Source organism: Pseudomonas sp. UBA2684 (genome assembly GCA_002354655.1).
Classification (GTDB): Bacteria; Pseudomonadota; Gammaproteobacteria; order Pseudomonadales; family Pseudomonadaceae; genus Aquipseudomonas.
On the sequence record DELY01000050.1, the window covers coordinates 340,037 to 394,398 of the forward strand.

Sequence of the window (54,362 nt, forward strand, 5' to 3'; positions counted from 1 at the left end):
CCGGCGCGCCGGCAGTGGCTCGCCAGCCAATGGCGCCAGCAGCTTGCGGACAACGCCGCGATTCGCCTGTATCACGCCGGCGCCTTCGAGCCTCGCGAGCACGCCTGTGTCGATGAGCCACTGTTGCGGTTCTGCACGGCGCAGTGGCAGCCTTTGGCGCGGGCGATGGCCGAGGTCATGGCGCGTAGCGAGGGGTTTTTTGCGACCGATTTTTTCCTCTACTGGCGCGCCCGCGAGCTGGCGGCGGCCGCTCGGTTACAGCTGGATCTGAGCGATAGCGCGCCCTACAGCGCGCGGCAGGTGCGCATTCCGGCCGAGCAGACCGGTGAGTGAGTCACCTTCGCCGTTGGAGGCTGCGCTGCTGGGTTGCCTCTCCTCGCCCATAGTGCGCGATGACTTGGCGCAGCGCCTCGGTCATTAACCGTTCAGCGTGCTCGCGCAGATGCTTATCGGCCCGGGCGCCGATGCGTAAATGCGATATCGCCACGCGGCAACGGGTGTGCGCCGCTCAGTCGCGGAAGAACTCCCCCGGCGTGGCGCCAAACTGCTGGCGAAAGGCGGCGATAAAGGCCGAGGTCGATTCGTAGCCGCAGGCCAGCGCCACGTCGGTGACGCGCTGGCCGCGCTCCAGCGGGCTCAGGGCGCCGAGCAGGCGCAGGCGTTGGCGCCAGGCGCGGAAGGTCAGGCCGGTGTCGCGCAGGAAGCGGCGGCTTAGGGTTTTCTCCGAGGCGCCCAGCTGGGTACTCCAGTCGCCGAGGCTGCGTTTGTCTTCGGGGTGCGCCTGCAACTGGCGGCACAGCTGCTGCAAGCGCGGGTCGCTGGGCAACGGCAGGGACAGGCGGACTTCCGGCGCGGCGCGCAACTGGTCGAGCAACACCTGCGCCAGGCGCCCGTCGGCGCCCGCCTCGTCGTATTCCACCGGTCCGGCGCAGAAGCGCTCGATCAGCTCGCGGGTCAGCCGGTCGATCTCCAGCACTCGGCAATGCGCCGGCGCCCAGGCGGTGGCGGCCCGCTCCAGGTACAGGCTGCGCATTTCCGTGTGCGGCGAGCTGATCACCTCGTGTTCCAGGCCCGCCGGCACCCAGATCGCCCGTTGCGGCGGGGCGACGAAACTGCCGGCGGCGGTGTGCACATGCAGCACGCCCTGGGTGGCGTAGGACAACTGCACCCAGGGATGGCTGTGGCGCGGCGTGCCGACTTGCTGCGTCAGGGATTCGGTGCGCGCATACAGCGCGCGCGGCAACTGACGCAGCGCGGGGATCGTGCGTTCGGGCAGCGAAGTTTGTCCGTTTGGCGACATTATCTGGCTTGGTCACGTTAGTCGGTAATAAGTGACCACGGTAGAGTGGCGGCATCCTCAATGGCAATAGCCTTGCCCCTGCTTCGGACGACACTGCCATGGCCCGCTCCCGCCTGCTGCCCGACAACTTCACCCTGACCCTGATCGGCGTGGTCGCCCTCGCCACCCTGCTGCCGGCCAGTGGCCAGGCCGCCGTGGCCGTTGGCTGGATCACCAACCTGGGTATCGCCCTGCTGTTTTTCCTGCACGGCGCCAAGCTCTCGCGCGCAGCGATCATCGCCGGTGCCAGCCACTGGCGCCTGCACCTGCTGGTGTTCGCCTGCACCTTTATCCTCTTTCCCCTGCTCGGCCTGGCGCTCAAGCCGCTGCTGGCACCGCTGATCGGCGTCGAGCTGTACCTGGGCATGCTCTACCTCTGCGCGCTGCCGGCCACGGTGCAATCGGCCATCGCCTTCACCTCACTGGCGCGGGGCAATATCCCGGCGGCGATCTGCAGCGCGGCGGCCTCCAGCCTGTTTGGCATCTTCCTCACGCCATTGCTGGTGACCCTGCTGCTGGGCGTGCAGGGCGATAGCGGCTCGACCCTGGACGCCATCGGCAAGATCACCCTGCAACTGCTGGTGCCGTTTATCGCCGGGCAGATTGCGCGGCGCTGGATCGGCGCCTGGGTCGGGCGCAACAAGGACTGGCTGAAGTTCGTCGACCAGGGCTCGATCCTGCTGGTGGTCTACAGCGCGTTCGGCGCGGCGGTGGTCGACGGCCTCTGGCAGCAGGTGTCGCTGCCGGTGTTGGGCGGCCTGCTGCTGGCCTGCTGCGTGCTGCTGGCGCTGGCTTTGCTGCTCACCTACTTGCTCGGTAAATGGCTGGGCTTCAGCCAGGAAGACCGCATCACCATTCTCTTCTGCGGCTCGAAGAAGAGCCTGGCCACTGGCGTGCCGATGGCTCAGGTGCTGTTCGCCGGCGGCCCCATCGGCTTGCTGATCCTGCCGCTGATGCTGTTCCATCAGATTCAACTGATGGTCTGCGCGGTGCTCGCCCAGCGCTACGCCCAGCGTCCAGAAGAGGCCGCGGTCGCGGCGCCGCTCGGCGAGCCATAGGCGCGACGACAGGTACTTGGTGGCGGAGTAGGATAACTGTATATTTATACAGTATTTAGCGGGAGCCAAGCCATGTCCGTTTCCCTGCCGCCGCGTGGTCGCGGCACCGCCAGCAACCCGTTCAACCGCTATGCGCCGACCCAGATCATCGCCAGCGACGACGGTTGGTTCCAGGAAGTACCGCCAAGCCGCGCCACCGAAGTGCGTGCGGAAACCGCGAAATCCATCATCACCCGCAACCAGTCGCCGGACCTGCCGTTCGACCGCTCGATCAACCCCTACCGGGGCTGCGAGCATGGTTGCATCTACTGCTACGCACGGCCTAGCCACGCCTATTGGGATCTGTCGCCGGGTATTGATTTCGAGACCCGGCTGATCGCCAAGACCAACGCCGCAGCGCTGCTCGAACAACAGTTATCCATGCGCGGTTATGTCTGCGCACCCATCGCCCTGGGGAGCAACACCGACCCCTATCAACCGATCGAGCGTGAACAGCGGCTGACCCGACAGATCCTCGAGGTGCTGTTGCGTTACCGCCATCCGCTGACCATCGTGACCAAGGGTTCGCTGATCCTGCGCGACCTCGATTTGCTCAGCGAGTTGGCGCGCCAGCGGCTGGTGGCGGTGATGATCAGCCTGACCACCCTCGATGATGAGCTCAAGCGCATCCTCGAACCCCGCGCCGCAGCGCCGGCCGCACGTCTGCGTGCCATTCGCGTGCTGCGTGGCCAGGGCATTCCGGTCGGGGTGTTGTGTGCGCCGATGATCCCGATGATCAACGACATGGAACTCGAACGCCTGCTCGAGCAGGCCAAGCGTGCTGGCGCGCAGAGTGCCGGCTATATGTTCGTGCGCCTGCCCCGCGAGGTGGCGCCACTGTTCGAGGAGTGGTTGCACGCGCACTACCCGCAACGCGCCGAGCATGTGCTCAGCCTGATCCGCCAGAGCCGGGGTGGTGAGCTGTATGACAGCCGCTTCGGTCATCGTTTCACTGGCCAAGGGGTTTTTGCCGGGCTGCTGGCGCAGCGGTTCGCCGTGGCGATAAAACGCCTCGGGTTGAACCGTCGTGCGGGCTTCGACCTAGATGGCTCGAAATTTTGTCCGCCCGGCGGTCAACTCGCCCTGCTTTGACATGCCCGGCCACGAAATGCCAGAACCGCAGGTTGTCGCTTCTTTCGCCTGAGGCGACACTGAGTGTGTGACTCGCCACCCGCAGAAGCTGTCGCTTAACAGCGCCATTTCAGGTCTACAGAGGTCAAGGGTATGCCTTACAAACATCAGGTCATTCCACTCAAGGCCCACGAGGGCAGTGAAACCGCCGAACAGGCGCTGAAGCGTATCGTCGACGGCTTCAAGCACTTCCGTAACGAGGTCTTTCCGCAGCAGGAAGAGCTGTTCAAGAAGCTCGCCACCGCGCAGAACCCCCGCGCCATGTTCATCACTTGCGCCGATTCGCGCGTGGTGCCCGAGTTGATCACCCAGAGCTCCCCGGGCGATCTGTTCGTCAACCGCAACGTCGGTAACGTGGTCCCGCCCTACGGGCAGATGATGGGCGGCGTGTCGACCGCCATCGAGTACGCGGTCATGGCGCTGGATGTGCAGCACATCGTCATCTGCGGCCATTCCGATTGCGGCGCGATGAAGGCGGTACTCAATCCGCAGTCGCTGGAAACCATGCCGACGGTCAAGGCTTGGCTGCGCCATGCCGAAGTAGCGCGCACCGTGGTCGCGGAAAACTGCACCTGCAGCACCGACCAGGAAACCCTCGAGGTGCTCACCGAGGAGAACGTCGTCGCCCAGCTCGACCACCTGCGCACCCACCCCTCAGTGGCCTCGCGCCTGGCCAGCGGCCAGCTGTTCATCCATGGTTGGGTCTATGACATCGAAACCAGCCAGATCAAGGCTTATGACGCCGAGCTTGGCAGCTTCCTGCCACTCGATGGCGAGAAGGTGCCAATGGCCACGCCGCGCGCTCGTTACCCACAGGGCTGAAGCGCCCGCGGCGCGGCCTCAACTGGCTACGCGCGCCTGATCCAGCTCCAGCTCGACGCCTAATTGACGCGACAGGCAGGGCCAACGCTGCCAGGCGGCTTCGGTCTGTGGGTCGCTCAGGCGTTCGCGGTAGGCGCGCACCGAGTCCTGGCTGAAGCTGGCCTCGTCGAGCATGCCGTCCACCGCATGGTGCACGGCTTCATCCAACTGGTTGGCAAAGGGTTCGCCGATCAGTTGGTGGGCGATCAGATTGGCCACCGTGGTGTCCAGCGGGATCAACGGCTGCCCCAGGTGAGCGATGTAACGGTCGTTGACCTCCTCGACCAGGCGATGCGCCAGGTAAGCCTCGTCGAGCAGGCCGTCGAGGCCTTCGTGCCCGGCCATCAGCGCCGGTGGTTGCAGAAAAAACTGTTCGGCAACCTTCAGCACCGGCTTGATTTGCGCCTCGATGCCGGCTTCACGCGCGACCTGATTGGCCGCTTCCAAGACCTCCGGCACCTGTTCGATATAGGCCGCGACAAAGCGCGTGAGGACACCCAGGGTGTCGGTGTTCGGCAAGCGGATCGACGGGTGCAGGCGGCCGAGCTGGGCTTGCAGTTGACGGCCGAGATGACCGCTATTGGCTTCGTGTTGGTGGGCGCGCTGGATCAGCTCGCGCAAGGCGGGGGTGTTCATGACTGCTCCTGATGTGAGGACATGGGCGTGAACCATAGCTGGCAGAACGCGACTGCTAAGACGCGATTGTCATAATTTTTTAATGCTTATGCGAGCGCGCTATATGGCGGCGTTGCCAATTTTTCCCGTCCGCCGCGAGCGTGGCGTTTAGGACAAGCCTTGCGCGGCTTCGGTCATTTGCGTTTTGGCGTTGCCAGGTGGAAGTCGCCGTCTATACTCGATTTCGAAAGGCAGTACCTGATGGAACCGGACGGGCTTCGGCACGGAGAGGTTTCGAAGTAGTCGCCAGCAGTTATGGCAGTCGATCCCTTTGCCGCAGGCAACGCCGGCGGGATAACAAGAACGATAAGGGGAACCCGCAATGACGCGACATCCACGAGTTTGGATGGGCATCCTGCTGTGGTTGGTATTCAGCACGGCGCACGCCAGCTGGACCATCAACATGGCGCCCGGTGCTACCGAGGTCAGCCGCTCAGTGTTTGACTTACACATGACCATCTTCTGGATCTGTGTCGTGATCGGCGTGGTGGTGTTTGGCGCCATGTTCTGGTCGATGCTGGTCCACCGTCGCTCCACCGGGCAGCAGCCCGCGCACTTTCACGAAAGCACCACGGTGGAGATTCTCTGGACCGTGGTGCCATTGGTGATTCTGGTGCTGATGGCCATTCCGGCCACCAAGACCCTGATCGAGATCTACGACAGTTCGGAATCCGAGCTGGATATTCAGGTCACCGGCTACCAATGGAAATGGCACTACAAATACCTGGGCCAGGACGTTGAGTTCTTCAGCAACCTGACCACGCCGAAAGCGCAGATCAATAACCAGGCCGCAAAAGGCGAGCACTACCTGCTGGAGGTCGACGAGCCGCTGGTGGTGCCGGTCGGCACCAAGGTGCGCTTCCTGATTACCGCCGCCGACGTGATCCACTCCTGGTGGGTGCCGGCGCTGGCAGTGAAGAAGGACGCCATCCCCGGCTTTATCAACGAATCCTGGACGCGTATCGACGAGCCGGGGATTTTTCGTGGCCAGTGCACCGAGTTGTGCGGCAAGGACCACGGCTTCATGCCGGTAGTGGTCGAAGCCAAGTCGAAGGAAGACTTTGCCGTGTGGCTGGCCGAACGTAAGGCCGCCGCCGCTGCCGAGAAGGAGTTGACCAGTAAGGAGTGGACCATGGACGAGCTGATGGTCCGCGGCGAGAAGGCTTACAACACGGCCTGCGCGGCCTGTCACCAGGCCAACGGCGAAGGCCTGCCGCCGATGTTTCCGGCTCTGAAAGGCTCGGCCATCGCCACGGGGGCGGCCGAAGGTCACATCGACATTGTGGTCAACGGCAAGCCGGGCACCTCCATGGCCGCCTTCGGCAAGCAACTCTCGGAAGTCGATATCGCCGCGATCATCACCTACGAACGCAATGCCTGGGGCAATGCGGTAGGCGACATGGTCACGCCGAAAGACATCCTCGCGTTCAAAAAGGCTCAGGAGTAAGGACATGAGTGCAGTGATTGACCACGGTCATACTGACCACCACCATGGCCCGGCCAAAGGCCTGATGCGCTGGGTGTTGACCACCAACCACAAAGACATCGGCACCATGTACCTGTGGTTCAGCTTCGCCATGTTCCTGCTGGGCGGCAGCATGGCCATGGTGATTCGCGCCGAACTGTTCCAGCCCGGTCTGCAGATTGTGCAGCCGGAATTCTTCAACCAGATGACCACCATGCATGGTCTGATCATGGTCTTCGGCGCGGTGATGCCGGCCTTCGTCGGCCTGGCCAACTGGATGATCCCGCTGATGGTCGGGGCGCCGGACATGGCCCTGCCGCGGATGAACAACTTCAGCTTCTGGCTGCTGCCCGCTGCGTTCGGCATGTTGATCAGCACGCTGTTTATGGAAGGCGGCGGGCCGAACTTCGGTTGGACCTTCTATGCACCGCTGTCGACCACCTACGCGCCGGAAAGCGTGACGTTCTTCATCTTCGCCGTGCACCTGATGGGCATCAGTTCGATCATGGGGGCGATCAACGTGGTCGCCACCATCCTCAACCTGCGCGCCCCCGGCATGACCCTGATGAAGATGCCGTTGTTCGTCTGGACCTGGCTGATCACCGCCTTCCTGCTGATCGCGGTGATGCCGGTACTGGCCGGTTGCGTGACCATGATGCTGATGGACATTCATTTCGGCACCAGCTTCTTCAGTGCGGCCGGCGGCGGTGATCCGGTGCTGTTCCAGCACGTGTTCTGGTTCTTCGGTCACCCCGAGGTGTACATCATGATCCTGCCGGCGTTCGGTGCGGTCAGTGCGATCATCCCGGCCTTCGCCCGTAAGCCGCTGTTTGGCTACACCTCGATGGTCTACGCCACGGCCTCGATCGCTTTCCTGTCGTTCATCGTCTGGGCGCACCACATGTTTACCGTGGGCATTCCGCTGACCGGCCAGCTGTTCTTCATGTACGCCACCATGCTGATCGCCGTGCCGACCGGGGTGAAGGTGTTCAACTGGGCCAGCACCATGTGGCAGGGCTCGATGACCTTCGAGACGCCGATGCTGTTCTCGGTGGCTTTCGTCATCCTGTTCACCATCGGCGGCTTCTCCGGGTTGATGCTGGCCATCGCCCCGGCGGACTTCCAGTACCACGACACCTACTTCGTGGTGGCGCACTTCCACTACGTGCTGGTGCCGGGTGCGATCTTCGGCATCTTCGCCTCGGCCTACTACTGGCTGCCGAAGTGGACCGGGCACATGTATGACGAGACCCTCGGCAAGCTGCATTTCTGGATGAGCTTCGTCGGCATGAACTTGGCGTTCTTCCCGATGCACTTCGTCGGCCTGGCCGGTATGCCGCGACGGATTCCCGACTACAACATGATGTTCGCCAACTTCAACATGGTCTCCAGCGTCGGCGCCTTTATGTTCGGTGCGACCCAGTTGCTGTTCCTGTTTATCGTCATCAAGTGCATCCGTGGCGGCAAGCCGGCAGCGGCCAAGCCATGGGACGGTGCCGAAGGGTTGGAGTGGACCGTGCCGTCGCCGGCGCCTTACCACACCTTCAGCACGCCGCCGGAAGTGAAATAAGGAACCGACCGATGAGCGAAGCCCTGTCCACCCGTCGTCTGGTCACCCGCCTGTTACTGGTGGTGGTCGGCATGTTTGGCTTTGGTTTCGCCCTGGTGCCGATCTACGACGTGATGTGTCAGGCCTTTGGTATCAACGGCAAAACGGCCGGCGCTTATGAGGCCGGGCTGCAAACGAGCGATGAATCGCGTCAGGTGCGCGTGCAGTTTCTGGCGACCAATGCGGCCGACATGGTCTGGGAGTTTCGCGCCGAGGCCGATGAGCTGGTAGTGCATCCTGGGGCCAGTACGCAAATGCTGTTTGTGGCCTACAACCCCACGGACAAACCGATGACCGCCCAGGCAATCCCCAGTGTGGCACCGTCCAAGGCTGCGGCGTTTTTCCACAAGACCGAGTGCTTCTGCTTTACCCAGCAGGTGCTGCAACCGGGCGAACGCATCGAGATGCCGGTGCGCTTCATCGTCGACCGCGCCCTGCCGGCGGACGTGAAGCACCTGACCCTGGCTTACACCCTGTTCGATATCACTGCGAGTAAACCGCCGGTTGCCCAGGCGGGCCAATAAGGAGAACAAAGATGGCGTCTCACGAGCAGTATTACGTTCCCGCACAGAGCAAGTGGCCGATCATTGCCACCCTCGGCATGTTGCTATCGGTTTATGGCGTCGGCACCTGGTTCAACGATATCAAGGCGGATCGGCCCGATTCCAATGGCCCGCTGATCTTCTTCGTTGGCGGCCTGTTCCTCGCCTACATGCTGTTCGGCTGGTTCGGCAATGTGATCAAGGAAAGCCGCTCCGGCATGTACAGCCCGCAGATGGATCGCTCATTCCGCTGGGGCATGAGCTGGTTCATCTTCTCCGAGGTGATGTTCTTCGCCGCGTTTTTCGGTGTGCTGTTCTACGTGCGCACCTGGGCCGGGCCATGGCTTGGCGGCGAAGGTGACAAGGGTGTGAGCAACATGTTGTGGCCGGGTTTCGAGTACACCTGGCCGCTGCTCAATAGCCCGGACCCAAAACTCTACCCGGCGCCCAGCGGGATCATCAGCGCCTGGGGTTTGCCGCTGATCAACACCATCCTGCTGGTGAGCTCTAGCTTCACCCTGACCTTCGCCCACCATGCGCTGCGCAAGAACCACCGCAAGCCACTGAAGATCTGGCTAGCCCTGACGGTGTTGCTGGGTATCGCGTTTCTGGTTTTGCAGGTCGAAGAATATATCCACGCTTACACCGAGCTGGGGCTGACCCTGGGTTCCGGTATCTACGGCGCGACCTTCTTTATGCTCACCGGTTTCCACGGTGCCCACGTAACCCTGGGGGCGATAATGCTCACGGTGATGCTGGTCCGCGTCCTGCGCGGACACTTCGATGCCGATCAGCACTTCGGTTTCGAAGCGGCGGCCTGGTACTGGCACTTTGTCGATGTGGTGTGGATCGGTTTGTTCGTCTTCGTTTACGTGCTCTGAACCGGCGTTACCAGGTGACGTGAGGCACCAGTTGGCCCGAATAGAAACCCCAGGCGATTAGCCCGACAGTCAGGGCCGTGAGGGTGACACGAACGGTAAGTGCATTGACCACCCGCGAGGTGCGGCCCTCGTCCTTGACCAGGAAGAACAGGCCGCTGAACAAGCTGACCAGGGTGGCCAGTAGTAAGAGGACGATCGCGGCCTTGAGCATGCGTGACTCCGGGGGTAGGGGAATGTGGTGCATATGCAGTATAGCCAGCTTCGTAGGGGCTTTTGGGGGGCACCAATGAGCACCTTTCGCCCTGGCGTGTTGCCCAGCTTAGTGGTGCTGGCCTTGTTTCCGCTGCTGATCGGCCTGGGTTGCTGGCAGCTGGCGCGCGCCGAGGAAAAGCGCGAGTTGCTCGCCGCTCATGAGGCCCAGCGCCTGGCGGCTCCGATTAGCCTGAGCGACTTGGAGCGTCATGCCGACCCGGCTTATGTGCGTGTGCGCTTGCATGGCTATTTCGATGCCGCCCACAGCGTCTTGCTGGATAACCGCATCCGCGCTGGCCAGGCGGGTGTGGAAGTGCTGCAACCGTTCTACGACCAGGCCAGTGGCCTCTGGCTGTTGCTCAATCGCGGTTGGCTGCCTTGGCCGGATCGCCGCATCCCCATCACGTTCACCACCCCCGATACGCCGCTCGGCCTCACGGCGTCGGTGTATGTGCCGCTGGGCGAGGCCTTTCAATTGCAGCAGGTCGCTGCGACAAGCGCTTGGCCGCGGCTGATTACCGAGGTCAAGCCGGACGCGCTGTGGCAGCAGTTGGGGCGTGGCGGTTTGAGCTATGAGGTGCGCCTGGAGCCTGGTCCTGCGTCCTTTCAGAGCGACTGGCCAGTGGTCGCCATGAGCCCTGACAAACACCTCGGCTACGCCGTGCAATGGTTTGCCCTGGCGGCGGCGTTGCTCGGTTTGTTTATTTATTTAGGTCTATCTAACGCGCGGGAGACTCGCCATGAACCCAGCCATCGCCCTGCCTGAAGCATCGCCCAGCCGTCGGCGGCGTGGGCGCTTGCAGTTGATCCTGATCCTGGCCGTGGTTATCGGCCCGATGTTGCTGGCCAGCGCCATGTACCAGTGGCGTTTCTGGGTGCCGGAAACCCGCAGCTACCACGGCGAGCTGCTCGGCAATGGACAAACCCGTGCCGACCTGGGCGTCAGTGGCGCCGAGGAAGTTCGCTGGCAGTTGCTGGTCACCACCCCGGGGGCCTGCGATGCGGACTGCCAACAACTGGTGTTTCTTGCCCGGCAAATCCATATCGGCCTCAACCGCGATGTGGCGCGCGCCGGGCATGCCCTGGCCAGTGCGCAACCGTTGGCGGCTGACTACGACGCTCAGTTGCGCCGCGAGTATCCGCAACTGGGGCGCTATGCGCTGGAGCCTCAGGCCTATGGCAAGACCGCGGGCCAGGTCGAGGGTGCGCAACTGTGGATCGTCGACCCGCACGGCAATCTGGTGCTGCGTTACGACAGCTCCAGCAAAGGCAAGGCGATTCTCAATGACCTACGCTACTTGCTGAAGATTTCGCAGATTGGCTGACCCCACTGTTGTACGCATGGGGCCGCCATCCTGTGACGTAACAAGGAGATCCACGATGGTCAAACCTGGTTACCGCTTCGCCTTGTTCGCCACCCTGTTGGCCGTGGTGGTGGTCTTGCTCGGTGCTTACACGCGCTTGACCCACGCCGGCCTGGGCTGCCCGGATTGGCCGGGTTGCTACGGCTTTATCGGCGTGCCGATGAGCGAGCACAAACAGGCTCTGGCCGAGACACGTTTTCCCGAGGCGCCAGTGGAGGTGGCCAAGGGCTGGTATGAAATGGTTCACCGCTACTTTGCCGGCGCCCTCGGCCTGGTGATTCTCGGCCTGGCGGTGCAGGCGCTGCGGCGCCGTGGCGAGGCGCAGCAGCCGCTAAAACTGCCGCTGTTTTTGCTCGGCCTGGTGACCCTGCAAGCGGCGTTCGGCATGTGGACGGTGACCCTCAAACTCTGGCCGCAGGTGGTCACCGCGCATCTGCTCGGTGGTTTTGCCACGCTCAGCCTGTTGTTTCTGTTGACCCTGCGCTTGTCCGCACGCTTTCCACCCCTCGCCATACCGCGTCGCCTACGTGCCCTGGCGGCTGGCGCGCTGTTGTTGGTGATCGGGCAGATCGCCCTCGGTGGCTGGGTCAGCAGCAACTACGCGGCCGTGGCCTGCGTCGACCTGCCGACCTGCCACGGCGAGTGGTGGCCGGCGATGGATTTTGCCAACGGCTTCCATCTGACCCAGCACATCGGCCCCAACTACCTCGGCGGCCAACTCGACAGCGATGCACGCACCGCCATCCACATGACCCATCGTCTCGGCGCTCTGGCGGTCACCCTGGCGCTGCTGCTATTGGCCTGGCAACTGCGCCGCAGCGGTTTAGCGCGCCTGGCCACGTTGCTGCTGATGGCCTTGGGCGTACAAATCGGCCTGGGTATCAGCAACGTGGTGTTTCACCTGCCGCTGCCGGTGGCCGTGGCGCACAACGCCGGTGGCGCGCTGCTGCTGCTGGTCGTGGTACTGATCAACTACCGCTTGCGCTCACCTGGGCACGTGGCGTTGGCCGCGAGCGCCGGCGTGGCAAGTGCATCGCGGCCCATACCGCTCTCACAAGACTCGGGCAGCTTCGAACTGCCCCGCGCATAACCACAAGGAGAGACCCCATGGCGACTCTACTGCGGACCCATCAGGAGCACGCCACCTGGCGCGACTACCTGGAGCTGACCAAGCCACGGGTGGTGGTGCTGATGCTGATCACCTCGCTGGTCGGCATGTTCCTCGCCACCCGCGCCGGCGTGGCCTGGCAGGTACTGATCTTCGGCAACCTGGGCATCGGCCTGTGCGCCGGGGCGGCGGCGGCGGTCAACCATGTGGTCGACCGGCGCATCGATTCGATCATGGCGCGCACCCACAAACGCCCGGTCACTGCTGGGCGCCTGTCACCGACCGCGGCGTTGGGCTTCGCGCTGCTGCTGGCGGTGGCCGGCATGGCGCTGTTGTTGACCTTCACCAACGAGCTGGCCGCCTGGCTGACCCTGGCCTCCTTGCTCGGTTATGCGGTGCTCTACACCGGCTTTCTCAAGCGCGCCACGCCGCAGAATATCGTCATCGGTGGCCTCGCCGGGGCGGCGCCGCCGCTGCTCGGCTGGGTCGCGGTCACCGGGCATATCAGCGCCGAACCGCTGCTGCTGGTGCTGATCATCTTCGCCTGGACGCCACCGCACTTCTGGGCCCTGGCCATCCACCGCAAGGAGGAATACGCCAAGGCCGACATCCCGATGCTGCCGGTGACCCACGGCGAGCACTACACCAAGGTGCATATCCTGCTGTACACCTGCGTGATGTTCGCCGTGACCCTCCTGCCTTACGCGATCCACATGAGCGGCCTGCTCTACTTGGTCTGTGCCATTGGCCTCGGCGCGCGCTTTCTGCACTGGGCCTGGGTGTTGTACCGTGACAGCCAGCCACACGCGGCGATCAATACCTTCAAGTACAGTATCTGGTACTTGTTCCTGCTGTTTATCGCCCTGTTGGTCGACCACTACCTGCTGCTCAACCTGTAAATCGTTGGTGTCATGACCCGTACCCAGATCACCGTTTTCGTCCTCGTTGCCATCGTCGCCCTGGTGCTGGGCCTTACCGTCAACAAGGTGCTGACCAGCAAGGGCCAGGGCGATCCGACCCAGTTGCTCGACGCTGGCATCGTGCTGCTGCCGCAAAGCCGTGCGCTGCCGGAGCTGAGTCTGGTCGACCAGGACGGCCAGGCGGTCGCCGTCGACCAACTCAAGGACAAATGGAGCCTGCTGTTCTTCGGTTACACCTTCTGCCCGGACATCTGTCCGGCGACCCTTGCCCAACTGCGCCAGCTGCGTGGCCAGTTGCCGGAGGAGACCTGGAGCAACCTGCGCGTGGTGCTGGTCAGCGTCGATCCGCACCGCGACACCCCGGAGCAACTGAAGAAGTACCTGAACTACTTCGATGCCGGCTTCCTCGGCTTGACCGGTGAAGAGGCCACCCTGCAGAAGTTTGCCAATGCCGTGAGCATCCCCTACATCCCGGCCGACACCAGCCAGGAAAACTACACCGTCGACCACAGCGGCAACCTGGTGATCATCGGCCCGGACGGCACCCAGCGCGGCTTTATCCGCGCGCCGCTGAACAACGAGAAGCTCGCCGCGCAGTTGCCGGGGTTGATCAACACGGCAAATTGATGTGCTGGGTTGTCAGCCATCCTAGGGTCTTATTGGATGGCGCGGCCCGCGCAGGGGACAACCCAGCCGTTAGCTATTTGGCGAACAGCTGGCCAATATCCTTGAACGCCTTGAACTCCAGGGCATTGCCGCAAGGGTCGAGCAGGAACAGGGTGGCCTGCTCGCCGACCTGACCCTGAAAGCGGATATACGGTTCGATGACGAACCGTGTGCCCTTGGCCTGCAGCCGCGCCGCCAGCTTTTCCCAGTCTTCCCAGCCCAGCACCACGCCGAAATGCGGCACCGGCACGTCATGCCCGTCTACCGGGTTGCTGTGCGCCTCGACCTGCGAGGATGTTTTCGGGCTGTAGTGAATCACCAGTTGGTGACCGAAGAAGTCGAAGTCTACCCAGTGCTCGCTGCTGCGGCCTTCGGCGCAGCCGAACACCTCCCCGTAAAAGTGCCGGGACTCAGCAAGGTCATAGACCGGAATAGCCAGATGAAAGGGCGCGAGTGCCATGGTGAATTCCTTGGTGGTGATGTCCGGTTGATTCTAGTAACAACGATACTGATTAAAAGCGAATATCCTTGCTCATAAGCACAAGCAAAATTAATCAATAGAGGCGTCCATGCTGCGTGAGCTGAAGACCTTGGTGATGATTGCCCGGCATGGCACCTTTGCGGCGGCGGGGCAGCATATTGGCCTGACCCAGTCGGCGGTCAGCGCGCAGATGCGCGTGCTGGAGCACGGCCTCGGCGTGCGCCTGTTTGACCGCAGCGGTCGCGCCGCGGTGCTGAATGCCGCCGGGCGGCATGCCCTGCCCCTGGCGGAGCAGATGCTCGCGCTGTACGCACAGATGGCCCTGCCAACCTCGGCTGCCGAGTGGCAGGGCGAGCTGAAGATTGGTGCCATCGCCACGTTGCAGACCGGCCTGCTGCCGGAGACGCTGCCGCGTTTTCGCGCCGCGGCACCGCGGGTCGAGCTGAAGCTGGTGCCCGGCGTGTCCTTGAATTTGCTGAGCCAGGTGGATGCCGGCGAGTTGGACCTGGCGCTGTTGATCAAACCGCCGTTCGAGCTGCCCAAAGAGCTGCTGCAGATTGCTCTGGCGCGTGAACCTTTCGTGCTGATCGCGCCGCTGGATGTCGAGGGCGACGAGCCGCTGCGCCTGCTCGCCGAACAGCCGTTCGTGCGCTATGACCGCAGCTCGTTCGGTGGGCGGCGGGTCAGCCAGTTTCTCCGCGAGCAGCGCCTGGCGGTGCGTGAGGCGCTGGAGTTGGACGAACTGGAAGCCATCGTGCGCATGGTCGAGTGCGGCCTCGGCGTGTCGTTGATCCCGCGCGCCGGGTTGTGGCTGCAACGGCCGACGCACGTGCGGATCATCGAACTCGGCGAGCTGACCTTTTGCCGTGAACTGGTCGCGGTGCTGCGCCGCGCCCAGCGCCAGCCGGCGCTGGAGTGCCTGCTCGACTGCCTGCGCGAGACGGCCCGCGATGCGTGTCGATAGGCCGCCCCAGCGGCTGACGACGCTCTCGTCGCCAGCCAGCCGGCGTGCAGAAAAAAGACTATGTCCCCGTTATGTGTTGAAACGTGCAGCCGGCTACGCGATGCCTGGAGCGCGGTAATGCGTAGGGTGGGTTAGGCGCATGACCACGGACTAGCGGCTGCTGCATAGTCAGTTGCGCCGTAACCCACCAAAGGGGATAGGCCGATTAGCGCTGGGTGGGTTACGTGGCGCAGCCATTGCGCAGTTGCTTTGCCAGCCCGCCTCAGCGCCACTAACCCACCCTACCGAATCTGCGTACACACAGTTAACGGGTACATAGCCAGAAAAAAGCCCGCGCGCGGCGGGCTTTCTCGGCGGAACGGGTGTGGCTTAGAACGCCGGCACCACGGCACCCTGGTATTTCTCCAGGATGAAGGCTTTGACTTCAGCGCTGTTCAGCGCCTTGGCCAGTTTCTGCATGGCCACGCTGTCCTGATTGTCCGCGCGGGCGACCAGGATGTTGACGTAGGGCGAGTCGCTGCCTTCGATGATCAGGGCGTCCTTGGTCGGGTTGAGCTTGGCTTCCAGCGCGTAGTTGGTGTTGATCAGCGCCAGGTCGACCTGGGTCAGCACGCGCGGCAGGGTCGCCGCTTCCAGCTCACGCACCTTGATCGACTTGGGGTTCTCGGCGATGTCTTTCGGCGTGGCGAGGATGTTGCTCGCATCTTTCAGCTTGATCAGCCCAGCCTTTTCCAGCAGCAGCAGGGCGCGGCCGCCGTTGGTGGCGTCGTTGGGGATCACCACGTTGGCGCCTTGCGGCAGTTCGGCCAGGCTTTTGACGGTGCTGGAGTAAGCGCCGAAGGGTTCGACGTGCACGCCGGCCACGCTGACCAGCGTGGTGCCGCGGCTCTTGTTGAACTCATCCAGGTACGGCTGGTGCTGGAAGAAGTTGGCGTCCAGGCGCTTCTCGGCCACCTGCACGTTGGGCTGCACGTAGTCGGTGAAGACTTTGACGTTCAGTTCGACGCCGTCTTTGGCCAGGGCCGGTTTGACGAATTCGAGGATTTCCGCATGCGGCACCGCGGTGGCGGCGACGGTCAGGGGTTGCGCCTGGGCAGAAAAGGCGGCAACGGCGGCGATGGCAGCGAGCAGTTTTTTCATCGTTGAAACTCCTTGTGGGATGGCGCAGGGTCCGGCGGGTAGCCGGTCGCCTGCTGGTTACTTTCTGGAGAAATGCACCACCAGCTTGTCGCCGACGGTTTGCAGAATTTGTACGAGCACCAACAGCAGCACCACGGTGACCACCATCACGTCGGGTTGATAACGCTGGTAACCGTAGCGCACCGCCAGGTCGCCGAGGCCGCCGCCGCCGATCAGGCCGCTCATGGCGGTGTAGGAGACCAGGGTGATGGCGGTGACGGTGACCGCCGCGACGATGCCCGGCAGCGCTTCCGGCAGCAGCGCGTTGACCACGATCTGTCGGGTGGTCGCGCCCATCGCCTGGGTTGCCTCGATGATGCCGCGGTCCACTTCACGCAGCGCGGTTTCCACCAGGCGGGCGAAGAACGGCGTGGCCCCAACCACCAGCGGCGGGATGGCGCCGGCCACCCCCAGCGAGGTGCCGGTGACGATGACGGTGAAGGGAATCATCACAATCAACAGGATCACGAACGGCACCGAGCGCAGGATGTTCACCAGCAGCGAGATGACGCCGTACAGCGCCTTCTGTTCGAACATCTGCCGTGGTCCGGTGAGGAACAGCAGCACGCCGAGCGGCAGGCCGAGCACGATGGTGAACAGCAGCGAACCGCCGAGCATGCTCAGGGTGTCCAGGCTGGCGTAGCCGATCTCGGTCCAGTCGACGTTGGGCAATAAACGGGTCAGTAGGGCGTCCATCAGCGCAGCACCTCCAGGTGCACGTCGGCGGCTTTGAGGCGCGCCAGCGCGGCATCCAGGTCGCCGCCGGTCAGGGCCAGGGTCAACTGGCCGTAGGGGGTGTCCTTGATACGGTCGATGCGTCCGGCGAGGATGCTGTAATCCACTCCGGTCTCGCGTGCCACGGTGCCGAGCAGCGGCGCATAGGTGGCCTCGCCCTGGAAGGTCAGGCGCAGGATGCGGCCCTGAACATGGGCGAAGTCGTCGTGTTGTTCGTGCTCGTCGACGTGCTCGGCTTCCTGGACGAAGCGCTTGGTGGTCGGGTGCTGCGGGTGCAGGAATACCTCGGCCACCGAGCCCAGTTCGACAATCGCACCGGCGTCCATCACCGCAACGCGGTCACAGACCCGGCGGATCACGTCCATTTCATGGGTGATCAGCACGATGGTCAGGTTCAGCTCGCGGTTGATCTCGGCCAGCAGCTGCAAGACCGAGGCGGTGGTCTGCGGGTCGAGGGCGCTGGTGGCTTCGTCGCAGAGCAGGATCTTCGGTTCGGTGGACAGGGCGCGGGCGATACCGACGCGCTGCTTCTGCCCGCCGGACAGTTGCGCCGGGTATTTGCTGGCATGCTCGCTGAGGCCGACCCGCGCCAGCAGCGCGGCGACGCGCTCATCGATCTGGCGGCGCGACAATTCGCCAGCCAGTTTCAGCGGCAGGGCGACGTTGTCGGCGACGGTCTTCGAGGACAGCAGGTTGAAGTGCTGAAAAATCATCCCGACCTGCTGGCGGAAACGCCGCAGGCCATCGGCGTCGAGGGCGGTGGCGTCCACGCCGTCGACCTGGATGCGTCCACCCGAGGGCTCTTCCAGACGGTTGATCAGGCGCAGCAGGGTGCTCTTGCCGGCACCGGAATGCCCGATGATGCCAAACACCTCGCCACGGGCGATGTACAGGTCGGTCGCTTGCAAGGCCGGAATGGCTTGGCCACTGACGCGGTACGCCTTGTGGACCTGATGGAATTCGATCACGCGTTAAACCTTTTGGGTTTGTCGGGTTGCCGGGTAGGCATAAAAGGTCGGCTAGTCTACCCGTGGCTGTTTAGGCCGCAAAAATCTTTGTAGACCTATGGTTATAGCTAAAACGCGTAAGGCGAACCTGTTCGCGCCGCGACTTGTCCACCGCGGGCAGCCGCGCCTTGCACCGGGTGGACAAGGCTACGCCATGTCCACCCTACGTGAACCCGCCTGTGTGGGGCTCAGTCCTGCGGTTGCGGGCTCAGCACCAGCTGCGGGACCTGACCGGGCTTGATCACCTGGCTCAGCCGCGGGCTGAAATTCGGGTCGAGGCGTTTGATCCGCGCCGTGAGCAACGCCGCCACCCAGGGATAATCCTTGGCCTGACGCACGTCGATGCGCACAGCGCAGCGGAATGCCACGACGTCTTCGGCGACGCGGTCGAGCAGGCTGCGCAGGCGTTCGTTGTCCTGGTTGTCGAGCATCGGCAGCGGCACCACGCTGCTGGCCGCGGCGGGATCGATCAGCTTGGCTTGCGGCGCGGCCGGTCGCTCGGGCGCCGCGGCGTTTGGCTGTTGTCTGGCCTCGCTGGCGGCCGCCTGGCGCTCGGCGGCTTGGCGTACTTGGCGCGCCTGTGCCTGGCGGGCGGCTTCGGCGCTGGCGGCTGCCTGCCGCGCCTGTTCGGCGGCGTTCACTTCATCCTCGCGGGCTTGGTTGATGGCGCCATCCAGGCCAGTGGTCAGCGCCGGTGCCTGCGGCATCAAGCGGCGCGCATGGCCGAGGGCCTTGGCGGCGCTGTCGAGATCGCCGGTTTGCAGGGCTTGTTGCCCTTGCTGCAGGTACGCCTCGGCCAGTTGTCGCTGGTATTGCTCCAGGCGGGTATCGCCGGTCGCGCGTTGTTGCAGGCTGCCGAGCTGGCTTTCCGCCGCGCTCAGTTGGCCGCTGGCCAGGCTTTGCTCCAGCTGGCGGAACGCGCTGACCAGGTCGTCAGTGGGCAGATTGGCCACCTGCGGTGCGCTCTGGCAAGCGGCTAACAGCAGCGAAATCGCGACGATAGATAGACAACGTGAGGCGAACGACATCATTGCTACGAGTCTCGTGTTGTGCAAAAAACGCGCAAGTCTACACTGCGCTCGCCGGCCGAACCAATATTTCAGCCCGTGCGCCGTGGCAGGCTCACCGTGGGGTCCATGCTCCGTACTGCCAGGCACTGCCCCCTTGGCGCGTCGCGTAACCCACCAGGCGATCTCCCGTGTTGCGTCGATGCTGGGTTACGGCGCAACGGCAAATCGTACAGGCCATCCCGCCTGTAACAAGCGCCTAACCCACCCTACGAGAAGCCGTATAACCGCAGGTTTCAGGCTGTGCGGCGCGGCAGGGCAAAACTCAGCAAGAACAGGCTGGCGGCGGACACCACGATCGACGGCCCGGCCGGTGTGTCTTGGAACCAGGATAGGCTCAGGCCGCCGCACACCGCGACGATGCCCAGCAAACTGGCGCCCAGCGCCATCTGCTCGGGCGTGCGCGCATGGCGCTGGGCGGCGGCGGCGGGAATGATCAGCAGCGAGGTGATCAGCAGCACGCCGACAATTTTCATCGCCACGGCGATCACCACGGCGATCAGCAGCATCAGGCTCAGGCGAATCGCCGCCACGGGCAGGCCCTCCACCCGTGCAAGCTCCTCATGCACGGTGATCGCCAGCAGCGGCCGCCAGAGCAGCGTGAGCAACACCAGCACCAGCGCGCTGCCGCCGAGAATCCAGGCCAGGTCGCTCGGACCGACGGCGAGCAGGTCGCCGAACAGGTAGCCCATCAGGTCGATGCGCACGTCCTGCATAAAGCTCAGCACCACCAGACCCAGGGACAGGGTGCTGTGCGCAAGAATCCCCAGCAGGGTGTCGGAGGCCAGCGGCTGACGGGTTTGCAGGGTCACCAGCAGCACCGCGAGCAATACGCAGCCAACCGTTACCGCCAGGGTCGGGCTGACGTCGAGCATCAGACCCAGGGCCACACCGAGCAGCGCGGCGTGCGACAGGGTGTCGCCGAAATAAGCCATGCGCCGCCACACCACGAAGGAACCCAGCGGGCCGGCGACGATGGCCAGAGCCAGGCCGGCGAGCAGCGCGTTGAGGAGAAAATCAGCCATGTTTGCAGTTATCCCCGTGCACATGCGGTTGCACGGGACCTTTGATGTTCAGGCCGCCGGCGCTCGGTTCAGTGACCACGGCGCCATGCAGATCGTGCTCATGGTCATGGTGGTGGGTGTAGATCGCCAGGCTCTTGGCGTCCTGACCGAACAGCTCGACAAAGGCCGGATCGAAACTGACCTGCTCCGGGTGCCCGGAACAGCAGACGTGGCGGTTCAGGCAGACCACCTGGTCGGTGGTGCTCATCACCAGGTGCAGGTCGTGGGAGACCATCAGCACGCCGCAGCCGTGGCGGTCGCGCAGCTGGGTGATCAGCCGGTACAGCTCGGCCTGACCGCTGACGTCGACGCCCTGCACCGGCTCATCCAGCACCAGCAGTTGGGGCTCGCGCAGCAGCGCGCGGGCCAGCAGCACACGCTGCAACTCGCCACCGGAAATGCTTTGCAGTGGGCTGTCGATCACCTGTTCGGCACCGACTTCGGCCAGCGCCACCTGCACAGCGCTGCGCGTCACGCCCGGCACCAGCCGCAAAAAACGCAGCACCGAGAGCGGCAAGGTGGCGTCCACATGCAGCTTCTGCGGCATATAGCCGACACGCAGCTTGGGCTTGCGCCAGACGCTGCCGCTGTCCGGCTTGAGCAGGCCGAGCACGGCTCGCACCAGGGTGGTTTTGCCGGCGCCGTTGGGGCCGATCAGGGTGACGATTTCGCCCGGCTTGACGCTCAACTGCACGTCCTGGAGGACGGCTTGTCCGCCAAAGCGCACACCAATGCCGTCGAGGCGGATCAGCGCAGCGCTCATGCGGCCTCCCGACAACCCGCGCACAGGCCGACCACTTCCACGGTCTGGCTTTCTACGTGGAACCCAACGTTCTGCGCGCTGCTGACAATCGCATCGCTGATCGCCGCCTGCTCCAGCTCGATGGCCGCGTGGCAGCTGCGGCAGATCAGGAACTGGCCCTGGTGCGCGTGTTCCGGCTGGTTGCAGCCGACGAACGCGTTGAGCGAGGCGATGCGGTGCACCAGGCCGTTTTCCAGGAGGAAATCCAGGGCGCGGTAGACCGTGGGCGGCGCGGCGCGGCGGCCATCTTCCTCGCTCAGCACGCCGAGAATGTCGTAGGCGCCGAGCGGTTTGTGGCTCTGCCAAACCAATTCCAGCACGCGTTTGCGCAGGGCGGTCAGGCGCAGCCCTTGGCGCGTGCAGATGGTTTCGGCTTCGGCCAGGGCATGGCTGACGCAGCGGGAATGGTCGTGCGGGCGTGAGGCCAGGGGTGTGAAGATCATGGGCGGCGACGGCTTGGCGTGGAGACGTTATTATATTACCTGTTCCTAGCCGCTTGAGTGCTCCCCGTGTCGCGCCTTTTTTCGATCGTCAGTCTGTCCATCATCACCCTGTTCTCTTGTCTTGCCGCCCAGGCCGACGTGCGCGTGCTGACCAGTATCAAGCCGCTGCAATTGATCGCCGCCGCGGTGCAGGACGGGGTCGGCGCGCCCGAGGTGCTGCTGCCACCTGGTGCGTCGCCACACCATTACGCGCTGCGCCCCTCCGATGTGCGCCAGGTGCGCGAGGTGGAGTTGCTCTACTGGGTCGGCGCCGACCTGGAAAGCTTTCTGCCGCGCGTGCTGAGCGGGCGCGACAAGCCCAGCGTGGCGGTGCAGGACCTGCCGGGCATGAGCCTGCGCCATTTCGGCGACAGCCATGCCGCGCATGACGAGCACGCCGACGAACATGGGCACGCCGCGCCTGAACACGACCACGATCACCGTCCCGGCATGCTGGACGCGCACCTCTGGCTGCTCCCGGCCAATGCCCGGGTGATCGCCGCGCGCATGGCTGCCGACCTGGTCCTGGCCGACCCGGCCAATGCTGCGCGTTACCAGGCCAACCTGCGTGGATTCGAGGAACGTCTGAATGCCCTCGACCAGCGCCTGAAAGGCCGCCTGGCGGGTTTAGCGGGCAAGCCCTACTTCGTCTTCCACGAGGCCTATGACTACTTCGAAGCTGCCTACGGCCTCAAGCATGCCGGGGTGTTCAGTGTGGCCAGCGAAGTGCAGCCCGGTGCCCGGCATGTCGCGGCCATGCGCACGCGCCTGCAAGCGGTCGGCCCGACCTGCGTGTTCAGCGAGCCGCCGCTGCGTCCGCGCCTGGCGCAAACCCTCACCGCTGGCCTGCCGGTGACCTTGGCCGAACTGGATGCCATGGGCGGCGCTTTGCCGGTGAATGCGCAGGGTTACGAGGCGTTGCTGGATAACCTGGCCACTGGCCTGGTGGCGTGTCTGGGCACGCTTTGACTGAGAGGCTGTGAAAAAACTCTCGCCTACTGCGACCGCCTCAAAACATCCGCTGCGGCGTTGCGCTTCGTGAAAAGCCGGGTCATTTAGCTCACTAAACTCCCCTCCTTTTCACGAAGCGCGCCTTGCCGCGAACACCTGGAGACGGTCTCGCTACGGCGCTCGATATTTTCACAACCTCTGAGCGGTGGAGGGCGTCTGCAGGGTGGGCCGACGCCCACCCTGGGGCGTCAGAATGCGAACGGCAGCGGCAGCTCGACCTGTTGCCGTTGCGCCAGGCGGCGCTGGAATTCGCCCGGATCGTGGATCAGCACTTCCTGGCCGGCGAACGACTCGGCGGCGATCAGGCGTGACAACCAGAAACGCACGCAGGCGATACGCAGCATGGTCGGCCACAGCTCGGCTTCGGCGGCGCTGAACGGGCGCAGTGCGGCATAGGCGCCAAGCAGGGTGCGGGCGCGGGCGCCATCCAGCGCACCGTCCTCGTTGGAGCACCAATCGTTAAGGGCGATGGCCAGGTCATAGAGCATCGGGCCGGCACAGGCGTTGTAGAAGTCGATCACTCCAGCCAGGTGCGTGCCGTCGAATAACACGTTGTCGCGGAACAGGTCGGCGTGCAGGTTGGCCCGCGGCAGAGCCAGGATGCGCGGTTTCAGCCGATGGATTTCCGCCAGCGCATCGCGCAGCAGCGGTAGCTGCGTCTCCGGCAGTTTCAGCGCCAGGCTCGGCCCTTTTTCGAGCATCCAGTCCAGACCACGGTCGCTTTTGCGCTCCAGTACCCGCTCGCGGGTGGCCAGGTGAATGTGCGCGAGCAGCGTGCCGACTTCCTGGCAATGGTGCGGGTTGGCGTGACTGACGTGCTTGCCGGCCAGGCGTGGCTGCAACAGCGCAGGCTTTTCCGCCAAGCTGCGCAGCGCTTCGCCATCGGCGGTGCGCAGGGCGTAGGGCACCGGTAGGCCAGCGTCATGCAGCACGTCGAGCAGCTCGATAAAGAACGGCAGGTCGTCACTCGGGCCGCGCTCGATCAGGGTCAGGACAAACTCGCCCTGCTCCAGGCTGACGAAGAAGTTGCTGTTCTCGCTACCAGCGGCAATGCCCTGGAAGTCGCGTAGACGACCCAGGCCATAGGGGGCGAGAAAGGTTTCGAGCTCGTGACGCTCCAGGGGGGTGAACACCGACATAATTAGGCCCTATGCCTCTTTACCAACTGAAAATTTCCCAGGCCGGAATCAACATGTCCGGGTCGTCGGAGCGCACGAAGTTGCCGTCGCTGCCATCGGCGCGCACCAGGAAATAGGGTTTGCCGCCTTTGGGGATGACCTTGATCGCATAGAGGAAGCCGTTGACCCGGTATTCCTGGATGGTGCGGTCGCCATCCTGGCGAATGGTGACGTCAGGCTCGGCCGAGGGGGCATCGTCCGCATGCGCCGCAATCGAAGCGAATGCCAGCAAACTGGCCAGCAACAGGCGATTAAGTGTGCGCATGGTAACCTTGTCCCTTTGTCGTCAACGATGCGCTCATTCTAGCGCCGCACCTGTCGAAAAGGTTGATCTTGCTCATGTCAAACGCCCCTCTCGTTCTGGTCGACGGTTCCTCGTACCTGTACCGCGCCTTCCATGCCCTGCCGCCGCTGACCACCTCCAAGGGCTTGCCCACCGGGGCGGTGAAGGGCGTGCTGAACATGCTCAAGAGCCTGCGCAAGCAATACCCGAAGAGTCCGTTCGCGGTGGTCTTCGACGCCAAGGGCGGCACCTTCCGCGATGCGCTGTACGCCGAGTACAAGGCCAACCGGCCGTCGATGCCCGATGACCTGCGCGTGCAGGTCGAGCCGCTGCATGCCAGCGTGCGCGCCCTGGGTTACCCGCTGCTGTGCGTCGAGGGAGTGGAGGCCGATGACGTGATCGGCACCCTGGCCCGCCAGTGTGCCGGCGAAGGCCGCGACGTGGTGATTTCCACTGGTGACAAGGACATGGCGCAGCTGGTGTGCCCGCACGTTACCCTGGTCAACACCATGACCGGTAGCGTCTACGACATCGATGGCGTGAAAGCGAAATTTGGCGTCGGTCCTGAGCTGATCATCGATTACCTGGCGCTGATGGGCGACAAGGTCGACAACATCCCGGGTGTGCCGGGCGTGGGTGAGAAGACCGCGCTGGGCCTGTTGGTGGGGGTCGGTGGTGGTCTGGATGTGCTCTACGCCAACCTCGACAAGGTGCCGGAACTGCCGATCCGCGGCGCCAAGACCCTACCAGCCAAGCTCGAAGAACACCGCGAGATGGCTTACCTGTCCTATGAGCTGGCGACCATCAAACTCGACGTGCCGCTGAATATCGCCATCGACTCGCTGCACCCGGGCGAAGCCGATCTAGCGGCGCTGATCGAGCTGTACGCCGAGTTGGAATTCAAGAGCTGGCGCGATGAACTGCTGCGCGCCAACCCGGCGGCCGTGGCCAAACCCGTGGTCAAGGCGGCTGCCGATGATCTGTTCGCCCTGGCGCCCAGTGCCAGCGCCGCCGAGCTGCCGCGCGCCGAAGCCGTCGCCGAGGTGGTCAGTGAAGCGCCCGCCGAGGTTCAGGCCCCGGTCGCTTTGGGTGACTACCAGTGCATCCTCGAGCAGGCGCAGTTCGACGTCTGGTTGGAAAAACTGCGCAACGCCGAGCTGATCGCCTTCGACACCGAAACCACCGGCCTGGATGCACAGAAAGCCCAGCTGGTCGGCCTGTCCTTTGCGGTCAAGGCCGGCGAAGCGGCGTATATTCCGGTCGCCCACTCCTATATGGGCGTGCCGACGCAGCTGGATCGCGATGCGGTGCTCAAGGCGTTGCAGCCGATTCTGGAAGACCCGCACAAGGCCAAGGTTGGCCAGCACGCCAAGTACGACATCAATATCCTCGCCAATGCCTCAACGCCGATCCGCGTGCAGGGCGTGGCGTTCGACACCATGCTCGAATCCTATGTGCTGGACGCCACGGCGACCCGCCACGACATGGACAGCCTGGCGCTCAAGTACCTGGATCACAGCAATATCCGCTTTGAGGACATCGCCGGCAAAGGCGCCAAGCAGCTGACCTTCGATCAGATCGACCTGGCCCAGGCCGCGCCCTATGCCGCCGAAGACGCCGACGTGACCCTGCGCCTGCACCAGCACCTGTGGGGCAAACTCTCGGCCGAGCCGAGCCTGGCCAAGGTGCTGCACGACATTGAGATGCCGCTGGTGCCAGTGTTGGCGCGCATCGAGCGCCAGGGTGCGCTGGTGGATGCCAACCTGCTCGGCCTGCAAAGCAACGAGCTGGGCGAAAAGCTGGTGGCGCTGGAGCGTCAGGCCTTCGAGATTGCCGGCGAAGAATTCAACCTGGCCTCGCCCAAGCAGCTCGGGGTGATTCTCTACGAAAAGCTCGGCCTGCCGGTGATCAGCAAAACCGCCAAGGGTCAGGCCTCCACCGCCGAAGCGGTGCTCGCTGAGCTGGCTGAGCAGGACTTCGAACTGCCCAAGGTGCTGATGCAGTACCGTTCTTTAAGCAAACTGAAAAGCACCTACACCGACCGTCTGCCGGAGCAGATCAACCCGCGCACCGGACGCATCCACACCAGTTATCACCAGGCGGTGGCGGCGACCGGACGCTTGTCGTCCACCGACCCGAACCTGCAGAACATCCCGATCCGCACTGCTGAAGGTCGGCGTATTCGCCAGGCCTTTGTCGCGCCGAAGGGCTACAAGCTGCTGGCGGCGGACTATTCGCAGATCGAGCTGCGCATCATGGCCCACCTGGCCAAGGACGAAAGCCTGCTGGATGCCTTCCGCCACGGTCGTGACGTGCACAAGGCCACCGCTGCCGAAGTGTTCGGCGTAGCGCTGGATGAGGTCACGGCTGATCAGCGCCGCAGCGCCAAGGCGATCAATTTCGGCCTGATCTACGGCATGAGCGCCTTCGGCTTGGCCAAGCAGATCGGCTGCGACCGCAAGCAGGCGCAGGCCTATATCGACGTGTATTTCGCCCGCTACCCCGGCGTGCTGGCCTATATGGAGCGCACCCGCGAGCAGGCTTCCGAACAGGGTTTTGTCGAAACCCTGTTCGGCCGTCGCCTGTATCTGCCGGACATCCACGCGAAGAACCAGGCGCTGCGCAAAGGCGCTGAACGCACGGCGATCAACGCGCCGATGCAAGGCACGGCGGCGGACATCATCAAGCGCGCGATGGTCGCGGTGGACGGCTGGCTGAGCGAATCCGGCCTGGATGCCAAGGTCATCCTCCAGGTGCACGACGAGCTTGTACTTGAAGTGCGTGAGGATCTGGTCGAGCAGGTGCGTGAGCAGATCAAGCCGCTGATGGGCAACGCCGCAGCGCTGGATGTGCCACTGCTGGTCGAGGTGGGCGTCGGCGATAACTGGGACGAGGCGCACTGAGTTCGCCTGCCAATAACCGGATTGCCTGCGGCATAACGCCGCAGGTGGCGGGGTTTTTAAAGCGTTTACGCATCAGCTCTACAGGTTTTATTGCCAATAGATTCTAAAAAAAGGCTGAACTTTGCATTTGCGCGGGCAGTCAGAGTTTAGGAATGGCCGTTAAAGCCCTTCAATGCTCCTTTGTTGTGTTAAGTGTTGGCAGACATCTGAACCCCGCCCTAGCGGTTCAGACCCTTAAACCCCGAACTTCTCCCTCCCCATACGAAGTTCGGGGTTTCTTTTGCCCGCAGAAAACTACGTCGACCCGTTCAATGGTGGGCTAAAGCCCGCCATTGGCCGGCGGCCTCAGTCTTCGTCTTCCGGTTGTTCCAGCAGTTCCAGCCAGTCGGCCAGCACCGCTTGTGCCTCTTCGATACCCATGCGTTTCGGCGCCGAGAACAGCTGGATGGAGACGCGCTCGCCCCAGCGCGAGCGAATGTCCTGCTGCACTTTCAGCAGGGCGGTTTTGGCGGCACCAAAGGCCAGCTTGTCGGCCTTGGTGAGGAGGATGTGCATGGGCATTTCGCTGGCCGCCGACCAGTCGAGCATCAAGACATCGAACTCGGTCAGCGGGTGGCGAATGTCCATCATCAGCATCAAACCGCGCAGGCTTTCGCGGCTGCCCAGGTAGGCCTCCAGGTGTTTTTGCCAATGCAGTTTCAGTGGGATCGGCACCTTGGCGTAACCGTAGCCGGGCAGATCGACCAGGCGCCGTTCCTCGTCCAGGCGGAAGAAGTTGAGCAGCTGGGTGCGCCCCGGGGTTTTCGAGGTGCGTGCCAGGCTGGCGTGCGTCAGGGTGTTCAGCGCGCTGGATTTACCGGCGTTGGAGCGCCCGGCAAAAGCCACTTCGTGGCCCTGATCCTCCGGGCATTGGTCGACCTTGGCCGCGCTGATCAGGAAAGTGGCTTGTTGGCACAGGCCGATGATGGGGTTCTTTGCTTGCATCAGGGTATCCGGTGAGGGCGGGCGTAAAAGGATTGGCAAACCGTGGAAAATCTCGCGCGCGCTGGCTCGGCATAGGGCAAGCCCCGCGCCGCTAACAGCCAAGGCAGACTCGAAAGGGCGCCAGCACAGTAATCGGTTCAAAGACGCGAAGTGTACGGTGAGTGCCCGAGCATTACTCGTTTCACGTACCTCTGCGGGCACACTAGACTGCGTGCCAGGTGCCCGACTGCAACGCAGCATAGCCGAGCGTAGTCGGGTTTTATGGCCGGTTGGCAGGCGTGTGGGCCTTGCGACATTTGCGCGCATCCTGCTGGGCGCTACGCGGCGTGGCAAGCGGCGTCGTTTCCGTTTCAGTGGCGTCAGTATATAATGCCGCAGATTTTGTGTGCGCTTTGTCCCACCCGCAGGATAAGTGTTCACGGGAACGATTTAGATCATCTGCCCCTAGAAAGCAGTACGTTCCCCTCCCTGATGAGGCTGATCTGATGAAAAAAATGCTGCTTGCTGCCGGTGTATTGATGTTGTCGTTCAATGCCCAAGCTGCCCAAGATCCAGAAGCTGTGTATGCCCGTGCTTGCGCGGCCTGTCACAATGGTCAACTGCCGATGGCGCCGCAAAAAGGCGACAAGGCTGCCTGGGAGCCACGCTTGGCCAAAGGTATGGACGTGCTGGTACAGAGCGTCACCAATGGGTTGAATGCCATGCCGCCGCGCGGTTTGTGCATGGACTGCACGGCCGAGGATTACCAAGCTGTCATCAAGTTGATGACCGAGTAAGCCCGGCCCCTAACTCTTTCTCTCTTAGCCGTAGTTGGATTAGCTGATGAACAAAGTACTCGTGAGTCTGCTGTTGACCCTGGGCATCACCGGCCTGGCCCATGCCGCCGGCGACGCCGTTGCCGGTCAGGGCAAGGTTGCCGTGTGTGGCGCGTGTCATGGTGCCGATGGCAACAGCCCGGCCCCGAACTTCCCGAAATTGGCTGGTCAGGGCGAACGTTATCTGCTCAAGCAGCTGAACGATATCAAGTCCGGTGCTCGTCCGATCGTGGAAATGACCGGCATGCTGGACAACCTGAGCGATCAGGACATGCAAGACATCGCGGCGTTCTTCGCCAGCCAGAAAATGAGTGTCGGCGCGGCCGATCCGCAGCTGGTCGCGCGCGGCGAAGCGCTGTTCCGCGGCGGCAAGCTCACCGAAGGCATGCCGGCCTGTACCGGTTGCCACTCGCCGAATGGCGCCGGCCTCGATGCCGCGGGCTTCCCGCAACTCGGCGGCCAGCATGCCGGCTACGTAGCCAAGCAGCTGACCGATTTCCGCGAAGGCAACCGCACCAACGATGGCGACAGCATGATCATGCGCGCCATCGCCGCCAAGCTGAGCAACAAAGACATCGAAGCCGTGTCCAGCTACGTGCAGGGTCTGCACTGATCGCCTGACTGGGTGAAACGCGGTGACACAGGAAAAGGGTGGCTGAGGCCGCCCTTTTTCATTTGCGCCGCCGCTACAATAGCCGGAACCTGCCGCGCAGCCGCCGGTCGAAATGCAGCTGCCGCCGCAGTACCTCATCGCCAAGGAGTCACGCATGCGTAACCTGATTCTCACCGCCGTCCTCGCCAGCGCGAGCCTGTTGGGCATGACCGCCCACGCCGACACCATCGAAGCCGGCAAGCAGTACGTCGAGCTGGCCAGCCCGGTACCGGTGTCCAAGCCGGGGCAGATCGAAGTGGTCGAGTTGTTCTGGTACGGCTGCCCGCACTGCTATCAGTTCGAGTCGACCATCAATCCATGGGCCGAGCAGTTGCCGGAAGACGTCAACTTCGTGCGCATTCCCGCGTTGTTCGGCGGGGTCTGGAACGCCCACGGGCAGATGTTCATCACCCTGGAAAACATGCAGGTCGAGCACAAGGTGCACACCGCGGTGTTCGAGGCCATCCACAAACAAGGCAAGAAGCTGGCGACCCCTGAGGAAATGGCCGAGTTCCTCGCCACTCAGGGCATCGATCAGGCGGCTTTCCTCAAGACCTACAACTCCTTTGGCGTGAAGAGCCAGATGGAGAAGGCCAAGAAGCTGGCCATGGCCTACCAGATCAGCGGCGTACCGGTGCTGATCGTCAATGGTAAATACCGCTTCGACCTCGGCAGCTCCGGTGGCCCACAGCAGACCCTGCAAGTGGCTGATCACCTGATCGCCAAAGAGCGCGCCGCGCAGTAAGCGGCGCGCCACGAGCGCCGAATATGCTGCGCCGTTGGCAAGTCCGTCAGGTTGGCCTGTGCGATCCGCAGGTCAACCCGCAGTGTCCGGCTGCCGATGATTGGCCGAGTAATGGGCGTTTGCGCCTGCTCAGCTTCAACATTCAGGTGGGCATCAGCACCGAACGTTATCGGCATTACCTGACCCGTGGCTGGCAGCACCTGCTGCCGCATACCGGGCGCGCCGGTAACCTGCAACGGATTGGCGAGTTGCTTGGCGATTACGACCTGGTGGCCTTGCAGGAGGTCGATGGCGGCAGCCTGCGTTCCGGCTACATCAACCAAGTCGAGCACCTCGCCCACCTGGGCGCCTTCCCCTACTGGTATCAACAACTCAATCGCAACCTCGGCCGCCTGGCCCAGCACAGCAATGGCGTACTCAGCCGGCTGCGCCCGAGTCTGTTGGAAGACCACCCGCTGCCCGGGCCACCCGGTCGCGGCGCGATGTTATTGCGCCTGGGCGAGGGCGCGGACGCCGTGGCGGTGGTGATGATGCACCTGTCCCTCGGGGCGCGAACGCGTACCCGCCAATTGGCCTATATCCGCGAGTTGATCGGTGGCTATCGGCATCAGGTGCTGATGGGCGACATGAACACCCACGCCAGTGACCTGCTGCTGCACTCGCCGTTGCGCGACCTTGGTCTGATCGCCCCGCAGATCGAGGCGACCTTTCCCAGCTGGCGCCCGCTGCGTTGTCTCGACCATATCCTGCTGAGTCCGGGGCTGGAGCTGGAGCGTTTCGACGTATTGCCACTGTCAATTTCCGATCACCTGCCGGTGGCAGTGGAAATTCGTTTGCCCAATGCTTTGCATCGCGGCCAGCCACCTATGCTGAGTCCGCCGTCCTGTGGAAGTCCTGCATGAGCACCGATGACGTCCAGCGCTGGAAAGAAAAATACCTGAGCAGTCTTGAACAGCAAGAAAAGCTCGAGCGGCGTTGGGATGCGCGCCTCGACCTGCTGCGCCGTGGCTTGGTGCGCAGCAGCCTGGCCGCCGAGGGGGCGGACAAGGCGGTTGACCAGTGCATGCAGGACCTGCGTGAGATTCTGCGCCGCGAGGATATCGATGCCGGTCTGTCGGCGTTGATCCCGCGCCTGGAAAAAACCGTCTTGGACTCCGAGCAGCGTCGCCAGCAGCGGTTCGAGCAGGTCGCCAGTGCGCTGGCCGCGTTGGTCAGCCAGCTGCTCAAACTGGACTTGCCGCGCGAAGTGCGCAAACCGCTGAAAAGCTATGCCAAACAACTCGACGGCCGCGCCGGCCACGTACGCGAGTGGCCGGCCCTGCTGGCCGAGCTCAGCCAGCTGCAACAGCAAGCGTTGCGGGTGCTGGGGCGCGAAGAGGTCGAGCGTCCGGGCCTGCTCGAACGTCTGTTCGGTGGCCGTGCCGTTGCGGCAGATGCGGCGCCAGTCGTGCTCGCCCCGGCGGATGACGCGCCCCCGGCGCAAGAGCCGCCGCAGGCGCTCCCGCACGAGCCCGTAGCGCTTGAGGTGCGGGACGCGGCGGCCGAGCCAGCCCCAGCGGTTGCGCAGCGGCCCCAGCCACCTGCGCTGGCCCTGGACAGCCTGCCGTTGCCCGCCGAGTTGCTGCTGCCTGGCAAGCCCGAGGTGCCCGCGCGCGCGCCGGCTGCCAGCCCTGCCGCCGGCCCCGAGTGTGTCGAGGCCGACCCGGCATACGCCCTGCCGCCGACCCCCGAGCCGGGCTACAGCGCCATCGCCAACCATGTCGAAACCACCTTGCTCGGTTTGCTGGCCGAGTTGCCCTTGCCGGAGCGGCATCAAGCGCAGGCCGATCTGCTCGGTGAACGGATTCAGGCCGGCTTGAACATGTATGAGCTGGTGCCGGTGCTGGATGACCTGGCGGTGCTGATGCTGGCCATCGCCGATGTCGGCCAGCGCGAGTTCGAGGGTTACCTCACGCAACTCAACGAGCGCCTGGCGACGTTCCAGGGCGGCCTGCAAGATGCCCACGACGGCTACGCCGATTCGATCAGCGCCGCGCGCGAGCTGGACAGCGAGTTGCGTCAACAGGTCAGCGGCCTGCACAGCAGCGTGCAGGAAGCCAGCGATCTGGACAGCCTCAAAGGCTTGGTGGAACACCGCCTGAATGGATTGCTCGGCACCATGGAGCAGTACCAGCAACAGCGCGATTCGCGTGAGCAGGTGGTCTCCGGGCGCCTGCAGGCCCTGGTCGAGCGGGTGGCGAGCATGGAGCAGGAGGCCAAGGGCTTCCGGGCGCACCTGGAGGAACAACGGCAGAAAGCCCTGCTCGACCCACTGACCGGCTTGCCCAATCGCGCCGCTTGGAGCGAGCGCCTGGACCTGGAGTTGGCGCGTTGGCAGCGTTACGGCGGCGAGCTGCTGCTGGCGGTGGTGGACATCGACCACTTCAAGCGGATCAACGATGAGTACGGCCATCTGGCTGGCGATAAGGTGCTGAAAATCATCGCCGGCGAGCTGCACAAACGCCTGCGCAAAACCGACTTTATTGCGCGTTACGGCGGCGAAGAATTCGTCCTGCTGATTCCCGCTACCCCGCTCGACGGCGGCTGGCAACTGCTGGAAACCCTGCGCACGGCCATCGAAGCCTGTCCGTTTCACTTCAAGGGCGAGCGGGTGACCATCACCCTGTCAGCCGGGATCAGCGCCTTCAGTGCGGACGAGCGTAGCGAGCAGGTCTTCGAGCGCGCCGACCAGGCGCTGTACCGCGCCAAGCGCGGCGGCCGTAACCGCGTCGAGCGCGATTAGCGCGGGCCGACTTCAGGCGACATGTGGCATGTAGCTGTGCCAGGTGTCTGGGATCTGCTCCAGGCGTGGGTAATTCAAGGCGTCCAATTGCAGGTGCGAAAGCAGGAACGGCGTGTGCCGCAAGTGCTGCGGCACGCCGCGCAGCTCCGGTAGCCAGAGGCTGACGTAGGTGGCGTCCGGGTCGTATTCGCGGGCTTGGCGCAGCACGTTGAACACCCGGTTGCGCCGTGGGTCGTTGCCGACGCCGGCCAGGTAGGCCCAGTTGCCCCAGTTACTGGCCGGGTCATAGTCGATCAAGTGCTCTTCGAACCAGGCGGCGCCGAAGCGCCAATCCTGTTGCAGGTCGTTGATCAGGTAACTGGCGACGATTTGCCGACCGCGGTTGGACATGAACCCGGTGGCGGCCAGCTCGCGCATATTGGCATCCACCAGCGGCATGCCGGTGCGGCCCTTGCACCATTCGTCGTAGCGTTGATCGAGTTGCTGCGAGGCGCCGCTGGTGGCTTTCAAACCGCCGGCCTTGAACAACGCGCTGCCGTGGCGCACCAAGGTCCAGCGGAAGAAGTCGCGCCAAAGTAGCTCGATCCACAACCAATAGGTCGAATCATTGCGCCCGTACTGCGCCTCATGGCGCCGCAGCTCGGCCATCGTGCGGCGCGCCGACAGGCAGCCATTGGCCAGCCAGGGCGAGAATTTCGAGGAGTATTCACTGCCGATCAGGCCGTTGCGCGTGTCCTTGTACTGGCGCACCGCCTGGCTGTTCCACAGGTAATCGCGCAGGCGCGCCTGGGCGGCCGCCTCGCCACCGGAAAAGGGGAAGGCGCTGGCGGCGACGCTGAGCGGCTCGCCCAGGCCCAGCTGGGACAAACTCGGCAATCCTTGCAAGAGTGCCTCGGCGCCGTCCGGCAAGGCTGGCAGGGCGCTCGGCGCGGGGCGCGGTTGAAACACCTGCAAGCGTTCCTCGACCAGGTTTCTGAACTGGGTGAAGACCTGTGGCAGTTGCTCCAGCGGGCAAGGCAACTCGTCGGCGCGCAGCAGGCTGTTGCCCGGCGCCTGGTGCAGCGGCACGCTACCGAGCCGGCGCCGTACGCGGGCGACTTGGGCGCGTTCTTCCGGGGCGATTTCCTCCAGGGTCAGCACCTGTTGCAGGTCAAGCTGCTCGACCAGTTGTGGAATCACCTGTTCGGGCGCACCTTGCACCACCAGCAGGTGCGAGCCGCGTTGGCGCAAGGCACCGTCCAGGGCGGCGAGGCTCTCCAGGAGAAAACGCGCGCGGTGTACACCGAGTCGGCGGGTGCCGAATTCGACGATCTGCAATTGCGCCGGGTCGAGGACGTACAGCGGCAGCAGTCGCTCGGCGCTCAGCCCCGCCTGTAGCGCCGGGTGATCGTCGAGACGCAGGTCCTGCTTGAACCAAAGCAGCGTACGCATGGGGTGATCCTCGAAAGCCGGGCAATGGGTATACGAAAAACCAGCGGCTGGATAAGTTCACTGCACGTGAACGCTGCCCATCATCGTTCGCCCACAGACTAGCGCCTTGCATAACACTAGACTGTGGCGAGCTGTCTAGGGTCTGTTGCCGTTTCATTCGCGGTCGCGCCGGAGCCTGTTTTAGCGCGAGGCAAGGCACGAGACGCGAAGTTTGGTGTTCCAAATGAGTGTCGAGAAACGCAGCATCGCGCTAAAACAGGCCCGGCCCTTCGGGTTGCGCGCAAAATCTCGCCATGCGGTGTTGGAGGACTTGGCAAGGGAGCGACCATTACCTGCGTCCTCCGCCTAGCCTGGCGAGATTTTGCGCGGCAACGCGCCTCGCGATGAAACGGCAACAGACCCTAGGAGTGTTACATGGACATCTTCGGCATCGCCGTGTTGATCTTTCTGGTTACCGATCCGTTCGGCAACATCGCCATCTATATCGCCGCGTTGAAAAACGTCACGCCCAAGCGCCGGCTGTGGGTCGCGGGGCGCGAACTGCTGTTCGCCCTGGCCTTGCTGCTGCTGTTCCTTACCTTTGGTGACAAAGTGCTCAGCGCGTTGGGCCTGTCGCGCGAGGCAACCGCGATTGCCGGCGGTATCATCCTGTTCGTGATTGCCATGCGCCTGATCTTCCCCAGCCCGCAGGGCCTGCTCGGCGATGTGCCGGACGGTGAGCCGATGCTGGTGCCGCTGGCCACGCCGGCGGTGGCCGGGCCCTCGGCTCTGGCCGTGCTGATGACCCTGCGCAATACCCATGAAGGGCCACTCTGGGAGCTGTATCTGGCGGTGATTCTGGCGTGGGCGGCCACGGCATTTATCTTGTTGCAGGCCTCGTTCCTGCAACGTTTCCTCGGCCCCCGCGGGCTGACCGCAGTGGAGCGATTGATGGGCATGCTGTTGATCATGCTCAGCGTCGACATGCTGCTGGATAACCTACAAAGCGTGTTGCATATCCGCCCATGAAATCTGTTTGCCTTGCCCTCCTCGTCGCCCTGTTGGCCGGCTGTGCCAGCGCCCCCCGAATCGACAGCGCGTACACCGCAACCGGCCAGAACAGCCGGGTGCAGTACATCATCCTGCACTACACCTCGACCGACCTGGGGCACTCGTTGCGCCTGCTCACCGAGGAAGAAGTCAGCAGCCATTACCTGATCGGCGACAGCCCGGCGACCATCTACCGCCTGGTCGATGAAAACCGCCGTGCCTGGCACGCCGGCGACAGCCAATGGCAGGGTCGCACCTGGCTGAACGGCACCTCGATCGGCATCGAACTGGTCAACCAGGGCTATCTCGACGGCCCCGGCGGGCGCCACTGGCAGCCCTACTCCGAGGCGCAGATCGAGGCGTTGATCGTGCTCCTCAAGGACATCGTGCAGCGCCACCAGTTGGCCCCTGGCAGCATCCTTGCGCACAGCGACGTGGCGCCGCAGCGCAAGGTCGATCCAGGCCCGCTGTTTCCCTGGAAACGCCTGGCCGATGCCGGCCTGGTGCCCTGGCCGGACGCCCAGGCGGTGGCGCGGCAGCAGGCGCTGTTTGCCGCCAGCCTGCCGAGTGTGGCCTGGTTCCAGGCGCAACTGGCGCGCCAGGGTTACCTGATCGAGCAGCATGGCGAACTGGATCAGGCCACGCGCAACGTCATTGCCGCTTTCCAGATGAAATACCGCCCGGCCAGGCATGACGGTCAGCCAGACGCCGAGACCGCGGCGCGCCTGTTGGTGCTCAACACCCCGTCACTCTAGGGCTGTAGGTCGTGCGTGGCCGGCAAGCGCCGCCCCCGCGTAACCTCGCGCGGTGGCGCAGGTTGCGCCGCGCCACCGCCTACCGCGTCGGCGGTTAACCGCGCCTGCGCCACTCATCGTTATGCCTGAGCCGGCCTGCCCGGCGCCCTGCCCGCCACACCTGTATGCCCGGATGCCCGCCGCGTGACCGCAGCGGCGGGTTTTGTGCTGCCCGACCACCGGCCAAAAAATTGAATACAAAAATGTGGCCAAACGGTCAGGAAATTGTCTACATTTGGCGCAACAAGAACAACATCAGGTACTCCGTCATGACCGCACCCGTTACTTCAGTCACGCCCGATGTCCGTCCCGAGGACGAAAACCTCGGTGTCGGCGCCAACCTCGCCTATGGTTTGCAGCATGTGCTGACCATGTACGGCGGCATCGTTGCCGTCCCGCTGATCGTTGGCCAGGCGGCGGGTTTGTCGCCGGCGGACATCGGCCTGCTGATCGCCGCTTCGCTGTTTGCCGGTGGCTTGGCGACCCTGCTGCAAACCCTCGGCCTGCCGTTCTTCGGTTGCCAGCTGCCGCTGGTTCAGGGCGTGTCGTTCGCCGGCGTGGCGACCATGATCGCGATCCTCGGCAGTGACGGCGCGGGAGGTCTCCCGGTGGTATTCGGCGCGGTGATTGCCGCCTCGCTGATCGGTTTGTTGATCACCCCGGTGTTCTCGCGGATCACCAAATTCTTCCCGCCGCTGGTGAACGGCATCGTCATCACCATTATCGGCCTGACCCTGATGCCGGTCGCCGCGCGTTGGGCGATGGGCGGCAATAGCCACGCCGAGGATTTCGGCAGCATGGCCAATATCGGCCTGGCCGCGCTGACCCTGGTCACCGTGCTGCTGCTGAGCAAGCTCGGCAGCGCCAGCATCTCGCGGCTGTCGATCCTGCTGGCCATGGTCATCGGCACCCTGGTCGCCGTGGCGCTGGGCATGGCGGATTTCTCCAAGGTCGCCGAGGGGCCGCTGCTGGCGTTCCCCTCGCCGTTCCATTTCGGCATGCCGACCTTCCACGTCGCGGCGATCATCTCGATGCTGATCGTGATCATCGTCACCCTGGTGGAAACCTCGGCGGACATCCTCGCGGTCGGTGACATCATCGAGACCAAGGTCGATTCCAAGCGCCTGGGCAACGGCCTGCGCGCCGACATGATCTCCAGCATGTTCGCGCCGGTCTTTGGCTCGTTCACCCAGAGCGCGTTCGCCCAGAACGTCGGCCTGGTCGCGGTGACCGGGGTGAAGAGCCGCTATGTGGTGGCCAGCGCGGGGTTGATTCTGGTGACCCTCGGCCTGCTGCCGGTCATGGGCCGCCTGGTTGCCGCGGTGCCCACCTCGGTGCTCGGCGGCGCGGGCGTGGTGCTGTTCGGCACCGTGGCGGCGAGCGGGATTCGCACCCTGTCCAAGGTCGACTACCGCAACAACATGAACCTGATCATCGTCGCCACCTCGATCGGCTTCGGCATGATTCCGATCGCTGCGCCGAGCTTCTATCACCACTTCCCGGCCTGGTTCGAGACCATCTTCCACTCGGGCATCAGCTCGGCGGCGATCATGGCGATCCTGCTGAACCTGGTGTTCAACCACGTCAAGACCGGCAACTCGGACCAGCAGTCGGTGTTCGTCGCCGGCAGCGAACGCACCTTGCGTTACCAGGACATCGCCGCATTGACCGATGGCGACTACTTCAAGGGCGGCAAGCTGTTCGACGCCCAGGGCAAAGAGGTGCCGCTGGTGGAGAGTGCCCCCGCGCCGCGTGCAGGCAGCGAGAAAGCGCCTGCGCCGAGCGCCGTCGCCGCCGACAGCGCCTGATCCGCCGAGCCGCCGGCGTGCGGTATCGCCAGGCTGCCGCCTAGAGCGGCAAGTCCAGGTAGAACTGCGCGCCATGCCCTGGTCGTGAGTGCACGCCGATGCGCCCGCCATGCAGCTGTGCAATCTCCTTGCACAGCGCCAGGCCCAGACCGGCGCCGCCTTTCTTGCGGCCGACCTGCACGAAGGGCTCGAACACCCGCGCTTGCTGGCTGTAGGGGATGCCTTCGCCGCTATCCTCGACACTGAGAATCACCCGCTCGCCCTGGCGCCGTGCTTGCAAACGAATCTGCCCTTGCGGGCGACTGTGGCGCAGGGCGTTGCCGAGCAGGTTGTCGAGCACCCGTTCGATTTGCAGGCGATCCAGCGCAAGCGGTGGCAGCGCATCGTGCACCTCGACGCTCAGGGTAATCTCGCGTTCGCTGGCCTGGGCGGCGAACCGCTGCTGCGCCTGGTGCAGCAGCTCGTCCAGGTCGCACGGCAGCAGTTCGAGCTTTTGCAGGCCATTCTGGTAGCGCGAGAAATTCAGCAGGTCGTTAATCAGCCGCACCAGCCGGTGCATTTCCTCGTCGACGGTTTGCAGCAGGTCGCTCTCGCGCGCCTCCGCAGGGAAGTGCAAGCGTTCCTGCAACAAGCCGAAGGCCATGTGCATGCCGGTGACCGGGGTGCGCAACTCGTGCGAGGCGCGCAACACGAACTCGCTGCGCACGCGCTCGAAGGCGCGCTGCTCGGTGACGTCATGCAGCACCATCACGGCGCCGTGAATGCGTTCGTCGCTGAGGCTGACCGGCGTCAGGCTGTAAGTCAGCAGGCGGGTTTCGCCTTCGGCCTCCACTTCCAGGTCTTCCAGGGCGTGTGGCAGGCTGTCGCCTTGCATCACCAGTTGCAGCTGCTCGTCGAGTTCCGGGCGGCGCAGGGCCTGGCCGATGCTTATGCCAAGCGGGCGGTCGTACCAGCCGAGCTGGCGCTGGGCCACCGGGTTGAAGTGATCGAGCACGCCACTGCGGTCGAAAATCAGCAAGCCGTCATCGATGCTGTCGAGCACCGCCTGCAAGCGCCGTTGCTCGGCGAGCAAGGCCTCGACATCGCTGTTCTTGAATTGCCGCAGGGATTCGGCCATCAAGCCAAAGCGTCGGCTCAGGGCGGACAGCTCGGCCACCGGGGAAATCGGCAGGCTGACCTGGAAATCGCCCTTGCCGATCTGATCGGCGGCCAAGGCCAGGGCTTCGATCGGCCGGCCAAAGCGTTGGGCGATGCTGTGCGCGGTGACGAAACCGAGCAACAGCACTGCCAGGCCGATCAGGCCCAGCAACCCGGCAATCAGGCGGGCACGTTCGCGTGAGCTTTCTTCGGCGCTTTGCACCGCGGCGAAATAACGCATCTGCACGGCGTTGATGCGGTCGCGCAGGGCTTCCATGGTGCGGCCGAAGTCATCGTTGTTGAGCAGCTCGCGGCGCACCGTCAGCGGTTTGTCGAGGAGGTTGTCGTAGAGCGCATAGGCGCGGCTGATTTCGTTCACGGCCTGGCGGTCGCTGTCATCCATGGCACCTGCGCCGGCCTTGCCGAGCCAGTCGTGAAAGCGCTGATCGGAGACTTTCAGGGCTTGGCTGTCGAGCTTTGCCGCGAGCAGATGGATCAGTTGCTTGTCCAGCTCCTGGCGCAGGCCGATGGTGGCGTCGATGATGCTCAGGTTGCGGGTCATCGCCTGGCTTTGCGCCTTGGTCAGTTGCAACACGCTGAACATCCCCAGCAGCAGGCCGAGCAGCGCCACGGTAATCAGGGCGCTGCTGTTGAGGAACAGCTGGCTGCGCAGCTTCATAGGTCGAGCTGCTTGCGTTTGCGGTACAAGGTCGAGGCATCGATGCCCAGGGTCTTGGCGGCCTGGTCGAGGGTTTCGCTATTGGCCAGTACCGCACCGATATGGGCTTTCTCCAGCGCTTCCAGGCTCATCGCGCCGCCCACTTGCGGGCCGTTGCCAGCCGGTTGCGCGCCAAGGCCGAGGTGGCTGACGTCGACCCACTCCTGGGGGCAGATGATGCTGGCGCGCTCGATGACGTTACGCAGCTCGCGGATATTGCCTGGCCAGCGATAGTCCAGCAGCGCGGCCCGTGCGTCGTCGCTGAAGCCGCGCGCGGGGCGGGCGTACTCCTTGACGAACTGGGCGAGGAAGCGCTCGGCCAGCAGCAACAGGTCTTCGCTGCGCTCGCGCAAGGGCGGCACGGTCAGGGTGATGACATTCAGGCGGTAGAGCAGGTCTTCGCGAAAGTCGCCTTCCTTGACCCTGTCGTCGAGGTTGCGGTTGGTCGCCGCGAGGATGCGCACGTCGGCCTGACGCGTCACCGGGTCGCCGACCCGCTCGTATTCCTTGTCCTGGATGAAGCGCAGCAACTTGGGTTGCAGGAGCAGCGGGAAGTCGCCGATCTCGTCGAGAAACAGCGTGCCGCCATCCGCCTGATTGACCCGCCCCAGGGTGCTTTCGCTGGCACCGGTAAAGGCCCCACGGCTGTGGCCGAACAGTTCGCTTTCCATCAGCTCGGCGGTCAGCGACGGACAGTTGATGGTGATGCAGGATTTCGGCGCGCGTTTGCTCCAGGCATGGATGGCGTGCGCCAGCTCGCCCTTGCCGGTGCCGGATTCGCCGAGGATCAGGATATTGGCGTCGGTGGCGGCCACCTGCCGCGCGGTTTCCAGAATCGCCATCATCGCCGGGTTGTTCGAGTCGAGGTCTTGCTTGCGTTTGCGCACCTCGCCTTCCAGGGCTTCCAGGCGTGCCGAGAGCTGGCGCACTTCCAGCTGCTTGGCCGCGGCCATGCGCAGTTGCTCCGGGCTGCACGGCTTGACCAGATAATCGGCGGCGCCGGCCTGTATGGCGTCCACGGCGGTGTCTACCGCTGAATGCGCGGTGACAATCACCACGCGCATCCACGGCGCCTGCACGCGCATCTGCGCGAGCACATCGAGGCCGTTGTCTTCGCCGAGGCGCAGATCGAGCAAGCACAGGTCGAATACCTGGCGTTGCAGCAATGCCTCGGCCTGGCGCGCGGTGCTGGCCGTGGCGACCTGGTAGCCCACGTCTTCCAGGCAATAACGAAAGGTCCGCAGGATCGCTGCTTCGTCATCGACCAGCAGGATACGTCCGTTTTGTTGAGCGGCTGCGTGCATGTCCTTGCTCCAGTGGCTAAGTGCAGAGATTAACAGGCCGTTGAAAAACTACTGCGCTCGGCCATGCCGCGTTGAAATCAACCTCGAATGCGAGCCCAGTCAAAATGCTCATGTACAGCTCGTACACTGCGCTTTTTCGTCTGATTTCGCCTGGCTACGCGCCTCGGCCTAGCCTTCGCTCGCTACGTTTTTCAATGGTCTGTTAGTCCAGGAAACTTCGTGCAAGTTGCATGATGGCTATGCGGCGATCTTGCAAGCTGCATGCTCGCGCTCAGGCGCTTAAAATATAACTACTTGATTTTATTGAATTTAATTTGGCTGAAAAAGCTGGCACAGGCCCTGCAACAGCGTATCCAGCAGCTGCCACACGCAGCCCGTCACTGGATTCGATAGGAGTACTGCCATGCATCAGTTGAAAACCCTGGCTTTGGCCACTGCAACCGCCAGCCTGATCGGCCTGACGCCGTTGGCGGCCTACGCCGAGCAAGGCGACCTGAGCAGCCAACTGAGCGAAGCGCGCCAGGAAGGTTCGATCTGGACAGCGTTCGCCCTGAACCGCCACCTCAACCCGTTCAGCATCGATGTGGATGTCGAGAACGGCAGCGCAATCCTTACCGGTAGCGTCGAAACCGAGGTCGAGCGGGAGCTGGCCGAGCAAGTCGCGCTGGGCATCGAAGGCGTGAAAAAGGTCGATAACCAGCTCCAGGTCGATCCCAAGATCGAGCCCAAAGTCAGCAGCGAAGCGAGCCTGGCGCAGCGCTTCGACGATGCCACCCTGGCCGCCACGGTGAAATCCAAGCTGTTGTGGAACAGCAACACCGAAGGCCTGGACATCAAGGTGCGCACCGAGAGTGGCGTGGTCTCGCTGAGCGGTAACGCGCAGACCCCGGCGGCCAAGGAACTGGCCGGTCGCCTGGCGGCCAATACCGACGGAGTGCGTGAAGTGCACAACCTGCTGAGCGTGAGCAGCGCCGACAGCACCGCGGTGCAAGCGCAGAACGCGGCCAACGATGCCGGTGCGGCGATCAGCGATGCGTGGATCACCAGCAAGGTGAAATCCAGCTTTCTCTACAGCCGTAACCTCGACGGCCTGAACATCTCGGTGGCGACCAAGGAAGGCTTGGTCAATCTCAGCGGTACGGTGCTGAGCAATGCCGAGAAGCAACTGGCCATCGAGACCGCCCGCAACATTCGCGGCGTGCGCGGTGTAGATGCCGATGCCTTGCGCATCAATAGCTAAACCCAGCTAACCCGGAGCACGTACCACCGGCCCGCGTCCTGGCCGGTGGCTCTCGCCAAGCGCTGTGCGATGCGGCGCCCATGCCATAGGAGATCCACCATGAGCAGCAAAACAGCCCAACTCAACGAACTGATCGAAATCACCCGTGACGGCCAGCGCTTCTACGAGCATGCCCACGACGAGGTCAAGGATGTGCGTTTGCAGGCACTGTTTCGCGACATGTCACAGGCCAAGACCGAAGTGATCCAGGCGCTGGCGGTGAAAGTCGCCGCCAACCATGAGACGCCGGCAGCCGGTGGCACCTTCGTCGGCAAAGTGCGTCAGGTCTACGCGGACACCCGCGCGACGCTGTCCAGCGACGAAGAAGCGACCTACGTGGCGCAGTTGGAAGAGGCCGAGGATCGCATCCTGCACGCCTTCGAAGACGCCCTGGAAAGCGCTGAGCCGGATGTGCGCACCCTGCTCGCCGTGGAAATGCCCAAGGTGCGTGCCTGCCATGACCGCATGCGCAGCCTCAAGCAGTCGATGCAGTAAGGCGTTTGGCGGAACAGGGATGTTCCGCCGCCCGGCGCGGTCGTGCAAAACGCCCGATAGAAATAAACGGATCGTGCAGGATGCACGCCGTAATGCCGCTGTTTGTTTTTTATCTTATTGATTAGTAACACTTTTTATTATTTTAAAAACTGGCATGCCAGCTGCAATAACCCCGTAAAGCAACCCCCCAATGCACCGCGCCGCGTGTGCAGGGCGGGCAACCCAGATCAGACTGGGAGGAGTTTCAGGATGAGCCGCTGTCACCTTGATCGTCTGTTGAACGGTAACGGCTTACTGGCCCTCAGCGCGCTGCTGCTGGTGCTGCTCGGCACCGCGCTGAGCCGTGAGGCAGTGACACCGGTACGTGTCGTGCCCGCCGCTACGCCGTTGCAGGCCGTCAGCCGCGACAACCTGGCGCCGGTCTGGACCGACGCGCCGCGCCAACCCAACAGGGTGTTCTAGCCATGTACCCGGCGGTTGCGGACGTGGACAACAGGGTGGCCATCTGGACGATTGCCTTGTTGCTGACCGCCCTGCTGTTGCTGCTGAGTGTGCTGCTGGGCAGTGCCGTGATGGTCGGGCAGTCGCTGTGCGCCAGCCCCGTCCCCAGTGCTCTGGAACGGCGCCTGCCGAGCAGCCAAGCGCTGACCGACAACCCCCCGCAGTGGCCGACCCCAGTCGGGCTACGCTGAATTCAAGTGCTCCACCGTACGACCTCAAAAACCAAGGAGAACTGCCATGTTGAGTTGGGCCATAACCTTTCTGATCATCGCCATCGTCGCCGCTGTACTGGGTTTCGGTGGTATCGCCGGCACGGCCACGGGTATCGCGAAGATTCTGTTCGTGGTGTTCCTGGTGATGTTTATCGTGTCCTTCATCATGGGCCGTCGCCCCAAGGGTTGAGGAGTGCTGCATGACGCTACTCAAGACGCTCGCCGCCGCCCTGTTGTTGGGCGGTAGCGCGGCGGCCTTGGCCGCCGACACCAACGCCGAGTTCCGCCTCAACGAGCTGCTGTCCAGCGACCCTGAATACCAGCAAAGCTGGCAGGCCCTGGTCGAAGACGAAAGCCGTCTGCCCGAGTGGGTGATGAACCTGAATGGCGTCGCCCCGCCGATGCGGGCCATCGAGGACGACGGCGACAATTACCTGGTGGGCCAGCTCTGCGAAGCGCACAACTGCTTCAATCAGCGCCTGTACGTGGCCTTCGACTGGGGCAAGGACGACGCCTACGCCCTCTACGTGCAACTGCCCGATGGGTTGCCGGCGGACAAGTCGCCGAGTGCGCATGCCGATATGCGCTGGTTGGGCGAACCGGACGCGGCGATCAAGAAAATTCTCGAAGAACAGCTGAAAAGCGATCCCAACTGGTACTGATTGCTTACCTGCCAGCTTTTTACGGCTAATTGAGTCCGAGGCGCCCAAGCGCCGTTGGCCGCGTTATCATCCCCGCACTGTCGGGGGAGGTGGACGATGCTCAACGGCCTGTGGCTGAGCTTTTTTGTGGTGGCAGCGGTGGCGGGGTTTTCCCGCTGGTTGTTGGCCGATGATCCGGCGGTGTTCGCCGCCATGGTCGAAAGCCTGTTCGCCATGGCCAAGCTGTCGGTCGAAGTCATGGTGCTGCTGTTCGGCACCCTGACCCTCTGGCTCGGCCTGCTGCGCATCGCCGAAAAAGCCGGCTTGGTGGATGCCTTGGCCCGTGTGCTCGGCCCGCTGTTCGCGCGCTTGATGCCGGAGGTGCCGCGCGGGCATCCGGCGCTCGGCCTGATCACCATGAATTTCGCCGCCAACGGCCTGGGCCTGGACAATGCCGCCACGCCCATCGGCCTCAAGGCCGTGCGCGCCCTGCAAACGCTCAACCCGAGCAGCACCACGGCGAGCAATGCGCAGATTCTTTTTCTGGTACTCAACGCCTCGTCGCTGACCCTGCTGCCGGTGACCATCTTCATGTACCGCGCCCAGCAAGGCGCGCCCGACCCGACTCTGGTGTTCCTGCCGATCCTCCTGGCGACCAGCGCTTCGACCCTGGTCGGCCTGCTGTCGGTGGCGCTGATGCAGCGCCTGCGCCTGTGGGACCCGGTGGTGCTGGCCTACCTGATTCCCGGCGCGCTGCTGCTTGGCAGCTTTATGGCGCTGCTGGCGACCATGTCGGCCACGGCGCTGGCGGCACTGTCGTCGCTGATGGGCAACCTGACCCTGTTCGGTATCGTCCTGCTGTTTCTGCTGCTCGGTGCACTGAAGAAAGTCGCGGTGTACGAGGAGTTCATTGAAGGTGCCAAGGAAGGTTTCGACGTGGCCAAGAGCCTGTTGCCCTACTTGGTGGCGATGCTCTGCGCGGTTGGTGTGTTGCGCGCCTCCGGCGCGCTGGAATTCGGCCTCGATGGCATCCGTTGGCTGGTCGAATGGGCGGGCTGGGACACGCGCTTCGTCGAGGCCTTGCCCACCGCGCTGGTCAAGCCGTTCTCCGGCAGCGCGGCGCGCGCCATGCTCATCGAAACCATGCAGACCCAGGGCGTCGACAGCTTTGCGGCGTTGGTCGCCGCGACCATCCAGGGCAGCACGGAAACCACCTTCTATGTGCTGGCGGTGTATTTCGGCGCGGTCGGCATCCAACGCGCCCGCCACGCCGTCGGTTGTGCGCTGCTGGCCGAACTGGCCGGGGTACTGGCGGCGATTGCGGTGTGCTACTGGTTCTTCGGCTAAGCGCAGAGCCGTTGGGCGGGCATGCTGCAAGGCTTGTCCGCCATGTCGCACGCCAGCGGTGGACAAGGCTTCGCCATGTCCACCCTACACCGCAGCCGTGCGGGTCGCGGCACGGCTATTCCACCACCCGGAAGCGCAACACACCGATCATCTGCCCGGCCTCGGTGATCACCTGCACCTGCCAGCGGCCGACCGCGTCGGCGGGGAAATTCTGTTTATGCGTCCAGGCGCGGTAACCCTCTTTGCGGCCGCCCTGAATATCCAGGGCGATGCGCTCGACTTCGCCGCCATCGCGGCGCCAGACGTGGTAAATGCGCTCGTTGAGCCCGCGCGGCGCATTGATCGCGGTGTAGGCGAACAAGCCCTGGCTGCGCAGTTGCGCCACGCTCAACTCCTTGAGGCTCTCGCCTGGCGCGCGGTTCTGGTCGTCGAACTCGCTGGTCACCGCCACCTCGGTCAGCCACAGGGTCGCCGGTGGCACCCAGACGCGCGCCAGCCAGCCACCGCCGGCCAGCGCCAGGGTCAAGCCGAGCAGTAGCAGACCACGCCACCAGCGCTGCACGGTGATGATGCCGACCACGCTGGGGAACGACAGCACCGCCGCGATGGCCAGGGCCAACTGGTAACTCTGTGGCGTGGTCAGCTTGAAGATGATCGGCAGCGCCGTGAGCAGCACGGCGAACAGCGCCAGGGTGTGATAAGCGAGGAACAGCCAGCGGCGGGGCGCCAGCCATTTGTAATACAGCGGGTCGACGATCGACACCAGCGCCGCCAGCGCCAGCAGGCCGCTGAACAGCGCCTGGCCGCTGTTCCAGGTGGTGGTGATAAAGAAGAACGGCAGGACGAAGAACAGGCTTTCCTGGTGGATCATCTGCGTCGCGTAACGCAGCAACGGCGGTGGCAGCTCGAAGCCGAACCAGGCGGCGATGCGCTCGCGCAGGATGTTTTCCAGGATCAGCCACAACCAGCTGACCAGCATCACCGTGGCCAGCACCCGCGCCAGCTCGGCCTGGCGGTCGACCAGCAGGAAGCTCGCCACCCCGGAAACAAAACCAAAGATCGCCACCAATCCCGGGTAGCGTTGGATCAAGGTGACGAGGCTGAGCAAGCGGGTTTTCCAGGCAGTCATCGCGGGTTCACAGGTCGATAGGCAGCGGCGGCTGGCATCGCTGCACAGCACGGGGGGCGCAGGATACTCAGCTGGCCAGCCCGCGCGCTACTGCGACCAGACCGCCAACTGGTTGCCGCTGGGGTCGGCGAACTGGAAGCGGCGTCCGCCGGGGAAGCTGAAAATCTCCTGGACGATGCGCCCGCCGGCGCTGCGCACCAGGGCCAGGGTCGCCTCCAGGTCGCTGGCGTAGATCACCACTAGCGGCGCGTGACCGACCGCCACGTCGCGGCAAAAGCCACCGCTCAGGCGGCCATCGCTGAAGCTGCTGTAGTGCGGCCCGTAGTCGGTAAACAGCCAGCCGAACACTTGCCCGTAGAACTGCTTGATCGCCAGCAGATCGGTGGCGCCGAACTCGATGTAGTCGATGCGCAGGTTGTGTTCGTGGGTTGACATGCTGCTGTCCCGATCGGCGCGTAGGTAGCTAGAGCATAGTGGCAGACATCGGCATTCACCCTTTGCGCCGGCGCCAGGCCAGCAGCGCCAGTATCAGCAGCGCGGCGCTGCCGGCCAGCCCATACAGCGCGCTCATGCTCAGCAGCGGTTGCTCGATGCGCAGATACCCCGGCGCGCCGAACAACTGGCGTACGGCGCTGTTGGCCTGCTCCAGGCTGACGGCCTGCAAGGCCTTGGCCGGGTCGCTGAAGCGGCCGTTGTGGTAATCGCCCAGGGCGTTCCAGTAATAGTCGGCGAGGGCACTGTTGCCCTGTACGGCCCAGCGCTGTTTGGCAATGGCGGCCTGTTGCAGGCGCTGGAAGGTGGCGGCGTCGAGGCCATTGTCGTGCAGGCGTTGGCCGAGGGCGCGCAAGACCTGCTCGGCGACCGTCAGGTCCGCGCGTTCCAGCTCGGCATTCAGGCTGAAGAAGCTGCGGCTGCCGTACACGCTGCGTTCGCTCCACGGCCCGTACGACAGGCTGCGTTGCAGGCGCAACTCCTGGTACAGCTGCCAGTCGAGGTAATCGCGCAGCAGTTCCCAGGTGGCGTGGTCGTGTTCGCCGACCCAGGGCTCGGGCAAGAGCCAATGCAGGCTGGCATTGTCGCCCAGCAGCCCGTTGAACAGGCTGCGGCGGGCAGCAGCCTGCTCGGTGCCCTCGGCCAGCTCGCGCGGCGGCGGTATGTCCGCGGCCGGCAATGCGCCGTAGCTACGGTCGAGGTAGGCCGGCAGCAGCGGGTCGAGGTCGCCGACCACGATCAGGTTCATGTTGTTCGGCACGTACCAGTCGCGGCGCAGTTGCTCCAGCTGCGTCAGGCTGAGCGGCGCCAATGGCGCGCGTTCGGCGCAGGCCAGACCGAGTTCCACGGCCAGCTGTTGGTGGGCTTCGCGGCTGACATTTTGCTGGTCGAGCAGGCGTTGCAGGTTGGAGTAGTGGCCGCCGTTCTCGCGCTCGACCACCCGCTTGGCGGCCGCGACCTTGCGTGCGTCCAGCTCGGTGTTGAGCAGGCTGGCGAGCAACAGGTCGAGCGCGGCGCGCTGGTTGGCGGCCGGCACTTCGAGCACATAGGTGGTGTCGCTGTCGCGGGTGTAGGCATTCCACTCGCCGCCAAGCGCTTGCATGCGTGCCTCCAACCCGGCTTCGCCGCTGGCGTCGATGCCGCTGAACAGCAGGTGTTCGAGCAGGTGCGGGAGTTCCTTGGCGGCGCAGCTGAAGTGCTCGAAGCCCACGCCGACCACCAGGCGAATCGCCACGTGGCCGCGCTCGGCTGTGGGCTTGAGCAGCACGTGCAGGCCGTTCTGCAGCGGGTAGCCCTCGACCTGCAAGCGGTCTTCGGCCAGGGCGGGGTTGAGCAGCAGCAGGCACAGCAGCAACAGGGTACGCATGAGAGTCTTCCTGACGGTCATCGTCCCAGCATACCCGCTGCCTGTCGCGATTGGCCATGGCGCTTGGCGGCCTCTGCCACTGCTGCCGTGCGGGTGGCTGCATAAGCTGCGCTGAACTGGCGCCACCGCGTCAGCGCCGTTTATCGAGCCAATGCTCGTCGATCGCGGGAGAGTCCCATGCGTGTCTTGATCACCGGAGCGGCAGGTTTTATCGGCCAACAGTTACTCCGCCAGTTGGCGGTTCAGCAGCCGCAGTGGACGCTGATTGCCGCCGACATCCGCCCGCAGAGCCGCGAGGGCCTGAGCCTGAATATCGAACCGGTGCTGCTCGATATCAGCCAGCCGCGCGCGGTGCGCGCGTGCGTGGCGATCTGGCAGCCGCAGGCCATCGTGCACCTGGCCTCGGTGGTGACCCCGCCGCGCGGCATGAGCGATGCGCAGCTGCACGCCATCGATGTCGGCGGCACCCAGGCGGTGGTCGATGCCGCCGTGGCTGAAGGGGTCGCGCAACTGATCGTCACCAGCTCCGGGGCGGCCTACGGCTATGACCCGGAGAACGCCGAGTGGATCGACGAGGACCAGCCGTTGCGCGGGCATGCCCTGTTCGCTTATGCCAAGCACAAGCGTGAGGTCGAGGCGTTACTGGCCGAGGCGCGTCGTCAGCACCCGCAGCTCAAGCAGCTGGTGCTGCGCCCCGGCACGATTCTCGGCAAGCAAGTGAACAACCAGATCACCGAGTTGTTCAAGAAACGCGCGGTGCTGGGCATCCGCGGCAGCGACAGCCGGTTCGTGTTCATCTGGGACCAGGACGTGGTCAATATCATCGGCCAGGGCCTGGCGCGACAGGCCGAGGGCATCTTCAACCTGGCCGGCGATGGTGCGCTGTCGCTGCGCGAGATCGCCGGGTTGCTCGGCAAGCCCTATCGACCGTTGCCCGCCTGGCTGATCCGCACGCTGTTGCGCCTGCTCAAACCGCTCGGCCTGACGCAGTACGGCCCGGAGCAGTTGGACTTTCTGCGTTACCGCCCGGTGTTGGCCAACCGCCGGTTGAAGGAAGATTTTGGCTACATCCCGCGCTACAGCAGCCGCGAGGCGTTTCTGGCGTTTCTCCGGGCGCAGGGCTAGCCCTGCTTGAGCCGCGCGCGGTATTCGCCGGGGGTCAGCCCGGTCCACTGGCGGAAGGCGCGGAAGAACACGCTGGGTTCCGAATAGCCGAGCAGCAGGGCGATCTCCGCCGCGGGCAGGCTGCCGCTGCCGAGGTGGCGTTCGGCCAACTGGCGGCGCGTGTCGTTGAGCAACTGTTGGTAGCTGCAGCCTTCCTCGGCCAGGCGCCGTTGCAGGGTGCGTTCGCTGAGGTGCAGGGCGCGCGCGAGTTCCGCGCGGTCCGGTTCGCCGTGGGCCAGTTGTTCGCCGAGCAGGGCAACCACGCGGGCGCTCAGGCCTTCACTGGGCAGGCGCGCGAGCAGCGCTTCGGCATGTTGGCGCAGCAGGCTTTGCAGGGGCGGGTTGGCTTGGATCAGCGGCGCATCGCGCAGCGTGCGGGGCAGCACGAGGCCGTAATCGTCCGCTGCAAAATGCAGCGGGCAGGCGAAGATTGCCTGGTAGGGCGTCAGATCCGCCGGTTGCGGGTGGACGAAATGCGCGCGCAGCAGGCGAAAATCGTCCAGCAGCGGGGTGACCATCTGCACCCAGCAGGCCATCAGCGCCAGCACGCGGGTGCGCGTCGCCGGCAGGTCCGGGTGCAGCGGCCGGTACAGCAGATGCAGCTCGTCGCCCTGTTCGTGCAGCTGGACTTCACCGCCTTCGCCGACCAAACGCTGGTAACGCAGGCCGGCGGCCAGGGCATCGCCCAGGGTCGCGCTGCTTTGCAGCAGGTAGCCGAGCACACTGAACGGTCCTGGCGCGAGGTTGCTGCCCAGGGCCAGGCCCGGCTCGCCGTGCGGCAAACGGCTCAGCGCCTGCCAGAGGCGTTCCTGGGCGGCGAATGGCACGCGTGCGTCGGGATCGGCGAGCTGCGTCTCCGACAGCGCGCACTCGGCGAGCAATGTTGCGCGGTCGAGGCCCAGGCGAGTGGCGGCATGCAGCACGGCTTGGGTGATGCTGGCGCTGACCGAGGCGTGGTGCGGATCGAGGGGCTGAGTTGGCATGCAGCGATTCTGCCCAAAGGCGCTGCGCGGCGATAGCCTGGCCGCTGTGCTTACATACTTGGTTACCAGCCGCTCGCGCGTGCGCCGGGCAACTTGGCGTCGAACCGTTAGGCTTGCTGCCGAGGGCGCCGGTGATTCACCTCGACGCGGCCGGCGACTACCCGAACAGGAGACCCCCAGCATGAACGCTCATCCCCTCGCTTGGGTGCTGTCGGCGCTGCTCACGGGCAGCGCCCTGAGCGGCACGGCACAGGCCGAAGAGCAATTCGTGACCATCGGCACGGGCGGCTACACCGGCGTGTACTACGTCGCCGGTCAGGCGATCTGCCGCTTCTTCAACCGCGCCAGCGATGCGCATGGCATGCGCTGCAACGCACCGGCCACCAGCGGCGGCGTGGCTAACGTCAACGGCCTGCGCAGCGGTGAATTCAACTTCGCCCTCATGCAGTCGGACCACCAGTACAAGGCGCTCAATGGCCTGGCGCCCTTCGCCGCCGAGGGTGCGATGAGCGACATTCGCGCGGTGTTCTCCATGCAGAGCGAGGTGTTCACCATCCTCGCTCGGCGCGACGCCCATATCGCTCACTTCGACGACCTCAAAGGCAAGCGCGTCAACATCGGCAGCCCTGGCTCCGGGCAGCGCAGCAGCTTCGAAGAAATCATGCAGGTGAAGGGCTGGGATGCGTCGGTCTTCGCCCTGGTCGCCGAACTCAAACCGGCCGAACAGGCTTCGGCGCTGAGCGACAACAGCATCGACGCAATGGCCTATTTCGTCGGTCACCCGAACGGCGCCATTCAGGAGGCCACTACCACCAGCGATGCGCTGCTGGTGCCGGTCACCGGGCCGGCAATCGACACGCTGCTGGCCGAGAAAAGCTATTACAGCCGGGCCGAGATTCCCGCCGGGCTGTACCGCGGTAATCCCACGGCGATCGCCTCGATTGGCACTCAGGCGGTGCTTGCCACATCGGCGAATAGCGATCCGGAAATGGTCTATCAACTGGTCAAGACGGTGTTCGACAACCTGGAGCGCTTCAAACGCCTGCACCCGGCCTTCGCCGAACTGCGCGCCGAGCAGATGATCACGCAGGGCCTCACCGCGCCGCTGCATGACGGTGCCCTGCGTTACTACAAGGAGCGTGGCTGGCGTTAGCGGGGGTATCTGATGATTGCCGCGATAATCAGCACTTCCATCGATCTCCGGGGGGCACTGCCTATCGAGACTTGGCCAAGGTCAAACCAGAAGGCTGCTCCGGCTGCCTTTTTGATGGCTATGTCCCCGTTAACGGTTGTACGCAGATTCGCTTGAGGCCGGCTGGCAAAGCAACTGCGCAATGGCTGCGCCACGTAACCCACCAAGTGCTAATCGGCCTATCCCCTCTGGCGGGTTACGGCGCTCCTGACTATGCAGCCGCCGATAGTCCGTGGTCATGCGCCTAACCCACCCTACGCATTACCGCGCTCCAGGCATCGCCTGGCCGGCTGCACGTTTCAACACATAACGGGTACATAGCCTTTTTGATTGGCATACACCCACCCGCCTTGGAATACTGTCGCCACTCGCGCGAGCTATGCGTCCATGCACTGTTAAGCAGAACCCGATGACCAAAGAGCAGTTACAGAAACTCGAAGCCGACCTCTGGCGCGCCGCCGATAACCTGCGCGCCAACTCCGACCTCAAGGCCAGCGAATATTCCACCCCGGTATTGGGGCTGATCTTCCTCAAGTTCGCCGACAACAAGTTCAAGCAGCACGAGAAAGCCATTCACCGCGACTTTCTTGCGTTCAAGGACACCCGCCTGGAGAAATCCCTGGCCGATATCGCCATCGAGAAGTGCGGCTTCTATCTGCCAGACCACGCCCGTTACGACTACCTGCTTAATCTGGAAGACAGCAAGGACATCGCCAAGGCCATCAAGGAGGCGATGAAGGCCATCGAGGAGTACAAACCCGAGCTGCAGGGCGTGCTGCCGCAGGACGAGTACTTCCGCCTCACCCGCTCGGCGCAGAACAAGGGCATCCCCAAAGAGCTGCTGCGCACCTTCAACGACATTCCCCAGGATGCCAGCGGCGATATCTTCGGGCAGATCTATGAATACTTCCTGGCCGAATTCGCCCTCTCCGAAGGCCAGGGCGGCGGTGAGTTCTTTACCCCGCGCTCAGTGGTCAAGCTGATGGTGGAAATCATTGAGCCCCATGGCGGCAAGGTCTACGACCCGGCTTGCGGCTCGGCGGGTATGTTTGTGCAGTCCGCGCAATTTATTGAGCAGCACCGCCATGACGCTAATCACGCCAATGACGGCGATATCTACGTCTACGGCCAGGAAAAAACCCTGGAAACCGTCAAGCTGGCCAAGATGAACCTGGCGGTCAACGGCCTGCGCGGCACCATCATGCAGGCCAATAGTTACTACGAAGATCCGCACAACAGCTTCGGTCAGTTCGACTACGTGATGGCCAATCCGCCGTTCAACGTCGACGACGTGTCCCTGGCTACGGTGGAGAACGACCGCCGCTTCAACACCTACGGTATTCCGCGCAACAAATCCAAGGCCAAGAAGGGCGAAGAAGGCAAGGAAACCGTACCCAACGGCAACTACCTGTGGATCAACCTGTTCGCCACCTCGCTCAAGCCCAAGGGCCGCGCGGCGCTGGTAATGGCCAACTCGGCCTCTGACGCCCGCCATTCCGAGGCCGAGATTCGCCAGGCGCTGATCGACAACAACCTGATCTACGCCATGCTCAGCCTGCCGTCGAATCTGTTCTACACCGTCACCCTGCCGGCTACGTTGTGGTTCTTCGACAAGGCCAAGCAGGACAAGCGCATCCTGTTTATTGATGCACGCAATATCTTCACCCAGCTCACCCGCTCCCTGCGTGAGCTGAATGACGAACAAGTGCAGAACATCGCCATCATCAGCAAGTTGCACCGCGGCCAGCGTGATGAGTTCGTGTGCCTGGTCGACGGCTACTTCACCGCCGGCGTGGCGCGGCTGGTGGAAAATCAGCCGCATATTCAGCCGTTATCCGAGCAACTGCTGGATATGCTGCAGGAAGCCGAAGGCCGTGCGGCAGTGCAAGCCCTGCGCGAACAATGGGTCGAGCTCAAGCCGCTGCAAGATGCCTACGCCGCCTACCAGGCCAAGCACCTGGACGCTGCCGAAGTGGATGCCAAGAACCAGGCCCAGCATGTCTTGCGCGAAACCTTCGATCCCTTCTTCTCCGGCCTGCATGCCAACCTCAAGCGCCTGGACAAGGCCGTGCGCCAGCACGAGAAGCGTCTGGCCGAAGCCGCTAAAGCCGAAGGCAAACGCGGCAGCACCGACCGCGAAACCAAGGTGCTAAAAACCGCCCTGGAAAAACTGCATGGCGAAGTGAAAGGCGCGGAAAGCTACTTCCAGCATATTCACTGGCTGCAAGAACGCTTCCCCGCCGCCCAATACGAAGACGTCACCGGCCTGTGCAAGTTGGCCAGCCCGGAAGAGATG

The 54,362-nt window shown here is 63.9% G+C and carries 55 protein-coding genes (1 of these 55 cut by a window edge); 34 read left to right on the top strand and 21 right to left on the bottom strand.

The features are described from left to right. Positions 1–333, top strand: a 333-nt coding sequence (locus B3M58_RS19295; RefSeq protein WP_296221555.1) for a DUF3658 domain-containing protein, incomplete at its 5' end; no start/stop codon positions are given. A 175-nt stretch (positions 334–508) separates the two neighbouring features. On the opposite strand, the gene B3M58_RS19300 is transcribed toward B3M58_RS19295, so the two are convergent. Beyond that, on the bottom strand, positions 509–1,300 hold the full coding sequence (locus tag B3M58_RS19300; protein ID WP_296221557.1) for an AraC family transcriptional regulator: 792 nt from the start codon (positions 1,298–1,300) through the stop codon (positions 509–511). Positions 1,301–1,398: 98 nt separating this feature from the next. Between B3M58_RS19300 and B3M58_RS19305 the strand changes: the two genes are divergently transcribed. From B3M58_RS19305 to B3M58_RS19315, 3 genes are all read left to right on the top strand, one after another. Continuing rightward, the gene (locus B3M58_RS19305; protein WP_296221559.1) at positions 1,399–2,397 is read left to right on the top strand and encodes a bile acid:sodium symporter family protein; all 999 of its coding nucleotides are present in this window, start codon (positions 1,399–1,401) and stop codon (positions 2,395–2,397) included. 72 nt (positions 2,398–2,469) lie between these two features. Further along, positions 2,470–3,528, top strand: a complete 1,059-nt coding sequence (locus tag B3M58_RS19310; protein WP_296221561.1) for a PA0069 family radical SAM protein — start codon at positions 2,470–2,472, stop codon at positions 3,526–3,528. A gap of 132 nt (positions 3,529–3,660) precedes the next feature. Beyond that, positions 3,661–4,389: a carbonic anhydrase gene (locus B3M58_RS19315; RefSeq protein WP_296221563.1), complete on the top strand. Its 729-nt coding sequence runs from the start codon at positions 3,661–3,663 to the stop codon at positions 4,387–4,389. An 18-nt stretch (positions 4,390–4,407) separates the two neighbouring features. Here B3M58_RS19315 and B3M58_RS19320 read toward each other — a convergent pair whose 3' ends face one another. Beyond that, positions 4,408–5,064, bottom strand: a complete 657-nt coding sequence (locus B3M58_RS19320; protein ID WP_296221565.1) for a hypothetical protein — start codon at positions 5,062–5,064, stop codon at positions 4,408–4,410. Positions 5,065–5,425: 361 nt separating this feature from the next. On the opposite strand from B3M58_RS19320, the gene coxB reads away from it, so the two are divergent. The 4 genes from coxB to B3M58_RS19340 are packed head-to-tail and all read left to right on the top strand — an operon-like array spanning position 5,426 to position 9,600. After that, complete coding sequence (gene coxB / locus B3M58_RS19325; RefSeq protein WP_296221567.1) at positions 5,426–6,550, top strand: cytochrome c oxidase subunit II; 1,125 nt, start codon at positions 5,426–5,428, stop codon at positions 6,548–6,550. A 4-nt stretch (positions 6,551–6,554) separates the two neighbouring features. Beyond that, positions 6,555–8,138 carry a cytochrome c oxidase subunit I gene (gene ctaD, locus B3M58_RS19330; protein WP_296221569.1) on the top strand — a complete coding sequence of 528 codons (1,584 nt, stop codon included), beginning with the start codon at positions 6,555–6,557 and terminating at the stop codon, positions 8,136–8,138. Positions 8,139–8,149: 11 nt separating this feature from the next. Further along, positions 8,150–8,701, top strand: a complete 552-nt coding sequence (locus tag B3M58_RS19335) for a cytochrome c oxidase assembly protein (protein ID WP_296221570.1) — start codon at positions 8,150–8,152, stop codon at positions 8,699–8,701. 11 nt (positions 8,702–8,712) lie between these two features. Next, entirely contained in the window at positions 8,713–9,600 is an 888-nt protein-coding gene (locus B3M58_RS19340; protein WP_296221572.1) for a cytochrome c oxidase subunit 3, read from the top strand. Positions 9,601–9,607: 7 nt separating this feature from the next. On the opposite strand, the gene B3M58_RS19345 is transcribed toward B3M58_RS19340, so the two are convergent. Then, entirely contained in the window at positions 9,608–9,811 is a 204-nt protein-coding gene (locus B3M58_RS19345) for a twin transmembrane helix small protein (protein ID WP_296221574.1), read from the bottom strand. Between the two features lie 75 nt (positions 9,812–9,886). Here B3M58_RS19345 and B3M58_RS19350 point away from each other — a divergent pair, with 75 nt between their 5' ends. The 5 genes from B3M58_RS19350 to B3M58_RS19370 are packed head-to-tail and all read left to right on the top strand — an operon-like array spanning position 9,887 to position 13,871. Next, the gene (locus B3M58_RS19350) at positions 9,887–10,618 is read left to right on the top strand and encodes an SURF1 family protein (protein WP_296221576.1); all 732 of its coding nucleotides are present in this window, start codon (positions 9,887–9,889) and stop codon (positions 10,616–10,618) included. Beyond that, entirely contained in the window at positions 10,593–11,177 is a 585-nt protein-coding gene (locus tag B3M58_RS19355) for a hypothetical protein (RefSeq protein ID WP_296221578.1), read from the top strand. Before B3M58_RS19350 ends, B3M58_RS19355 begins: the two co-directional genes overlap by 26 nt. A gap of 55 nt (positions 11,178–11,232) precedes the next feature. After that, complete coding sequence (locus B3M58_RS19360) at positions 11,233–12,306, top strand: COX15/CtaA family protein (protein WP_296221580.1); 1,074 nt, start codon at positions 11,233–11,235, stop codon at positions 12,304–12,306. A gap of 17 nt (positions 12,307–12,323) precedes the next feature. Next, positions 12,324–13,223, top strand: a complete 900-nt coding sequence (cyoE, locus tag B3M58_RS19365) for a heme o synthase (RefSeq protein ID WP_296221581.1) — start codon at positions 12,324–12,326, stop codon at positions 13,221–13,223. 12 nt (positions 13,224–13,235) lie between these two features. Then, the gene (locus B3M58_RS19370; RefSeq protein ID WP_296221582.1) at positions 13,236–13,871 is read left to right on the top strand and encodes an SCO family protein; all 636 of its coding nucleotides are present in this window, start codon (positions 13,236–13,238) and stop codon (positions 13,869–13,871) included. A 73-nt stretch (positions 13,872–13,944) separates the two neighbouring features. On the opposite strand, the gene B3M58_RS19375 is transcribed toward B3M58_RS19370, so the two are convergent. Continuing rightward, positions 13,945–14,370 (bottom strand): VOC family protein, encoded by a 426-nt coding sequence (locus B3M58_RS19375; protein WP_296221584.1) that lies wholly within the window; start codon positions 14,368–14,370, stop codon positions 13,945–13,947. Positions 14,371–14,479: 109 nt separating this feature from the next. Between B3M58_RS19375 and B3M58_RS19380 the strand changes: the two genes are divergently transcribed. After that, complete coding sequence (locus B3M58_RS19380) at positions 14,480–15,355, top strand: LysR substrate-binding domain-containing protein (RefSeq protein ID WP_296221586.1); 876 nt, start codon at positions 14,480–14,482, stop codon at positions 15,353–15,355. Between the two features lie 369 nt (positions 15,356–15,724). Here B3M58_RS19380 and B3M58_RS19385 read toward each other — a convergent pair whose 3' ends face one another. From B3M58_RS19385 to zur, 7 genes are all read right to left on the bottom strand, one after another. Beyond that, complete coding sequence (locus B3M58_RS19385; RefSeq protein ID WP_296221588.1) at positions 15,725–16,495, bottom strand: MetQ/NlpA family ABC transporter substrate-binding protein; 771 nt, start codon at positions 16,493–16,495, stop codon at positions 15,725–15,727. Between the two features lie 57 nt (positions 16,496–16,552). After that, a complete protein-coding gene (locus tag B3M58_RS19390; RefSeq protein ID WP_296221590.1) occupies positions 16,553–17,230 on the bottom strand; it encodes a methionine ABC transporter permease in 678 nt (225 codons plus the stop codon). Continuing rightward, positions 17,230–18,237, bottom strand: coding sequence for a methionine ABC transporter ATP-binding protein (locus tag B3M58_RS19395; protein ID WP_296221591.1), 1,008 nt, complete (start codon positions 18,235–18,237; stop codon positions 17,230–17,232). Before B3M58_RS19395 ends, B3M58_RS19390 begins: the two co-directional genes overlap by 1 nt. A gap of 227 nt (positions 18,238–18,464) precedes the next feature. Beyond that, the gene (locus tag B3M58_RS19400) at positions 18,465–19,307 is read right to left on the bottom strand and encodes a PA5502 family lipoprotein (protein WP_296221593.1); all 843 of its coding nucleotides are present in this window, start codon (positions 19,305–19,307) and stop codon (positions 18,465–18,467) included. Positions 19,308–19,579: 272 nt separating this feature from the next. After that, a complete protein-coding gene (gene znuB, locus B3M58_RS19405) occupies positions 19,580–20,368 on the bottom strand; it encodes a zinc ABC transporter permease subunit ZnuB (protein WP_296221595.1) in 789 nt (262 codons plus the stop codon). Then, positions 20,361–21,170, bottom strand: coding sequence for a zinc ABC transporter ATP-binding protein ZnuC (gene znuC / locus B3M58_RS19410; RefSeq protein ID WP_296221596.1), 810 nt, complete (start codon positions 21,168–21,170; stop codon positions 20,361–20,363). The genes znuB and znuC overlap by 8 nt, the downstream gene beginning before the upstream one ends. Continuing rightward, entirely contained in the window at positions 21,167–21,652 is a 486-nt protein-coding gene (gene zur / locus B3M58_RS19415; protein ID WP_296221598.1) for a zinc uptake transcriptional repressor Zur, read from the bottom strand. The genes znuC and zur overlap by 4 nt, the downstream gene beginning before the upstream one ends. A gap of 66 nt (positions 21,653–21,718) precedes the next feature. Here zur and B3M58_RS19420 point away from each other — a divergent pair, with 66 nt between their 5' ends. After that, positions 21,719–22,660, top strand: a complete 942-nt coding sequence (locus tag B3M58_RS19420; protein WP_296221600.1) for a zinc ABC transporter substrate-binding protein — start codon at positions 21,719–21,721, stop codon at positions 22,658–22,660. A 230-nt stretch (positions 22,661–22,890) separates the two neighbouring features. On the opposite strand, the gene B3M58_RS19425 is transcribed toward B3M58_RS19420, so the two are convergent. Together B3M58_RS19425 and B3M58_RS19430 are read right to left on the bottom strand one after the other, a co-directional pair. After that, positions 22,891–23,841 (bottom strand): homoserine kinase, encoded by a 951-nt coding sequence (locus B3M58_RS19425; protein ID WP_296221601.1) that lies wholly within the window; start codon positions 23,839–23,841, stop codon positions 22,891–22,893. 19 nt (positions 23,842–23,860) lie between these two features. Further along, on the bottom strand, positions 23,861–24,145 hold the full coding sequence (locus tag B3M58_RS19430) for a DUF2782 domain-containing protein (protein ID WP_296221603.1): 285 nt from the start codon (positions 24,143–24,145) through the stop codon (positions 23,861–23,863). Positions 24,146–24,219: 74 nt separating this feature from the next. Between B3M58_RS19430 and polA the strand changes: the two genes are divergently transcribed. Then, positions 24,220–27,066: a DNA polymerase I gene (gene polA / locus B3M58_RS19435; RefSeq protein WP_296221604.1), complete on the top strand. Its 2,847-nt coding sequence runs from the start codon at positions 24,220–24,222 to the stop codon at positions 27,064–27,066. A gap of 345 nt (positions 27,067–27,411) precedes the next feature. Here polA and yihA read toward each other — a convergent pair whose 3' ends face one another. Further along, a complete protein-coding gene (yihA, locus tag B3M58_RS19440) occupies positions 27,412–28,050 on the bottom strand; it encodes a ribosome biogenesis GTP-binding protein YihA/YsxC (protein WP_296221605.1) in 639 nt (212 codons plus the stop codon). Between the two features lie 485 nt (positions 28,051–28,535). Between yihA and B3M58_RS19445 the strand changes: the two genes are divergently transcribed. The 5 genes from B3M58_RS19445 to B3M58_RS19465 all read left to right on the top strand — a co-directional run bounded on the left by B3M58_RS19445 (position 28,536) and on the right by B3M58_RS19465 (position 33,044). After that, positions 28,536–28,826 (top strand): c-type cytochrome, encoded by a 291-nt coding sequence (locus B3M58_RS19445; protein WP_296221607.1) that lies wholly within the window; start codon positions 28,536–28,538, stop codon positions 28,824–28,826. Between the two features lie 46 nt (positions 28,827–28,872). Next, on the top strand, positions 28,873–29,478 hold the full coding sequence (locus tag B3M58_RS19450) for a c-type cytochrome (RefSeq protein WP_296221608.1): 606 nt from the start codon (positions 28,873–28,875) through the stop codon (positions 29,476–29,478). Positions 29,479–29,632: 154 nt separating this feature from the next. Next, positions 29,633–30,262: a thiol:disulfide interchange protein DsbA/DsbL gene (locus tag B3M58_RS19455; protein ID WP_296221609.1), complete on the top strand. Its 630-nt coding sequence runs from the start codon at positions 29,633–29,635 to the stop codon at positions 30,260–30,262. Positions 30,263–30,285: 23 nt separating this feature from the next. Then, entirely contained in the window at positions 30,286–31,164 is an 879-nt protein-coding gene (locus B3M58_RS19460; protein WP_296221611.1) for an endonuclease/exonuclease/phosphatase family protein, read from the top strand. After that, a complete protein-coding gene (locus B3M58_RS19465) occupies positions 31,161–33,044 on the top strand; it encodes a GGDEF domain-containing protein (protein WP_296221612.1) in 1,884 nt (627 codons plus the stop codon). The genes B3M58_RS19460 and B3M58_RS19465 overlap by 4 nt, the downstream gene beginning before the upstream one ends. A 12-nt stretch (positions 33,045–33,056) precedes the next feature. On the opposite strand, the gene B3M58_RS19470 is transcribed toward B3M58_RS19465, so the two are convergent. Next, on the bottom strand, positions 33,057–34,475 hold the full coding sequence (locus tag B3M58_RS19470; RefSeq protein ID WP_296221614.1) for a DASH family cryptochrome: 1,419 nt from the start codon (positions 34,473–34,475) through the stop codon (positions 33,057–33,059). 414 nt (positions 34,476–34,889) lie between these two features. On the opposite strand from B3M58_RS19470, the gene B3M58_RS19475 reads away from it, so the two are divergent. The 3 genes from B3M58_RS19475 to B3M58_RS19485 all read left to right on the top strand — a co-directional run bounded on the left by B3M58_RS19475 (position 34,890) and on the right by B3M58_RS19485 (position 38,106). After that, positions 34,890–35,483, top strand: coding sequence for a MarC family protein (locus tag B3M58_RS19475; protein ID WP_296221615.1), 594 nt, complete (start codon positions 34,890–34,892; stop codon positions 35,481–35,483). Further along, positions 35,480–36,259 (top strand): N-acetylmuramoyl-L-alanine amidase, encoded by a 780-nt coding sequence (locus B3M58_RS19480; RefSeq protein ID WP_296221616.1) that lies wholly within the window; start codon positions 35,480–35,482, stop codon positions 36,257–36,259. Before B3M58_RS19475 ends, B3M58_RS19480 begins: the two co-directional genes overlap by 4 nt. Before the next feature lie 308 nt (positions 36,260–36,567). Next, positions 36,568–38,106: a nucleobase:cation symporter-2 family protein gene (locus B3M58_RS19485; protein ID WP_296221618.1), complete on the top strand. Its 1,539-nt coding sequence runs from the start codon at positions 36,568–36,570 to the stop codon at positions 38,104–38,106. Between the two features lie 40 nt (positions 38,107–38,146). Here the strand turns inward: B3M58_RS19485 and B3M58_RS19490 are convergent, their stop codons facing one another. Together B3M58_RS19490 and algB are read right to left on the bottom strand one after the other, a co-directional pair. Beyond that, positions 38,147–39,922, bottom strand: a complete 1,776-nt coding sequence (locus B3M58_RS19490; RefSeq protein ID WP_296221620.1) for an ATP-binding protein — start codon at positions 39,920–39,922, stop codon at positions 38,147–38,149. Beyond that, positions 39,919–41,265, bottom strand: a complete 1,347-nt coding sequence (gene algB / locus B3M58_RS19495) for a sigma-54-dependent response regulator transcription factor AlgB (RefSeq protein ID WP_296221622.1) — start codon at positions 41,263–41,265, stop codon at positions 39,919–39,921. Before algB ends, B3M58_RS19490 begins: the two co-directional genes overlap by 4 nt. Before the next feature lie 403 nt (positions 41,266–41,668). Here algB and B3M58_RS19500 point away from each other — a divergent pair, with 403 nt between their 5' ends. The 7 genes from B3M58_RS19500 (at position 41,669) to B3M58_RS19530 (ending at position 45,740) form a co-directional block, all read left to right on the top strand. Next, positions 41,669–42,505, top strand: coding sequence for a BON domain-containing protein (locus tag B3M58_RS19500; RefSeq protein ID WP_296221623.1), 837 nt, complete (start codon positions 41,669–41,671; stop codon positions 42,503–42,505). Between the two features lie 99 nt (positions 42,506–42,604). Further along, positions 42,605–43,039, top strand: coding sequence for a ferritin-like domain-containing protein (locus B3M58_RS19505; protein WP_296221624.1), 435 nt, complete (start codon positions 42,605–42,607; stop codon positions 43,037–43,039). Between the two features lie 249 nt (positions 43,040–43,288). Beyond that, positions 43,289–43,501, top strand: a complete 213-nt coding sequence (locus tag B3M58_RS19510; protein ID WP_296221625.1) for a hypothetical protein — start codon at positions 43,289–43,291, stop codon at positions 43,499–43,501. A gap of 2 nt (positions 43,502–43,503) precedes the next feature. Continuing rightward, entirely contained in the window at positions 43,504–43,731 is a 228-nt protein-coding gene (locus B3M58_RS19515) for a hypothetical protein (RefSeq protein WP_296221627.1), read from the top strand. A 46-nt stretch (positions 43,732–43,777) separates the two neighbouring features. Then, entirely contained in the window at positions 43,778–43,942 is a 165-nt protein-coding gene (locus B3M58_RS19520; RefSeq protein WP_296221629.1) for a DUF1328 domain-containing protein, read from the top strand. 10 nt (positions 43,943–43,952) lie between these two features. After that, complete coding sequence (locus B3M58_RS19525; protein ID WP_296221631.1) at positions 43,953–44,414, top strand: inhibitor of vertebrate lysozyme family protein; 462 nt, start codon at positions 43,953–43,955, stop codon at positions 44,412–44,414. 96 nt (positions 44,415–44,510) lie between these two features. After that, on the top strand, positions 44,511–45,740 hold the full coding sequence (locus B3M58_RS19530; RefSeq protein ID WP_296221632.1) for a nucleoside recognition domain-containing protein: 1,230 nt from the start codon (positions 44,511–44,513) through the stop codon (positions 45,738–45,740). 115 nt (positions 45,741–45,855) lie between these two features. Here B3M58_RS19530 and B3M58_RS19535 read toward each other — a convergent pair whose 3' ends face one another. The 3 genes from B3M58_RS19535 to B3M58_RS19545 all read right to left on the bottom strand — a co-directional run bounded on the left by B3M58_RS19535 (position 45,856) and on the right by B3M58_RS19545 (position 48,727). Next, entirely contained in the window at positions 45,856–46,869 is a 1,014-nt protein-coding gene (locus B3M58_RS19535) for a DUF5924 family protein (protein WP_296221634.1), read from the bottom strand. A gap of 87 nt (positions 46,870–46,956) precedes the next feature. Continuing rightward, positions 46,957–47,304, bottom strand: a complete 348-nt coding sequence (locus B3M58_RS19540; protein ID WP_296221635.1) for a VOC family protein — start codon at positions 47,302–47,304, stop codon at positions 46,957–46,959. Between the two features lie 55 nt (positions 47,305–47,359). After that, positions 47,360–48,727: a M16 family metallopeptidase gene (locus B3M58_RS19545; protein WP_296221637.1), complete on the bottom strand. Its 1,368-nt coding sequence runs from the start codon at positions 48,725–48,727 to the stop codon at positions 47,360–47,362. Positions 48,728–48,904: 177 nt separating this feature from the next. Here B3M58_RS19545 and B3M58_RS19550 point away from each other — a divergent pair, with 177 nt between their 5' ends. Further along, complete coding sequence (locus tag B3M58_RS19550; RefSeq protein ID WP_296221639.1) at positions 48,905–49,852, top strand: NAD-dependent epimerase/dehydratase family protein; 948 nt, start codon at positions 48,905–48,907, stop codon at positions 49,850–49,852. On the opposite strand, the gene B3M58_RS19555 is transcribed toward B3M58_RS19550, so the two are convergent. After that, on the bottom strand, positions 49,849–50,874 hold the full coding sequence (locus tag B3M58_RS19555) for an AraC family transcriptional regulator (RefSeq protein WP_296221641.1): 1,026 nt from the start codon (positions 50,872–50,874) through the stop codon (positions 49,849–49,851). The genes B3M58_RS19550 and B3M58_RS19555 overlap by 4 nt on opposite strands. Before the next feature lie 181 nt (positions 50,875–51,055). On the opposite strand from B3M58_RS19555, the gene B3M58_RS19560 reads away from it, so the two are divergent. Together B3M58_RS19560 and B3M58_RS19565 are read left to right on the top strand one after the other, a co-directional pair. Next, positions 51,056–52,027: a TAXI family TRAP transporter solute-binding subunit gene (locus tag B3M58_RS19560; protein WP_296221642.1), complete on the top strand. Its 972-nt coding sequence runs from the start codon at positions 51,056–51,058 to the stop codon at positions 52,025–52,027. A gap of 448 nt (positions 52,028–52,475) precedes the next feature. Then, a protein-coding gene (locus B3M58_RS19565) for a type I restriction-modification system subunit M (protein WP_296221643.1) crosses the window boundary here: on the top strand, positions 52,476–54,362 show its 5' portion. 192 nt of this gene lie beyond the right edge of the window; only the first 1,887 of its 2,079 coding nucleotides appear in the window; it begins with the start codon at positions 52,476–52,478; its stop codon lies beyond the right edge, outside the window.

Excerpts from the sequence above, each read along its gene's own strand:
- B3M58_RS19550 (WP_296221639.1), top strand. The coding sequence starts at position 48,905 with ATGCGTGTCTTGATCACCGGAGCGGCAGGTTTTATCGGCCAACAGTTA.
- B3M58_RS19475 (WP_296221615.1), top strand. The coding sequence starts at position 34,890 with ATGGACATCTTCGGCATCGCCGTGTTGATCTTTCTGGTTACCGATCCG.
- B3M58_RS19515 (WP_296221627.1), top strand. The coding sequence starts at position 43,504 with ATGTACCCGGCGGTTGCGGACGTGGACAACAGGGTGGCCATCTGGACG.
- B3M58_RS19505 (WP_296221624.1), top strand. The coding sequence starts at position 42,605 with ATGAGCAGCAAAACAGCCCAACTCAACGAACTGATCGAAATCACCCGT.
- B3M58_RS19400 (WP_296221593.1), bottom strand. The coding sequence starts at position 19,307 with ATGATGTCGTTCGCCTCACGTTGTCTATCTATCGTCGCGATTTCGCTG.
- B3M58_RS19370 (WP_296221582.1), top strand. The coding sequence starts at position 13,236 with ATGACCCGTACCCAGATCACCGTTTTCGTCCTCGTTGCCATCGTCGCC.
- B3M58_RS19540 (WP_296221635.1), bottom strand. The coding sequence starts at position 47,304 with ATGTCAACCCACGAACACAACCTGCGCATCGACTACATCGAGTTCGGC.
- B3M58_RS19320 (WP_296221565.1), bottom strand. The coding sequence starts at position 5,064 with ATGAACACCCCCGCCTTGCGCGAGCTGATCCAGCGCGCCCACCAACAC.
- B3M58_RS19460 (WP_296221611.1), top strand. The coding sequence starts at position 30,286 with ATGCTGCGCCGTTGGCAAGTCCGTCAGGTTGGCCTGTGCGATCCGCAG.
- B3M58_RS19450 (WP_296221608.1), top strand. The coding sequence starts at position 28,873 with ATGAACAAAGTACTCGTGAGTCTGCTGTTGACCCTGGGCATCACCGGC.
- B3M58_RS19430 (WP_296221603.1), bottom strand. The coding sequence starts at position 24,145 with ATGCGCACACTTAATCGCCTGTTGCTGGCCAGTTTGCTGGCATTCGCT.
- ctaD (WP_296221569.1), top strand. The coding sequence starts at position 6,555 with ATGAGTGCAGTGATTGACCACGGTCATACTGACCACCACCATGGCCCG.
- B3M58_RS19455 (WP_296221609.1), top strand. The coding sequence starts at position 29,633 with ATGCGTAACCTGATTCTCACCGCCGTCCTCGCCAGCGCGAGCCTGTTG.
- B3M58_RS19555 (WP_296221641.1), bottom strand. The coding sequence starts at position 50,874 with ATGCCAACTCAGCCCCTCGATCCGCACCACGCCTCGGTCAGCGCCAGC.
- B3M58_RS19465 (WP_296221612.1), top strand. The coding sequence starts at position 31,161 with ATGAGCACCGATGACGTCCAGCGCTGGAAAGAAAAATACCTGAGCAGT.
- B3M58_RS19490 (WP_296221620.1), bottom strand. The coding sequence starts at position 39,922 with ATGAAGCTGCGCAGCCAGCTGTTCCTCAACAGCAGCGCCCTGATTACC.
- B3M58_RS19310 (WP_296221561.1), top strand. The coding sequence starts at position 2,470 with ATGTCCGTTTCCCTGCCGCCGCGTGGTCGCGGCACCGCCAGCAACCCG.
- polA (WP_296221604.1), top strand. The coding sequence starts at position 24,220 with ATGTCAAACGCCCCTCTCGTTCTGGTCGACGGTTCCTCGTACCTGTAC.
- znuB (WP_296221595.1), bottom strand. The coding sequence starts at position 20,368 with ATGGCTGATTTTCTCCTCAACGCGCTGCTCGCCGGCCTGGCTCTGGCC.
- B3M58_RS19340 (WP_296221572.1), top strand. The coding sequence starts at position 8,713 with ATGGCGTCTCACGAGCAGTATTACGTTCCCGCACAGAGCAAGTGGCCG.
- B3M58_RS19305 (WP_296221559.1), top strand. The coding sequence starts at position 1,399 with ATGGCCCGCTCCCGCCTGCTGCCCGACAACTTCACCCTGACCCTGATC.
- B3M58_RS19335 (WP_296221570.1), top strand. The coding sequence starts at position 8,150 with ATGAGCGAAGCCCTGTCCACCCGTCGTCTGGTCACCCGCCTGTTACTG.
- B3M58_RS19500 (WP_296221623.1), top strand. The coding sequence starts at position 41,669 with ATGCATCAGTTGAAAACCCTGGCTTTGGCCACTGCAACCGCCAGCCTG.
- B3M58_RS19560 (WP_296221642.1), top strand. The coding sequence starts at position 51,056 with ATGAACGCTCATCCCCTCGCTTGGGTGCTGTCGGCGCTGCTCACGGGC.
- B3M58_RS19510 (WP_296221625.1), top strand. The coding sequence starts at position 43,289 with ATGAGCCGCTGTCACCTTGATCGTCTGTTGAACGGTAACGGCTTACTG.
- B3M58_RS19545 (WP_296221637.1), bottom strand. The coding sequence starts at position 48,727 with ATGCGTACCCTGTTGCTGCTGTGCCTGCTGCTGCTCAACCCCGCCCTG.
- cyoE (WP_296221581.1), top strand. The coding sequence starts at position 12,324 with ATGGCGACTCTACTGCGGACCCATCAGGAGCACGCCACCTGGCGCGAC.
- B3M58_RS19315 (WP_296221563.1), top strand. The coding sequence starts at position 3,661 with ATGCCTTACAAACATCAGGTCATTCCACTCAAGGCCCACGAGGGCAGT.
- B3M58_RS19345 (WP_296221574.1), bottom strand. The coding sequence starts at position 9,811 with ATGCTCAAGGCCGCGATCGTCCTCTTACTACTGGCCACCCTGGTCAGC.
- B3M58_RS19385 (WP_296221588.1), bottom strand. The coding sequence starts at position 16,495 with ATGAAAAAACTGCTCGCTGCCATCGCCGCCGTTGCCGCCTTTTCTGCC.
- algB (WP_296221622.1), bottom strand. The coding sequence starts at position 41,265 with ATGCACGCAGCCGCTCAACAAAACGGACGTATCCTGCTGGTCGATGAC.
- B3M58_RS19520 (WP_296221629.1), top strand. The coding sequence starts at position 43,778 with ATGTTGAGTTGGGCCATAACCTTTCTGATCATCGCCATCGTCGCCGCT.
- yihA (WP_296221605.1), bottom strand. The coding sequence starts at position 28,050 with ATGCAAGCAAAGAACCCCATCATCGGCCTGTGCCAACAAGCCACTTTC.
- zur (WP_296221598.1), bottom strand. The coding sequence starts at position 21,652 with ATGATCTTCACACCCCTGGCCTCACGCCCGCACGACCATTCCCGCTGC.
- B3M58_RS19480 (WP_296221616.1), top strand. The coding sequence starts at position 35,480 with ATGAAATCTGTTTGCCTTGCCCTCCTCGTCGCCCTGTTGGCCGGCTGT.
- B3M58_RS19535 (WP_296221634.1), bottom strand. The coding sequence starts at position 46,869 with ATGACTGCCTGGAAAACCCGCTTGCTCAGCCTCGTCACCTTGATCCAA.
- B3M58_RS19375 (WP_296221584.1), bottom strand. The coding sequence starts at position 14,370 with ATGGCACTCGCGCCCTTTCATCTGGCTATTCCGGTCTATGACCTTGCT.
- B3M58_RS19350 (WP_296221576.1), top strand. The coding sequence starts at position 9,887 with ATGAGCACCTTTCGCCCTGGCGTGTTGCCCAGCTTAGTGGTGCTGGCC.
- B3M58_RS19300 (WP_296221557.1), bottom strand. The coding sequence starts at position 1,300 with ATGTCGCCAAACGGACAAACTTCGCTGCCCGAACGCACGATCCCCGCG.
- coxB (WP_296221567.1), top strand. The coding sequence starts at position 5,426 with ATGACGCGACATCCACGAGTTTGGATGGGCATCCTGCTGTGGTTGGTA.
- B3M58_RS19470 (WP_296221614.1), bottom strand. The coding sequence starts at position 34,475 with ATGCGTACGCTGCTTTGGTTCAAGCAGGACCTGCGTCTCGACGATCAC.
- B3M58_RS19445 (WP_296221607.1), top strand. The coding sequence starts at position 28,536 with ATGAAAAAAATGCTGCTTGCTGCCGGTGTATTGATGTTGTCGTTCAAT.
- B3M58_RS19360 (WP_296221580.1), top strand. The coding sequence starts at position 11,233 with ATGGTCAAACCTGGTTACCGCTTCGCCTTGTTCGCCACCCTGTTGGCC.
- znuC (WP_296221596.1), bottom strand. The coding sequence starts at position 21,170 with ATGAGCGCTGCGCTGATCCGCCTCGACGGCATTGGTGTGCGCTTTGGC.
- B3M58_RS19355 (WP_296221578.1), top strand. The coding sequence starts at position 10,593 with ATGAACCCAGCCATCGCCCTGCCTGAAGCATCGCCCAGCCGTCGGCGG.
- B3M58_RS19390 (WP_296221590.1), bottom strand. The coding sequence starts at position 17,230 with ATGGACGCCCTACTGACCCGTTTATTGCCCAACGTCGACTGGACCGAG.
- B3M58_RS19530 (WP_296221632.1), top strand. The coding sequence starts at position 44,511 with ATGCTCAACGGCCTGTGGCTGAGCTTTTTTGTGGTGGCAGCGGTGGCG.
- B3M58_RS19485 (WP_296221618.1), top strand. The coding sequence starts at position 36,568 with ATGACCGCACCCGTTACTTCAGTCACGCCCGATGTCCGTCCCGAGGAC.
- B3M58_RS19525 (WP_296221631.1), top strand. The coding sequence starts at position 43,953 with ATGACGCTACTCAAGACGCTCGCCGCCGCCCTGTTGTTGGGCGGTAGC.
- B3M58_RS19425 (WP_296221601.1), bottom strand. The coding sequence starts at position 23,841 with ATGTCGGTGTTCACCCCCCTGGAGCGTCACGAGCTCGAAACCTTTCTC.
- B3M58_RS19380 (WP_296221586.1), top strand. The coding sequence starts at position 14,480 with ATGCTGCGTGAGCTGAAGACCTTGGTGATGATTGCCCGGCATGGCACC.